This is a genomic window from Holdemanella sp. MSK.7.32 (genome assembly GCF_024460475.1).
Lineage (GTDB): Bacteria > Bacillota_I > Bacilli_A > Erysipelotrichales > Erysipelotrichaceae > Holdemanella.
The window spans coordinates 1-56,550 of sequence record NZ_JANFYN010000011.1; the positions used below are offsets into that span (position 1 = coordinate 1).

Annotated in this window: 58 protein-coding genes, 5 pseudogenes and 1 riboswitch; of the genes and pseudogenes, 22 read left to right on the forward strand and 41 right to left on the reverse strand. The window is 35.4% G+C overall.

Annotated features, from left to right (window positions below):
• Nucleotides 1-168 precede the first annotated feature (168 nt).
• From NE544_RS04045 to guaA, 9 genes are read left to right on the forward strand one after another with little or no spacing between them, the layout of a single operon-like run.
• Complete coding sequence (locus NE544_RS04045) at nt 169-1,512, forward strand: replication-associated recombination protein A (RefSeq protein WP_118116336.1); 1,344 nt, start codon at nt 169-171, stop codon at nt 1,510-1,512.
• Nucleotides 1,513-1,563: 51 nt separating this feature from the next.
• Nucleotides 1,564-2,016 (forward strand): tRNA (adenosine(37)-N6)-threonylcarbamoyltransferase complex ATPase subunit type 1 TsaE, encoded by a 453-nt coding sequence (tsaE, locus tag NE544_RS04050; RefSeq protein WP_040466346.1) that lies wholly within the window; start codon nt 1,564-1,566, stop codon nt 2,014-2,016.
• On the forward strand, nt 2,009-2,602 hold the full coding sequence (gene tsaB, locus NE544_RS04055; RefSeq protein ID WP_256268423.1) for a tRNA (adenosine(37)-N6)-threonylcarbamoyltransferase complex dimerization subunit type 1 TsaB: 594 nt from the start codon (nt 2,009-2,011) through the stop codon (nt 2,600-2,602). Before tsaE ends, tsaB begins: the two co-directional genes overlap by 8 nt.
• Nucleotides 2,599-3,033 carry a ribosomal protein S18-alanine N-acetyltransferase gene (gene rimI, locus NE544_RS04060; RefSeq protein ID WP_118116330.1) on the forward strand — a complete coding sequence of 145 codons (435 nt, stop codon included), beginning with the start codon at nt 2,599-2,601 and terminating at the stop codon, nt 3,031-3,033. Before tsaB ends, rimI begins: the two co-directional genes overlap by 4 nt.
• A gap of 9 nt (nt 3,034-3,042) precedes the next feature.
• Nucleotides 3,043-4,044, forward strand: coding sequence for a tRNA (adenosine(37)-N6)-threonylcarbamoyltransferase complex transferase subunit TsaD (gene tsaD, locus NE544_RS04065; RefSeq protein ID WP_117925283.1), 1,002 nt, complete (start codon nt 3,043-3,045; stop codon nt 4,042-4,044).
• Between the two features lie 9 nt (nt 4,045-4,053).
• Complete coding sequence (locus tag NE544_RS04070) at nt 4,054-5,010, forward strand: GNAT family N-acetyltransferase (protein ID WP_256268424.1); 957 nt, start codon at nt 4,054-4,056, stop codon at nt 5,008-5,010.
• A 52-nt stretch (nt 5,011-5,062) separates the two neighbouring features.
• Nucleotides 5,063-6,184: an Mbeg1-like protein gene (locus tag NE544_RS04075; RefSeq protein ID WP_118116328.1), complete on the forward strand. Its 1,122-nt coding sequence runs from the start codon at nt 5,063-5,065 to the stop codon at nt 6,182-6,184.
• 1 nt (nt 6,185) lies between these two features.
• Complete coding sequence (locus tag NE544_RS04080; RefSeq protein ID WP_256268425.1) at nt 6,186-7,685, forward strand: HAD-IA family hydrolase; 1,500 nt, start codon at nt 6,186-6,188, stop codon at nt 7,683-7,685.
• Nucleotides 7,686-7,732: 47 nt separating this feature from the next.
• Nucleotides 7,733-9,280 carry a glutamine-hydrolyzing GMP synthase gene (guaA, locus tag NE544_RS04085; protein ID WP_256268426.1) on the forward strand — a complete coding sequence of 516 codons (1,548 nt, stop codon included), beginning with the start codon at nt 7,733-7,735 and terminating at the stop codon, nt 9,278-9,280.
• 209 nt (nt 9,281-9,489) lie between these two features.
• Here the strand turns inward: guaA and NE544_RS04090 are convergent, their stop codons facing one another.
• Both NE544_RS04090 and NE544_RS04095 read right to left on the reverse strand, forming a co-directional pair.
• Nucleotides 9,490-10,692 carry a M56 family metallopeptidase gene (locus tag NE544_RS04090; protein WP_370866039.1) on the reverse strand — a complete coding sequence of 401 codons (1,203 nt, stop codon included), beginning with the start codon at nt 10,690-10,692 and terminating at the stop codon, nt 9,490-9,492.
• A 5-nt stretch (nt 10,693-10,697) separates the two neighbouring features.
• Nucleotides 10,698-11,057, reverse strand: a complete 360-nt coding sequence (locus tag NE544_RS04095; protein WP_256268427.1) for a BlaI/MecI/CopY family transcriptional regulator — start codon at nt 11,055-11,057, stop codon at nt 10,698-10,700.
• A 158-nt stretch (nt 11,058-11,215) separates the two neighbouring features.
• Between NE544_RS04095 and NE544_RS04100 the strand changes: the two genes are divergently transcribed.
• Nucleotides 11,216-11,536, forward strand: a complete 321-nt coding sequence (locus tag NE544_RS04100; protein ID WP_256268429.1) for a hypothetical protein — start codon at nt 11,216-11,218, stop codon at nt 11,534-11,536.
• A gap of 377 nt (nt 11,537-11,913) precedes the next feature.
• Here NE544_RS04100 and NE544_RS04105 read toward each other — a convergent pair whose 3' ends face one another.
• The 4 genes and pseudogenes from NE544_RS04105 to NE544_RS04115 form a co-directional block, all read right to left on the reverse strand.
• On the reverse strand, nt 11,914-12,354 hold the full coding sequence (locus NE544_RS04105) for an ATP-binding protein (RefSeq protein ID WP_256268430.1): 441 nt from the start codon (nt 12,352-12,354) through the stop codon (nt 11,914-11,916).
• A 239-nt stretch (nt 12,355-12,593) separates the two neighbouring features.
• The gene (locus NE544_RS04110; RefSeq protein WP_256268431.1) at nt 12,594-12,887 is read right to left on the reverse strand and encodes a hypothetical protein; all 294 of its coding nucleotides are present in this window, start codon (nt 12,885-12,887) and stop codon (nt 12,594-12,596) included.
• A 117-nt stretch (nt 12,888-13,004) separates the two neighbouring features.
• A pseudogene (locus NE544_RS12290) lies at nt 13,005-13,193 on the reverse strand (toprim domain-containing protein); the annotation flags it as partial.
• A gap of 70 nt (nt 13,194-13,263) precedes the next feature.
• Nucleotides 13,264-14,493 (reverse strand): helix-turn-helix domain-containing protein, encoded by a 1,230-nt coding sequence (locus NE544_RS04115; RefSeq protein ID WP_256268432.1) that lies wholly within the window; start codon nt 14,491-14,493, stop codon nt 13,264-13,266.
• A 388-nt stretch (nt 14,494-14,881) separates the two neighbouring features.
• Here NE544_RS04115 and NE544_RS04120 point away from each other — a divergent pair, with 388 nt between their 5' ends.
• The gene (locus NE544_RS04120; RefSeq protein ID WP_256268433.1) at nt 14,882-15,517 is read left to right on the forward strand and encodes an MFS transporter; all 636 of its coding nucleotides are present in this window, start codon (nt 14,882-14,884) and stop codon (nt 15,515-15,517) included.
• A gap of 162 nt (nt 15,518-15,679) precedes the next feature.
• Here the strand turns inward: NE544_RS04120 and NE544_RS04125 are convergent, their stop codons facing one another.
• The 27 genes and pseudogenes from NE544_RS04125 to NE544_RS04255 form a co-directional block, all read right to left on the reverse strand.
• Nucleotides 15,680-16,870 (reverse strand): site-specific integrase, encoded by a 1,191-nt coding sequence (locus NE544_RS04125; protein ID WP_006857094.1) that lies wholly within the window; start codon nt 16,868-16,870, stop codon nt 15,680-15,682.
• A gap of 78 nt (nt 16,871-16,948) precedes the next feature.
• Nucleotides 16,949-17,152, reverse strand: a complete 204-nt coding sequence (locus NE544_RS04130; RefSeq protein WP_004613735.1) for an excisionase — start codon at nt 17,150-17,152, stop codon at nt 16,949-16,951.
• 371 nt (nt 17,153-17,523) lie between these two features.
• Nucleotides 17,524-17,772, reverse strand: coding sequence for a helix-turn-helix domain-containing protein (locus NE544_RS04135; RefSeq protein WP_004613734.1), 249 nt, complete (start codon nt 17,770-17,772; stop codon nt 17,524-17,526).
• Nucleotide 17,773: 1 nt separating this feature from the next.
• Nucleotides 17,774-18,193 (reverse strand): RNA polymerase sigma factor, encoded by a 420-nt coding sequence (locus NE544_RS04140; RefSeq protein WP_044998991.1) that lies wholly within the window; start codon nt 18,191-18,193, stop codon nt 17,774-17,776.
• Between the two features lie 293 nt (nt 18,194-18,486).
• Nucleotides 18,487-18,741, reverse strand: a pseudogene (locus NE544_RS04145) (ATP-binding protein); the annotation flags it as partial.
• A gap of 82 nt (nt 18,742-18,823) precedes the next feature.
• Nucleotides 18,824-19,054: a hypothetical protein gene (locus NE544_RS04150; protein WP_021423130.1), complete on the reverse strand. Its 231-nt coding sequence runs from the start codon at nt 19,052-19,054 to the stop codon at nt 18,824-18,826.
• 23 nt (nt 19,055-19,077) lie between these two features.
• Nucleotides 19,078-19,269, reverse strand: coding sequence for a DUF4177 domain-containing protein (locus tag NE544_RS04155; protein WP_008370354.1), 192 nt, complete (start codon nt 19,267-19,269; stop codon nt 19,078-19,080).
• Nucleotides 19,270-19,399: 130 nt separating this feature from the next.
• Nucleotides 19,400-20,053 carry an ABC-2 transporter permease gene (locus tag NE544_RS04160; RefSeq protein ID WP_006857098.1) on the reverse strand — a complete coding sequence of 218 codons (654 nt, stop codon included), beginning with the start codon at nt 20,051-20,053 and terminating at the stop codon, nt 19,400-19,402.
• On the reverse strand, nt 20,053-20,901 hold the full coding sequence (locus NE544_RS04165) for an ABC transporter ATP-binding protein (RefSeq protein ID WP_118003844.1): 849 nt from the start codon (nt 20,899-20,901) through the stop codon (nt 20,053-20,055). The genes NE544_RS04160 and NE544_RS04165 overlap by 1 nt, the downstream gene beginning before the upstream one ends.
• Nucleotides 20,902-20,903: 2 nt before the next feature.
• Entirely contained in the window at nt 20,904-21,275 is a 372-nt protein-coding gene (locus tag NE544_RS04170) for a GntR family transcriptional regulator (protein WP_006857100.1), read from the reverse strand.
• A 121-nt stretch (nt 21,276-21,396) separates the two neighbouring features.
• The gene (locus NE544_RS04175) at nt 21,397-22,308 is read right to left on the reverse strand and encodes a conjugal transfer protein (protein ID WP_118760192.1); all 912 of its coding nucleotides are present in this window, start codon (nt 22,306-22,308) and stop codon (nt 21,397-21,399) included.
• A 15-nt stretch (nt 22,309-22,323) separates the two neighbouring features.
• A complete protein-coding gene (locus NE544_RS04180; RefSeq protein WP_161234488.1) occupies nt 22,324-23,331 on the reverse strand; it encodes a bifunctional lysozyme/C40 family peptidase in 1,008 nt (335 codons plus the stop codon).
• On the reverse strand, nt 23,328-25,532 hold the full coding sequence (locus NE544_RS04185) for a CD3337/EF1877 family mobilome membrane protein (protein ID WP_256268434.1): 2,205 nt from the start codon (nt 25,530-25,532) through the stop codon (nt 23,328-23,330). Before NE544_RS04185 ends, NE544_RS04180 begins: the two co-directional genes overlap by 4 nt.
• Complete coding sequence (locus NE544_RS04190) at nt 25,532-27,982, reverse strand: ATP-binding protein (RefSeq protein ID WP_256268435.1); 2,451 nt, start codon at nt 27,980-27,982, stop codon at nt 25,532-25,534. Before NE544_RS04190 ends, NE544_RS04185 begins: the two co-directional genes overlap by 1 nt.
• Nucleotides 27,960-28,358, reverse strand: a complete 399-nt coding sequence (locus NE544_RS04195; protein ID WP_009243016.1) for a conjugal transfer protein — start codon at nt 28,356-28,358, stop codon at nt 27,960-27,962. The genes NE544_RS04190 and NE544_RS04195 overlap by 23 nt, the downstream gene beginning before the upstream one ends.
• Nucleotides 28,359-28,474: 116 nt before the next feature.
• Entirely contained in the window at nt 28,475-28,978 is a 504-nt protein-coding gene (locus tag NE544_RS04200) for an antirestriction protein ArdA (RefSeq protein ID WP_002323345.1), read from the reverse strand.
• A 17-nt stretch (nt 28,979-28,995) separates the two neighbouring features.
• Nucleotides 28,996-29,499 carry an antirestriction protein ArdA gene (locus tag NE544_RS04205; RefSeq protein ID WP_256268436.1) on the reverse strand — a complete coding sequence of 168 codons (504 nt, stop codon included), beginning with the start codon at nt 29,497-29,499 and terminating at the stop codon, nt 28,996-28,998.
• Nucleotides 29,418-29,714, reverse strand: coding sequence for a conjugal transfer protein (locus NE544_RS04210; protein ID WP_082419285.1), 297 nt, complete (start codon nt 29,712-29,714; stop codon nt 29,418-29,420). The genes NE544_RS04205 and NE544_RS04210 overlap by 82 nt, the downstream gene beginning before the upstream one ends.
• An 87-nt stretch (nt 29,715-29,801) precedes the next feature.
• The gene (locus tag NE544_RS04215; protein WP_004843356.1) at nt 29,802-30,110 is read right to left on the reverse strand and encodes a hypothetical protein; all 309 of its coding nucleotides are present in this window, start codon (nt 30,108-30,110) and stop codon (nt 29,802-29,804) included.
• A 73-nt stretch (nt 30,111-30,183) separates the two neighbouring features.
• Entirely contained in the window at nt 30,184-30,405 is a 222-nt protein-coding gene (locus NE544_RS04220) for a hypothetical protein (protein WP_004843355.1), read from the reverse strand.
• Nucleotide 30,406: 1 nt separating this feature from the next.
• A complete protein-coding gene (locus NE544_RS04225) occupies nt 30,407-30,541 on the reverse strand; it encodes a DUF3789 domain-containing protein (RefSeq protein ID WP_004843354.1) in 135 nt (44 codons plus the stop codon).
• A 12-nt stretch (nt 30,542-30,553) separates the two neighbouring features.
• Nucleotides 30,554-31,750 carry a MobT family relaxase gene (gene mobT / locus NE544_RS04230; protein WP_074073906.1) on the reverse strand — a complete coding sequence of 399 codons (1,197 nt, stop codon included), beginning with the start codon at nt 31,748-31,750 and terminating at the stop codon, nt 30,554-30,556.
• A 183-nt stretch (nt 31,751-31,933) separates the two neighbouring features.
• Nucleotides 31,934-33,328, reverse strand: a complete 1,395-nt coding sequence (locus NE544_RS04235) for an FtsK/SpoIIIE domain-containing protein (protein ID WP_055259759.1) — start codon at nt 33,326-33,328, stop codon at nt 31,934-31,936.
• A 125-nt stretch (nt 33,329-33,453) separates the two neighbouring features.
• Nucleotides 33,454-34,077 (reverse strand): VanZ family protein, encoded by a 624-nt coding sequence (locus NE544_RS04240; protein ID WP_008393085.1) that lies wholly within the window; start codon nt 34,075-34,077, stop codon nt 33,454-33,456.
• Between the two features lie 188 nt (nt 34,078-34,265).
• Nucleotides 34,266-34,649 carry a YdcP family protein gene (locus NE544_RS04245; RefSeq protein WP_003432338.1) on the reverse strand — a complete coding sequence of 128 codons (384 nt, stop codon included), beginning with the start codon at nt 34,647-34,649 and terminating at the stop codon, nt 34,266-34,268.
• A 15-nt stretch (nt 34,650-34,664) separates the two neighbouring features.
• Nucleotides 34,665-34,991 (reverse strand): YdcP family protein, encoded by a 327-nt coding sequence (locus NE544_RS04250; protein ID WP_008393084.1) that lies wholly within the window; start codon nt 34,989-34,991, stop codon nt 34,665-34,667.
• Between the two features lie 238 nt (nt 34,992-35,229).
• A complete protein-coding gene (locus tag NE544_RS04255) occupies nt 35,230-38,283 on the reverse strand; it encodes an SrtB-anchored collagen-binding adhesin (RefSeq protein ID WP_106642436.1) in 3,054 nt (1,017 codons plus the stop codon).
• Nucleotides 38,284-38,563: 280 nt separating this feature from the next.
• On the opposite strand from NE544_RS04255, the gene NE544_RS04260 reads away from it, so the two are divergent.
• Nucleotides 38,564-39,118: an MFS transporter gene (locus NE544_RS04260; RefSeq protein WP_256268437.1), complete on the forward strand. Its 555-nt coding sequence runs from the start codon at nt 38,564-38,566 to the stop codon at nt 39,116-39,118.
• Nucleotides 39,119-39,610: 492 nt separating this feature from the next.
• Here NE544_RS04260 and NE544_RS04265 read toward each other — a convergent pair whose 3' ends face one another.
• Together NE544_RS04265 and NE544_RS04270 are read right to left on the reverse strand one after the other, a co-directional pair.
• Nucleotides 39,611-40,195, reverse strand: coding sequence for a hypothetical protein (locus tag NE544_RS04265; RefSeq protein ID WP_256268438.1), 585 nt, complete (start codon nt 40,193-40,195; stop codon nt 39,611-39,613).
• Nucleotides 40,196-40,220: 25 nt separating this feature from the next.
• Complete coding sequence (locus NE544_RS04270; RefSeq protein WP_256268439.1) at nt 40,221-40,751, reverse strand: helix-turn-helix domain-containing protein; 531 nt, start codon at nt 40,749-40,751, stop codon at nt 40,221-40,223.
• A 337-nt stretch (nt 40,752-41,088) separates the two neighbouring features.
• On the opposite strand from NE544_RS04270, the pseudogene NE544_RS04275 reads away from it, so the two are divergent.
• From NE544_RS04275 to NE544_RS04290, 3 genes and pseudogenes are all read left to right on the forward strand, one after another.
• Nucleotides 41,089-41,217, forward strand: a pseudogene (locus NE544_RS04275) (LysR family transcriptional regulator); the annotation flags it as partial.
• 59 nt (nt 41,218-41,276) lie between these two features.
• Nucleotides 41,277-41,597 (forward strand): annotated as a pseudogene (locus NE544_RS12295) (Arm DNA-binding domain-containing protein); the annotation flags it as partial.
• Nucleotides 41,598-41,776: 179 nt separating this feature from the next.
• Nucleotides 41,777-42,031, forward strand: a complete 255-nt coding sequence (locus tag NE544_RS04290) for a hypothetical protein (RefSeq protein WP_256268441.1) — start codon at nt 41,777-41,779, stop codon at nt 42,029-42,031.
• Between the two features lie 52 nt (nt 42,032-42,083).
• Here NE544_RS04290 and NE544_RS04295 read toward each other — a convergent pair whose 3' ends face one another.
• The gene (locus NE544_RS04295; protein ID WP_256268442.1) at nt 42,084-43,400 is read right to left on the reverse strand and encodes a helix-turn-helix transcriptional regulator; all 1,317 of its coding nucleotides are present in this window, start codon (nt 43,398-43,400) and stop codon (nt 42,084-42,086) included.
• Between the two features lie 205 nt (nt 43,401-43,605).
• Here NE544_RS04295 and NE544_RS04300 point away from each other — a divergent pair, with 205 nt between their 5' ends.
• Entirely contained in the window at nt 43,606-45,108 is a 1,503-nt protein-coding gene (locus NE544_RS04300; protein WP_256268443.1) for an ABC transporter ATP-binding protein, read from the forward strand.
• Between the two features lie 2 nt (nt 45,109-45,110).
• On the forward strand, nt 45,111-46,469 hold the full coding sequence (locus tag NE544_RS04305) for an ABC transporter ATP-binding protein (protein ID WP_256268444.1): 1,359 nt from the start codon (nt 45,111-45,113) through the stop codon (nt 46,467-46,469).
• Nucleotides 46,470-46,569: 100 nt separating this feature from the next.
• On the opposite strand, the gene NE544_RS04310 is transcribed toward NE544_RS04305, so the two are convergent.
• The 3 genes from NE544_RS04310 to thiD form a co-directional block, all read right to left on the reverse strand.
• Nucleotides 46,570-47,505, reverse strand: a complete 936-nt coding sequence (locus tag NE544_RS04310; RefSeq protein ID WP_256268445.1) for a PDDEXK nuclease domain-containing protein — start codon at nt 47,503-47,505, stop codon at nt 46,570-46,572.
• 535 nt (nt 47,506-48,040) lie between these two features.
• A complete protein-coding gene (cytX, locus tag NE544_RS04315; protein WP_256268447.1) occupies nt 48,041-49,204 on the reverse strand; it encodes a putative hydroxymethylpyrimidine transporter CytX in 1,164 nt (387 codons plus the stop codon).
• On the reverse strand, nt 49,201-50,010 hold the full coding sequence (gene thiD, locus NE544_RS04320) for a bifunctional hydroxymethylpyrimidine kinase/phosphomethylpyrimidine kinase (RefSeq protein ID WP_256268448.1): 810 nt from the start codon (nt 50,008-50,010) through the stop codon (nt 49,201-49,203). Before thiD ends, cytX begins: the two co-directional genes overlap by 4 nt.
• A 116-nt stretch (nt 50,011-50,126) precedes the next feature.
• Nucleotides 50,127-50,226: riboswitch (TPP riboswitch) on the reverse strand.
• Between the two features lie 453 nt (nt 50,227-50,679).
• Here thiD and NE544_RS04325 point away from each other — a divergent pair.
• A complete protein-coding gene (locus tag NE544_RS04325) occupies nt 50,680-51,219 on the forward strand; it encodes an ATP-binding cassette domain-containing protein (protein ID WP_256268455.1) in 540 nt (179 codons plus the stop codon).
• Between the two features lie 387 nt (nt 51,220-51,606).
• Here the strand turns inward: NE544_RS04325 and NE544_RS04330 are convergent, their stop codons facing one another.
• Complete coding sequence (locus NE544_RS04330) at nt 51,607-51,831, reverse strand: helix-turn-helix domain-containing protein (RefSeq protein WP_256268449.1); 225 nt, start codon at nt 51,829-51,831, stop codon at nt 51,607-51,609.
• 481 nt (nt 51,832-52,312) lie between these two features.
• On the opposite strand from NE544_RS04330, the gene NE544_RS04335 reads away from it, so the two are divergent.
• From NE544_RS04335 to NE544_RS04345, 3 genes are all read left to right on the forward strand, one after another.
• The gene (locus NE544_RS04335; RefSeq protein WP_256268450.1) at nt 52,313-53,410 is read left to right on the forward strand and encodes a helix-turn-helix transcriptional regulator; all 1,098 of its coding nucleotides are present in this window, start codon (nt 52,313-52,315) and stop codon (nt 53,408-53,410) included.
• 132 nt (nt 53,411-53,542) lie between these two features.
• A complete protein-coding gene (locus NE544_RS04340; RefSeq protein ID WP_256268451.1) occupies nt 53,543-54,280 on the forward strand; it encodes an ABC transporter transmembrane domain-containing protein in 738 nt (245 codons plus the stop codon).
• A 17-nt stretch (nt 54,281-54,297) separates the two neighbouring features.
• On the forward strand, nt 54,298-55,161 hold the full coding sequence (locus tag NE544_RS04345; RefSeq protein WP_256268452.1) for an ABC transporter ATP-binding protein: 864 nt from the start codon (nt 54,298-54,300) through the stop codon (nt 55,159-55,161).
• 481 nt (nt 55,162-55,642) lie between these two features.
• Here NE544_RS04345 and NE544_RS04350 read toward each other — a convergent pair whose 3' ends face one another.
• Complete coding sequence (locus NE544_RS04350) at nt 55,643-55,930, reverse strand: type II toxin-antitoxin system RelB/DinJ family antitoxin (RefSeq protein WP_256268453.1); 288 nt, start codon at nt 55,928-55,930, stop codon at nt 55,643-55,645.
• Between the two features lie 76 nt (nt 55,931-56,006).
• Here NE544_RS04350 and NE544_RS04355 point away from each other — a divergent pair.
• Nucleotides 56,007-56,360, forward strand: a pseudogene (locus NE544_RS04355) (ABC transporter ATP-binding protein); the annotation flags it as partial.
• Nucleotides 56,361-56,550: the final 190 nt, after the last annotated feature.

Genomic DNA, 56,550 nt, shown 5'->3' on the forward strand with positions numbered 1-56,550 from the left:
AAAATATACAAAAAAAGACAATTTCATTTTGGAAATTGCCTATATACAATAAAAAGCCTATGTCCTTACGAAAAGGTATAGGCTTTTGTCAACAATCTGGGTGTTTGATTAAGGTCAAACACTTTTTCTTTTGAGTGGTGTATAATAAAATACATATGGAGGAAACATATGGAACAAGATTCTCTATTTTCAATACAAGAAGATACAAGGCCTTTAGCCGATCGTATGCGTCCGGAAACATTGGATGAATATGTAGGACAAAAACAGCTTGTTGCCAAGGGAAATCTTTTGTGGCAAATGATTGAACATGATCAAGTGACATCGATGATTTTCTGGGGTCCACCAGGCGTTGGAAAAACGACATTGGCACGTATTATTGCCCATCAGACAAAGAGTTATTTTGTGGATTTCTCAGCTGTTACTAGTGGCATTAAAGAAATCAAGGAAGTTATGAAGCAGGCCGATACGCGTAGGGCCTTGGGACAAAAAACAATACTATTCGTAGATGAAATCCATCGTTTTAATAAGGCGCAACAAGATGCGTTTTTACCCTATGTGGAAAAGGGAAGTATCATTCTGATTGGCGCTACAACAGAAAATCCTAGTTTTGAGATCAATTCCGCCCTTTTATCTAGGTGTAGAGTGTTTGTGTTAAACAGTCTAAACACGGATGACTTAAAAGATTTGATTATTCGTGCTATTTCCAGCTCAAAAGGATTAGGCAATTTAAAAATACATATTACGGATGAAGATATAGAGGCGATTGCCGCATTTTCTGGTGGAGATGCTCGTTTCTGTTTAAATACATTAGAGATGGTTGTTTATAATAGTCCAAGTGAATTGGATGGTATTCATGTTTCACAGGATATTTTGAAGCAATGCCTTCAAAAAAGGTCGTTATTGTATGATAAAAAAGGGGAGGAACACTATAATATTATTTCGGCTCTACATAAAAGTGTACGAAACTCCGATGTACAGGCCGCTGTATATTGGTTAGCACGTATGTTAGAGGCTGGAGAAGACCCTTTATATATCGCAAGAAGATTCGTTCGTATGGCTAGTGAAGATATTGGTATGGCAGATTCTAGAGCCTTAGAAATCTGTGTGGCAGCCTATCAGGCATGTCACTATTTAGGTGTTCCAGAATGCAATGTACACTTAACGCATGCAGCTGTATATTTGGCTTTGGCTCCAAAATCAAACGCTTTAGAAGTGGCTTATAATAATGCGAAGAGTGATGCATTAAAAACATTAGATCAGCCAGTTCCTTTACATATTCGTAATGCGCCGACAAAGTTAATGAAAGATTTAGGCTACAGTAAAGGATATGAGTATTCACATGATTATGAATATCACATGACGGATATGCAATGTCTTCCAGATGCTCTAGTTGGTAAAGAATATTATGTACCTAGTGATCAGGGTTCTGAAGTGAAGGTGCGAAATCGTCTTGCACAGATTAAACAAATCAAGGCAATGGTGCATAGAAATCGTATGATGAAGAAAAAATAGTTGAAAAAAGATATAAGATGGAATAGTGTATTTCAGTAGAAAGAGGTCATTATGAAAATAGAAATTCATAGTTTACAAGAAACACAGGAATTTGCCACTAAAATGGCAGATCTTTGCAGAAATAAACAATTAGTCATTACATTAGATGGAGATTTGGGTGCAGGTAAAACAACTTGGACAAAAAGCTTCGGGAAAGCTTTGGGTGTAAAGAATGTGATCAATTCACCAACTTTTACAATCTTAAAGGATTATAAACAAGAAGGTGGAGTCCCTTTCCATCATATTGATGCGTATCGTTTAGAAGGAAAATGTCAGGACTTAGGTTTTGAAGATTGTTTTGATGAAGGAATTACTGTAGTAGAATGGTCTGAATTTATTGAAGATCAATTGCCACAAGATCATATCAAAATTTCTTTTGAAGAAGGTATCGATGAAAATCGTACAGTGACATTAGAATATACGGGTCCTGTATCAAAAAGTATTGTGGAGGCATATCATGATTAGTTTATGTATGGATAGTGCTTATAAAGCATTAGTGTTAGGTTTATATAAAGATGGAACATTGATTGATGGTGTATCTATTGAAGCATTCAAGAAACAAAGTGAAACGATTTTTGTGGAATTAAATCAATTGTTTGAAAAGACAGGTTTAGACTATAAAGACGTAGATGAAGTGATCATTACAGATGGTCCTGGATCTTATACAGGCATTCGTATTGCGATGACAATTGCGAAAGTATTTTGTACACAAATGCATAAAACATTAAAGTGTATTAGTACAATGCAGTTGTTTGCGGGCATGGATGAAAGTGCCAATGTTATTTTGGATGCGCGTAGTAAAAGAGCCTATGTAGCTCACTTAGAAAAGGGTGTTGTGGTTGGTGAAACACAAATTTTAGAAGTCAATCAATTGGAAGATTTCTTAAACGAACATCCTGGAACATTATATGGAGATGGTTATTTGGTGAATCAAGAAGCTGTGACTAGTGATTTCTTGAAGAATTTTATGGAGGTGCCAAGTCGTACAATTGAAAATGTACATGCTTTAGTTCCTCAATATTTAAAAGAAAGTGATGCTTATAAAGCATGATCTTTAAAGAAATGAAAGACACGGATCTTGTTCGTGTTTTAGAACTTGAACAAGCTTGTTTTAAACAGCCTTGGCTAGAAAAAGATTGTTTATATGAATTGAATGAGAATCCCTTTTCTCATGGTTGGATCTTAGAAGATGGAGATACAATTATTGGCTACGCCTTTTTATGGGAAACCTTTGAAATGGCACAGCTTGCTCGTATTGGAGTCGATCCTGACTTAAGAAAAAGAGGATATGGTAAAGAATTGATGATGCATTTATTTGATCGAGCTCGAGAAGCGGCTTGTGAATATATGACATTAGAGGTTCGTGCTAGTAATGAGGCAGCCTTGAATTTATATCGAAAAATGGGCTTTATTCAAGTCAATGTATCTAAGAGTTATTATCCGGATGGAGAAGATGCTATTGTGATGACATTGGCATTGTAGGAGGATTGTATGATTATTATCGGAATTGAAAGTAGTTGTGATGAAACAGCCGTTGCGGTTGTCAAAGATAAAAAGGAAGTACTATCGAGTGTGGTCGCAAGCCAAATTGATGTGCATACAGAATTTGGTGGGGTCGTACCCGAAGTTGCGAGTCGTATCCATGTAGAAAATATTTCGTATTGTATTGAAAAAGCATTGAAGGATGCCAATATCACTATGGAAGATGTGGATGCGGTTGCTGTTACGCAAGGTCCAGGCTTAATTGGATGTTTACACGTTGGGGTGCAGGCTGCAAAGACTTTGGCTTTTGCCTACCACAAACCATTAGTTCCTGTACATCATTTGGCAGGGCATATTTATGCCAATGAATTAGTGGTGGATATGAAATATCCTGTATTGGCTCTTGTTGTTTCTGGTGGAAATACAGAACTTGTTTATATGAAGGATGAAACAAGTTTTGAAATCTTAGGAGAAACACAGGATGATGCGATTGGAGAAGCCTTTGACAAAGTGGCTCGTGTGTTGGGTCTTGGATATCCTGGTGGTCCTAAAATTGATAAATTGGCAAAAGAAGGTAAGCCAGTATATGAACTGGCAAAACCGAAGACACAAGGTCGTTATGATTTTAGTTTTTCTGGATTGAAAAGTAGTGTTCTACAATTTACAAAGCGTATGGAAAGACAGGGCAAGACATTTGATATGGCAGATTTGGCTTGTTCATTCCAGGAATGTGCATTGGATGAAATTTTTTCTCGTGTAAGAGCCGTATTAGATGATCATAAAGATATTCGTCATTTCGTTGTAGGTGGTGGAGTAAGTGCCAACTCAAGACTTCGTGAAAAGGTAGAAGAATTAAGAAATGAATATCCGGAAGTTGAATTTACTGTACCTCCAATGTATTGTTGTACAGACAATGCGAGCATGATCGGTGTTGCAGGAACCATTGCCTATCTTTCTGGAAGAAGAGGGGATGCGAGTTTAACAGCGGATTCAAGTTTAGAAATCCAATAGGAGGTTTTTATGCAAGAGTTACGTTTACTTCAAGAAAAAGATTTAGAAAGTATATATCCAATCTATGTACATTATGTAAAGACAAGTACAGCTATATTTGATCTTGTGCCAGATTCTTTTGATGTATTTAAAGAACAGATGATGGAAATTTCAAAGACAAATCCATTTTATGTCGCACTTAATGATGATGTTTTAATTGGCTATGGCTATGTACACCCTGCTTTTTCTAAAGAGGCGTATAAGTATTGTGTAGAACTTACTATTTATTTTAAAGAAGGAAAACACTATGGTTTACCTTCTAAAATGTTAGATCAGCTTGAAACAGATTGTAGAAAGCTAAACATGCGTTGGATCATTTCATGCATTACAGATTCGAATGAAGAAAGTATTGCCTTTCACAAAAAACATGGTTTTACATGGTATGGGGCATTACCTTCTTGTGGTATGAAATTTGATGTTTGGCATGGAGTAGTTTGGTTGTGTAAAAATTTGAGTGAAGATCAAATGGATTATACTTGTGCAAATAACGCAACTATCTTGGGTAATGTTTCAATTGGTAAAGATTCAAGTGTTTGGTATAACGCAGTGATTCGTAGTGAAGAAGAAACGATTGAAATTGGGCAAGAAAGCAATATTCAAGATCAGTGTGTTTTGCATACGGATCGTGGCTGCCCATTAAAAATTGGTGATCGTGTCACGATTGGTCATGGGGCTATTGTTCATGGTTGTACGATTGAGGATGAGGTGCTTATTGGTATGGGTGCTATTGTTTTAAATGGAGCTTGTATTGGAAGCCATAGTATAATTGGTGCTGGTTGTGTTGTACCTGAAAATATGGTGATTCCACAAAAGAGTGTTGTGGTTGGAGTACCAGCTAAGATTATTAAGAAGACTTCAGAATCTCAGGTTTCTGACATTCTTTCAAATGCAGATCATTATGTAAAATTATCAAAAAAATTGGATTAGTCATTTGGCTAATCCTTTTGTATATTGTAAAATCGATGTAGTGAGGTTGATTATGGAAAACTTATTAAATTATGTACGTTTAAGAAGAGATATCGACTTTTCTATTTGTCCCTTTAATGAGGTGGATATGTTAGTATGTGCCGATCTATCTTATGTGGATTGGGATGGCATTGTGGAAAAGGACGAGGTTTCTTTAGAGAAAGCATGTCGTAAATATCTTTCTTTATATAGTGAAGAGGAATTAAAGAGTAAGTATACATTTTCAATGAATCTTCCCCATTTAATTGATGTGTTACAAGATACGATTCGTTATGGAAATATTAAGTTGAAGAACTATAAAAAAGTCTATAGCGATGAAGATGTGATTCAATTTAGTGTGGTAACACTTGTGTTGCCAGATGGATCTTTCGTACTTTCTTTTAGTGGTACAGATGGTAGTATCACGGGTTGGAAAGAAAATTTAATGATGACCTATAGCAAGGATCTTCCTTGTCAAATCCTGGCGAAGGATTATGTCAAAGAAACTATTGCGGATATTCCTGAAACGAGTTATTTGTTTGGATTAAAAAAGAAAAAGGTCTATCCAAAGATGTATTTGACGGGGCATTCAAAGGGTGGAAATCTAGCGATGTATGCCTATTTAAAAAATCCAAAACTACAGGGATATATTGAAGGTGTGAAAAGTTTTGATGGGCCTGGCTTTGCGGATGGTTTTTGGCAAGGTGATGAGGATGTATCTAAGATCACAAACTATATTCCTAAGGATAGTATAGTGGGTCGTGTTTTAGATCATAGAGAACAAACGAAAATCCTGGATGCTCAAGGTTCTGGTCTAGTTCAGCATGATACGCTTATGTGGAGTGTGGATATAAAAGACTTTAATTATTGTGATGCACTCACAAAAGAGAGTGATGATTTATTGGAATATGTAAATAAGTTATTGATGGATCGTCCACTGGAAGAAAAAGAGCGCTATTGTCATTTGATTGGAGAATTATTTGATCGTATGGAAATTTATACGATTGCGGATTTAACTGAATTTTCATTTAAACAGGCATTGTCTGGAATTAAGGAGATTCGTCAATTGAATGCAGAAGAAATTAAGTTTATGTTTGAAGTTGTGAAATTTATTGCGGTGCAATCCGCTCCAATATTAGTGAAAGGAAGAAAGTAAAATGAGAAAAATAGGTTGGATTGGTGCTGGCATTATGGGCCAGCCAATGGTTATTCATTTATTGAATAAAGGTTATGAAGTGCATGTGTACGCAAGACATCCAGAAAGGGTAGAACAAGCTAAAAATGCAGGCGCTATTTTAGAAGAATCGATTGTGTCTTTGACATCCAATGTAGATGTCATTTGTACAATGGTCGGTTTTCCTAGTGATGTTAAAGAAGTATATGATGTGATTTTTAGTTGTATTGATGCGGGTAAAACTTGTATTGATTTTACGACTTCAAGTCCAAAACTTGCCAAAGAATTGTATACAAAAGGAAAAGAATTGGGTGTTCATGTATTGGATGCGCCAGTGACTGGTGGAGATACGGGAGCTAAAAATGGTACTCTAACTGTATTGGTTGGTGCAGATAAAGAGGATTTTGAAACGAATAAAGAAATCTTTGAAGCGTTTGGAACACAAATTGAGTATTGTGGCAAGGCGAGTTGTGGACAACATGTCAAGATGGCTAACCAAATCATGATTGCGAATACGTTACAAGGTATTTGTGAGGCCATGTCGTATTTGAATTGTAAAGATGTGGATGAATCTTTCGTGTATCGCTTCTTGCGTAATGGTGCTGCTGGATCTAAACAATTGGAATTTCAAGGTAAGAAGATGTTAGAGAATGATTATGCGCCTGGTTTTTATGTGAAGCATTTTGTGAAGGATTTAAAAATTGCAGTACAAGAGGCAAATTTTCCTTTGTATGGTGTAAATCGTGTCATCAAAGAATATGTGGATTTAATGGATCGTGGTATGAGTGATTTGGGTACGCAATGTTTGATTGAATATTTTAGAAAGTCACAAATTAAAGCGGTTATCTTTGATATGGATGGTTTGATGTTTAATACGGAGAAGATGTTTAAGGATGAGTTTAAAGAGAAGGCCAAAGAATTAGGCGTTTCTTGTCCAGACTATTTTCCAGAACCTTTAATTGGTTGTGATTCAAGAAAGGTTGCAGAGTTTGAAGCAATGTATCCAGGAGTGACAAGAGTTATGGAAGAAATCCAAGAAGAGCGTGTGGATTATTTCTTTACATATTTTAAAGAGCCTGGTAGTGCCAATATGGTTGGTTTACAGAATCTAATTGAGTATATTGAAGAGAATAAGATTCCTTATGCGGTGGCTTCAAGTTCGCATCCGCAGGCTATTAAAAAGTTCTTGTCGCATGCGGGTTTTGTGTTAAGTCCAAATGTGATTGTATCTTCTAAAGAGGGATATAAATCAAAACCGGCTCCAGATGTTTTCTTGGCAGCAGCTGAAAGATTAGATGTAAAACCAGAAAACTGTTTAGTATTAGAGGATAGTAAGCATGGAATTATGGCAGCAGCCAATGCGAAGATGCATTCCATTTTTATTCAAGATCAGATTGCGCCAGATGACGAAATGAAGGAGTATATCCAAGAATCTTGTACGGATTTAAATGGGGTAATTGATTATTTAAAGCGTTGTAAATAATTGGTTGCTACTTTATAATATTGTTGAGAAATTAATAGGAGGACGTAATGAAAAAAGAATTAGTCATTGTTCTTGATTTTGGAGGACAATATAATCAGTTGGTTGCACGTCGTGTTCGTGAGTGCAATGTATATTGTGAAATTTATTCATATAAAACAGATTTAGAAAAAATCAAAGCTATGGATCCAAAGGGAATTATCTTAACTGGAGGACCAAATAGTTGTTATGAAGCAGATTCACCAACATATTCAAAGGAATTATTTGAATTGGGTATCCCAGTTCTTGGTCTTTGCTATGGCGCACAATTGATGATGCATGTATTGGGTGGAAAAGTAGAAAAAGCGGATCACCGTGAATATGGTAAGACAGAGGTTCTTGTGGATAAAACTTCTTCTAAAATCTTCGAGGGCGTATCTGAAAAAACAATTTGCTGGATGTCACACTTTGACTATATTTCACAGGTAGCACCTGGTTTTGAAATTACGTCTCATACAGATAACTGTCCTTGTGCATCAAGTGAAAATGCAGAAAAAGGATTATATGCTATTCAGTTCCATCCAGAAGTATTGCATACACAAGAAGGTTCAAAAATGTTATATAACTTCGTTCGTGGTGTTTGTGGATGCTGTGGTGATTGGAGAATGGATAACTTTGTTGAAGAACAAATTAAAGCTATTCGTGAAAAGGTTGGAGATGGAAAAGTTTTATGTGCTTTAAGTGGTGGTGTAGACTCTTCTGTTGCAGCTGTATTATTATCAAAAGCAATTGGTAACCAATTGACATGTGTATTTGTTGATCATGGTTTACTTCGTAAAAATGAAGGGGATGAAGTAGAAGCTGTATTTGGTCCTGAAGGTCCATATGAGTTAAACTTCATTCGTGTAAATGCACAACAAAGATATTATGAAAAGCTAAAGGGTGTTGAAGAACCAGAAGCAAAACGTAAGATCATTGGTGAAGAATTCATTCGTGTATTTGAAGAAGAGGCTAAGAAAATTGGAAAAGTTGATTTCTTAGTTCAGGGAACGATTTATCCAGATGTTGTTGAGAGTGGTTTAGGTGGAGAATCTGCCGTAATTAAATCTCACCACAACGTTGGTGGACTTCCTGATCATGTAGATTTCAAAGAAATCATTGAACCATTACGTGACTTGTTCAAGGATGAAGTTCGTAAAGCCGGTTTAGAATTAGGCATTCCTGAATACTTGGTATTCAGACAACCATTCCCAGGACCTGGTTTAGGAATTCGTATCATTGGTGAAGTAACTGAAGAAAAAGTAAAAATCGTACAAGATGCAGATGCCATTTATCGTGAAGAAATCGCAAATGCTGGATTAGATCGTTCAATCGGTCAATACTTTGCAGCATTGACAAATATGCGTTCCGTAGGTGTTATGGGTGATGAAAGAACATATGATTATGCCATCGCTTTACGTGCCGTTAATACAATTGACTTTATGACTGCAGAATCAGCTCAGATTCCATATGAAGTATTAAATAAAGTTATGTCTCGTATTATTAATGAGGTTCGTGGGGTTAACCGTGTAATGTATGACCTTACTAGTAAGCCTCCTGGAACAATCGAGTTCGAATAGTTCAACAAACATCAAAAGTCCTTTATATAAGGACTTTTTTATATGCCAATTTTGGCTGTGAGTACAAAATGAGTACACAATTTATTGGATGAATTATCGGAAACCGATAATTCATATGACTGTATAAGCAAAAAACACCAAAATTAGAGCAAAATAATAAAGCAGATTCACATGTACTATTAGGACAGTTGATCTGCTTTTATTTATTGTTAATTTTGTTTATCGTATGTAATCCAATCTGAATCCCAGGTGTTTTTATAAGCATTGAATTTTCTCTTGCTTAAATGTCCATCTACATCTTTGTATTTCCATCGAGTTATGTCTTTTGCATTGTCTAAAGCATGATCAGGTATATATAGAGAATTCTTTTCTTTTAAGTCAATTTCTTTTTTTAAAAGTGAATAATTTTTTATTGGAGATATAAAACTTTCTCCATTCATATTTACGACTAATTGTTTTTCTCCTCCGTTTACCAATATGTATGCATTAGATTTTGATATTTCATATGTGCCTTTTGTTAGATTTGATTCTGTGTAGTAAGGTGTCAAAATCAAAAAATTAAGAAAAATCATTATAATTAGCATAGGAAATACGAAAATAGTCGGACTAGTCTTTTTATTAAGAATAGCGTTTATGCGGTAATTTAGATTTGATTTTCTATTGAATGATAAGTTTGAACTTAAAACAGTTGTAGAAGATTTGATTGCTTGTTTTTGCGTTTTAATCAGAAAATTCAGGTAATCTAGTTTTTGGTGTTCTTCAAGATTTTCAATAGTTTTGTTGTCAGCGTGAAGTTCAAGATAAAGATCCAACTGCTTGTCAAAAATGTATATTGGAATAAACCACCAAAATAGGATTTTAAATACATTTACAATGAACTTGATGAAATTATCTTTATGTAAAATATGTGTTATTTCATGTTTAAGTGCATAATCAATTTCTTCGTTGTTCAGATTTTCAGGTATTAAAATGATTCCTTGTAATCCTATAACAATCGGTGTATTGATGTAGGATGTTTGATAAATTTCATAATCAGGATTTACTATACGATTACCATTTTTTCTTATCTCGCGAATGATGTAATTGCATTCTCTGATTTGTTTCATTAGTTTTGTAAATTGGTAGATGCTTCCAATTATAGCAACAGAAAGTAGAAAATGGTACATGTAAATCTGATTGAATAGTTTATATTGAAGAATATCGATTAGTGGATTCATAATCTTATCTAAAGGGATAAGAATTGATAACTTGGTTTCAAATGGAAAACATAGTTTTATGAATATGATCAACAAAAATAATCTGAAGAATACTTGATTCATGTTCCATTGTTTATGAATACAAAAATCAAAAATAAATATCATACAACTTGTCAAAATTAATGTGGATAGTAATGTTGACAAAATAAATGTCATATAATTCACCTAATTTCTTTTTTTCGTTTGTCGATTAGCTTTTGAAGTTCATTTAAAGAATCTAAATCATCTTCTTCATCAACTAATCCGCATAGTAGTTTAAAACGATTCGAATCGCTAATAAAAGCAGATATATATTGAGCTTGAGAAACTAAAGGCTTATATGTTCGGGTTAGAGATTTTTTGTTGAAAACAATATCATCTACTTCTATAAATTTACATTTTAATAAGTTACGCAAAACTTGCTGAACGGTATTGATATTTAAGTCGGGTGACGTATCTTTGATTTCACTAGCTGATAATGCGGAATCGGCATTCCATAAAATATCCATTATAGTTCTTTCTTTTTTTGTTAGTTGTTCCATAAGTTATTCCTTCTTTCATTTATATTTTAACATATGAAAAAAATAAATAAAACACTTGTAAAAAAATAATGCCGTGTTATATTTTTAATAGGAAAACGTTTTCTAATGCAGTACAACTTATTACTATGTAGTTAATATTTAAAGATGGAGGTGAAACAATGAAAAAGATTCGATTATTAATTCCTTTGTTTATTGGTCTAGTTGCTGTTTCGGCTTATCCTGCTTTCGCAAGATCGAGTGAGGAACCGGTCAATGTTGAAGAAGTGAATGAAACAAATGAGAATGTAGGTTATTTTCCTGGATGTGATGATGATGAAAAAGTAATTCCATTAGGGGATGGCTTTCTAGGCGGAGAAGCTTACTTACAAAATGGGGATGAAGAGATCTACTTGAATAGTGAAACGGATTCGAGTGCAATCACTGTCAAAGAAGCAAAGGAAATCTTAGAAAGCCGACAGGTAGAGTCTGACAATCAATAATTTATGTTAGCAATATAAAATACCATACAAATTTAGATGTATGGTATTTTTCTGTCATATGCAAAAAACACCTCCAATTCGCAATATTTGTAGAATTTAAAATTTTACAAATACATCTTACAACTGGAAGTGTATAAATGGCTCTGATTAATGGATTGGGTGGCTCTAAATGATGGAACGGGTGGATTTCTGTAGTGGACAGAGTGGCTCTGAGTGCGTGGAATACTCACCATCACCAATTTCCGTTGTTTTATCTGGATTTTTAATGTAGTTAAGAATACGATTCAAATCATCTTTTACATTTCATGTTTTTGTGATTGCCAATGTATCACCTTCTTTCGTTTTATTTGGCCGCATTTCAATAAACAAGGCAAAGCTTATTCAACTTTGTCTTGTTTGTCTATATGTCGATCTTTTAAATAGTATCCACCAGTTTTATTTGAGCCACGATGTTTAACATATTTTCTTAAATTTCTACGGATTTCATTTCTAACTTTATCTACAGTGGTTTCAATTCCGTTATTTTCTATTTCCAAAATCAATTCTGGAATGCGTAACCCCGGTTTTACATTTAATATTTGCAAAATTGCAAGTCCTAAATCATTTATTTGGTCATTTATAGATTCATTTTCAATATAATTTAAATTTGGTAGTGTAACAATGAAGAAATTCTCTGTAGCCTTAAATTCTGGTTTTACATCATAATTATTGTAACTATAAATTGTTCTTGGGATTCCAGTTCCAAAGTTTTCAATCATGCCTTGTTTATCAAATACGTGTACTGGTCTTGGATTTCTGTAGGTTTGTATTCCATTCATAATATCCTCCATGGAAGCGTGGTAGTGCATTAGATAGCCCAGGGTCTTAGGAATGTTCCCTAAATATTTGTCTTTTGGATATCCAAAGAGGTTGCTTGCTACAACTGTAGACAATTATTTGGGCACATCCTTCTTTTTAGATGACATAAAATCTGATAATTCAGATTCCATCTTTTCTAATAATTCCTTCTTTTGATTTAAGAGTTTTAAGGTAGAAGTAAGTGTTAAATTTTCTTCATTTAGTTGTGCAAGCTTTCCATCATTTTTAGTTTTTCGAGCTTCATAATATTTGATTTTTTTAATTCGTCTAGTGACATTCCTTTATATTCTTCTTCTGAACGAATAATTGGACTAGCATGGACACAGTGATTAGCTAAGTTTATATAAGCTAATTCATCATTAAAATGTGATAAATCAGATTGAATATCATTGTTTTGGTTGTGGAACATTAAGAAAATAATATAGTAGGGAGCATGATAATCATATTCACCAAAATCTCCAGATTCATCAACAAATACACTTGATTCATTCATCTTGGGCCTCATTATAAAATAAATGGCGGGTGTCTTACCCGCCTTGGTGTGGACCCGAGTCTAACGACCAGCCCAGACGTTCTCGCTTAATTCTCGAACTTTGTACCTAAATTGTACCTAGAATAGCTTTGTGATGCAAATTTTTATGTTTACTAATTCTTCATTCACATCTTTAAATTCTTTTGGATGATTGTCGATACATTGATATTTATTAGATAAGACTTTTATGATTTTAGATGTTGCACCAATACCAATTTCATCATTATCTAAATGAAAGATGATGGTTTTAATGTTTTTGTTTCTTTCTAGAAATGACTTTAACGCCCGTCTTTAGAAGATTGCACTATTTTTGTTTACAGGTCAAAAATTATCGATATTATACAGAACCTTTATTTTTATATATGTAATAGAGTTCCTTATATCTTCTTTGAATTAAATATACTTCCTCTAGATCAGCTAGATAAAATTTCTGAAATCCATATGAAAATATACTTTGGCTATTTTGAAAAATAAACTCAATATCTTCTTGGTATTTTTTATTACATAAATAATTAGGGTCTTTTAACTTAATAGTCAATGAATCTGATATCTTCTTTAAAAGATTTGAGATTTTACTATCTTGCTTTGAGGCGAATTCATTTATCCAATTAATATAATAATTTGCTTTTTCATATTCTTTTAATTCGGTATATAAATATCCGAGTTTATGAACTACAAAAAAAGAGCTAATCGAAAAAGCGTACTTATCTGCTTCTAATGCTTCTAAATAATATTTTGCTTTTTCTATGTTTTTCTTTTCTAGCATAGTTGCTCCTAAGTTATAATTGATGACAAAATTAATATCATATTTCATAAATGGAGCAAGATTTTCCAGTTTTTTAAAATACTTTACAGACTCATTAGAATTGCTTAATTCCAATGAGCATAGTCCCAAGAGAAGTAAACAGCCATACATTAGATTAATGTTACAGTTTTCACAGGCCAATTCATAACATTTCTTTGTGCCCATATAAGCTTCGTTTATGTTCCCATTATGAAATAAATCATCACAATAAAAATAGCTCAACCATCCATGTTTGTCACCATCAATAATTTTTTTGAAATCTCTGAGTCTATTATTGGTATTCTTGTATCTTATAATCTTTAATAAATTATAAAAATATAACTCGTTAAAATCCCCAAACTCAATCACTTCGCTTATCAAATCTAAGATTTCCTCATCAATATCTTTATTATTTATATGATATAAATCAAAGTTAGAAAAGAGTTTCGCAATATAGAAAAAGAGAATATATTCCGAATGAAGATAATTATATTGCTCATCCTCTATTTTTGCCATTAAATCTGATCTATCCAAATTTAACATAAGTCTTTGTATAAATAACTCTGTTACAGGTTTAAGACGATTCGTATTTGCTTCTAAAATATCAATATTGATATTGCTCAATCTTTCTAATATCTGATTTATAATTTTAGGATTAATATTACTTTTGTTGTTTTCTATTTTACTCAATGTTGAAGGGGTACATATTCCATCGCATAATTCTGATATTGATTTTTTCTGTAGATAGCGATTGATTTTTATATATTTACCGTAATTTACCATATACATTCATCTCCAAAAAAAACATTTATAATATATATTCGATTTTATCATAGATCCGCTCTTCAAAAAATTGAATTTCAATATTTTGCTATCAATGAAAAACTATTGTTTTTTTTAAATGTTCAAAAGAGTCGTTTGTCATGAGTAAAAAAGTCATTTTTAATACTTATAAAATTGAAAGGTATTATTAATTTTATGCTACAAGTGTTCTTTTCACCAATTTAAAACACATTAAACAAGAAATATTTCTTGCAAAATAAATCTAAAACGTGTATAAATGATATTGCTTGTGGAAATGTTTTAAATATATCAACAATGAAAAATATGGATAGAATGATTGTTTTTTTTAATAGAATTATTCACAAAAATTTATTGGAGGAAAATGCATATGGAGTATAAAAGAAATATATATTTATTCTTAATCTTTGATTTTTTAACGAATTTATCACCGTTAAGTTTTATTTATGCGCTTTTTCTAAAGCAACAAAATATGTCTTTAACACAAATTGGATTTATTATTTCAGTGTATCAGATTTCAAAACTTATTTTTGAAGTTCCAAGTGGTGTTTTTTCTGATAAATATGGTAGAAAAACATGTGCTTATATTGGGCAGGTTTCACTAATTGCTTTTTTGATCTCTACTCTTATTACACGTTCATATAACTCCTTTTTATTGATTTCTATCATTCGAGGAATCTCTTTTGCGTTTTTATCCGGAACTGCTGACTGTATTTTTAGTGAGTCTATTTTAAAATGTTGTCCAGATAAAATGGATTACTATATGGGCATCGATAAAATATTGTTCTATTGTAGTATCGGATTGTCTAGTATAATTGGTGGCTTTTTGGCTAGATATAGCTATGCTACTGTATTCTACTTTGATATCGTTATACAAATTATATGCTTTATTTTTATATTTATATTTAAAGAAACACGGATGTTCAATAACAATCAGATAAAAGAACCTAAGGAGTGTTTTCGATTTTTTCGTGGGTTTGATTTTTTAATATTAAAAACTTACTAAATTTCTGATTATCTTTTCATAAGTTGGTAAATGCCGATATATCCCGTATTTTAGGGCTTTATCGGTATTTTCTTTTCGGAAGATACCTTGCATAAGCTGGCATTTACCAGCATGAAAATGCAACCAAAAGTAGTAAATGAGTAGTAAATATACGCTCCGATATTAACAAGCCAGTCTTTCCAGTTCTGCTTTTGCAGATTGAAATGTACCGTGTGCGTAATAGCCAAGTGTCATGGTTATGTTGGCGTGTCCCATGAGATATTGCAGGGTGTTTGGGTTCATTCCTCTGTTTGCCATATTTGTACAATAAGTATGTCGGAATGAATGTGGTGTGATGTTCGGTAACTTGTCCGTGTGATATTTGTTATACTTCTTAATCAGCCCTCGCACCATACCCTCATAGTTTCCTGCAACCTTAGGCAAGCCCTCACGGTTTAAGAATAGGAAATTGCTGTAACCACCTACAATCAGCGGTTGTGCCTTTCCTCTGTTCTTTAGTATTCTTTGGATTGCTTGATAAGCCCGTTCTGTCAATGGAAGTTCCCGTTTTCCGTTTTTGGTTTTTGGCGTTTCAATATAGTAGCCGATTTCGCTGTCTTTCAATAACTGGTGGTCTATATTGAGTATTTTGTTCTGCATATCAATATGCGTCGTCAGTCCGCAAAATTCAGAAATACGAAGTCCCGTTTCCAACAGAAGCACAACCTCATCATAATACTTGCTGTAAATCTTATCCTTTTCCATAAAGGCAAGCAGGCGTTCTTCCTGCTCTGGTGTAAGGATAACTTTCTGCTCCGTATCATCTTCCAGAACATCACTTAGCTTAAATTCAAATGGGTTCTTTCTGATACAGTCGTCTTGTATCGCCATGTAAAATGACGCTTTCAAGGAACGCTTATAGTTATCAATTGTTTTATAGGCATATCCTTTTTCACTCATTCTGATAGCCCATTCTTTAGCGTCCGACTGCTTAACAGTATCAATCGCCCTCATACCCAATGGGTCATTTTTCAGAGCGTTCATAAGATACTGTCGTCCCTTTTCGGTAGCCCTCTTGATGTTCTTTCTTTGGCTGTTCTTTTTCTCGTAAAGCTGGCAGACTGTCATTTTACCGCCGACTGTGTCGATACTGTCGTTAAGGTCTTTTTTTATCTGTGCTTCTTTTTCCCTCAATGAAATATCATCACGCTTTCCAGCAGGTGTCTTGTCTGTCGGTACAAGTTTCCAAGAATAGATAAATTGTGGCTTTCCGTATATATCGGTATATTTATAAACGTATCTTCCGTCTTTTCGCTGGCTCTCTCCATTACGCAAATTGCGATTTTTACTGTCTTTTCGTTTTACATTAGACATAGTGTAAAGCTCCTTTCCGTCATGGAATGAGCCGTGATACGCTATACTTTATTATACCATATCTACGGCTCAATGACATTAGATTTCGTCCAATGTATCTATGATTTTTTCAAATTGTTTTCGCTTAATCTGAATACGATTACCGTTCACGATAACCCAGCCAGCGTCAATATTTTCTTCGGCTAATTTACGCAATTTTTTTTCGCCAATGCGGAAGTATTTAGACGCTTCTTCAATCGTCAGCGTATATTTTTCCCAGATAGGCACATCAGTATTGTTCATAATCTATGCACCCCCTTTACTGTGTGTTGTTTTTTTACAAGCAGACAGACGGCTTTGGAAAGCTCCATTAGTATCTCAACTATTCCCATTCTTGTGGGCAGAACCGCACCATGCGGACGTATCATTATTCTGTGAGGATAGGTCATGGCAAAACGACTTTTCCAACAGTCGCTCTCGGATCACTGCGTGGGTCGCTCGCTTTCTTTTGGAAAGGTCGTGGCGTACAGTCCCCGTGGCTCGCTATCTCACAAACGTATCTGTCTGCTTTATTCAGTTGTCAAAGAGCTGTGGCGAAAGCGTGTTGCTTTCATGTAAAAGCAGGGCAGAGCAGGAAAGAGGGGGACATTAAACCATGCTCTGCTAAAAACTGCTTATTCTTCTTCGATTTCTAAGGCAATATCAAACCCTAAAATCATTTTGATAAGTGCTTCTCGGATAAGTCCCTTTAACTCCATATCTACAACAATATAGACATTGCCGTATTCATCATAGAGTGGACGCAAACAGCACTTTGATATGTACGGGTCATAAAATGCCAGTATTTTTTCAATCGCTTTTTCGTCCCCGTCCATTGCTTGCGAAAGCAAATAGTAGGACGGCTTCTTAAATGTTTGCTTCATTTTACTGCTTCTCCTTTAGTATTTTTTTCATAGTTTCCAAAGCATGATGTCGGTTTCTAAATACACCGCTTTGCGTAATCTTTTGTAAGTTGGCAATTTCACTTTCTGTCATTTCCAAGAAGTAATACATTAACAGAGTATTTCTCTTTCTTTCTGGAAGTTTTTTCAAGGCTTCTGCCAGCTCATCATCAAGGACACGAATATCAATGCCACATACTGAAAAGATTGTATAATCTGTTTCGTAGTCATCCCACACAGCAAAATTTTCAACGAAAATTTCTGGAAGTTCACAGAATGGAATTTCTTTATCTTTTCGTCGTTTCAATCCTTGTTGGTAGTCCTTTACAATATGACGGACAACTTTCTTCAAACAACTTTCAAAGCGACATTGAACTGTTTTCTGGAAGTCAGACGGTTTCATCAATCTCACCCCCTTTCCACTATGATTTGAAAAGTGTTTATCCCTCTTTCCGCACCATATAGGGAATGAAAGGTGTGATTTAATGACCTCTTTTGAAAAATTTTTAAATTTTTTTCGGGTATGAAAAAAGCCCGCACAAAACATATAGTCTGTACGAGCCTTTAAAGCTAAAACATATTCAATTTTTAATAGTGTGCTATTAGGTGGAATTTGATTGCAAAGAATTGTACTTAAAGCTTTCCATAATGCAAGCCCCCTTAAAGCACCGTATCAATGTTGGCATGGTTTTCAAATTACTCTGAAAAATTATGAACTGTTCCTTTTGGAAATGTAATGGTCAGTCTTGTATATTCTTTTTCCGTAGAAGCAATATCCAATTTCAAGCCCAACCTATCGCATAATTTTTTCGATAGATACAGTCCCATACCCGTTGCATTTGCCTTGTTTCTATTTGAACCCGTAAAACCTTTTTCAAATACACGGGATAAATCAGACGCTTTTATTCCACAACCATTATCTTCAATCACAAGCAATATATTTGTACACTTACAGTTTTGAAAGTAAACAGAGAGTAAAAGAGCCGTGATAATGCAGATCACAATTTTGTGAAGCATTTCCACGACCCTTTTATTATAATTTTACCTTTGTCTTTTTTGTAATGATATAAATATATTCTTCTGGTGTAGGGCGTTTATTCCCAAAATACTTTTTGAAATTTGCCTGCACCTCTGGGTCGGTGCTATTCATAGCTTCATCAATCGTTGCTTCAATATTTTCCCGTACATCAGCTAATGACATACCGCCAGCCTTTGCACCAGCCTTTAATGCTTTTTTAATATCTCGTTTTTTTAACCCTATCATTCGAACCAACTCCCTAAAATGAGTTAATCTTCTTTTTCAAAAATTAAATCAATCTTTCGCATACAACCTTTTGCGTCAATTTCTGTAGGTATAAAACCAACATAGCGATACCCATTTTCTGCATAGCTATTTATAACTTCCTTATGTTTATCGGTGCAAAGGAACACAACACCTTTCGCAGTATAATCAATTTCTAAATATTCATATTTTTTCATTTTTCCTCATTTCCTTTCTCTTTCATATTTTCTCTACGCTTTTTGATTGCCTTATTTCTTAAAGGAATACCAACGCCCAATATCAATCCTACTACCAAAATAGTCAAGTCCATAAGCACACCTCTCTTTTCTAAAACTCTTTTTTCTTTAGTATTGTTAAGCTAATAAGATAGGAGATACCTAAAATAACAACTGAAAGCAATAAAAATAATATTATATATACTAGTGGTTCAAATTTAGGTAATTTATTTATTAAGACATATAAATCTATTCCTAAATATTCAGTAGTTTTTATAAGAAGCAGTCCTATAACAAATATAAATCCCATTACACCTATGATAGCAATTCTTCCTTTTTCTCCACCAAATTTCAAGATAAAAGGAAGCATGATTGATAAAATCAATAAAATAGTAGGAAATAAAGAACCTGCTGTTAAAAAAATTTCATTAAAACTGCCTGTTTTTGTAATACCAATAACAACTAAACTAATAACAGTTCCCAACAACAAAAACATTATTCCTGAAATCAATCCAAAAATATATTTTTCCAGTACATAATCTTTTCGTGTTATCGGTAAAGAAAATAAAAAAGCATTTCCATTATCAAATTCATCATAGCTAATTGAACTCAATGAGAATAATGCCCCCACAAAACCTAAGAAACCAATCGGAAACGAAGTCCCCGGAGATACTATTATCATTATTATAGATATAGCAGTAATAGTCATAAAGAAGTTTTTCTGTCCTTTCAGCAATTTAAAATCTTTAATCAATAAACCTTTCATTATTCAACACCTCTAATCATCATTGTTATTACTTCGTCTATATTTCCTTTTTCAATCGCCATTTGAGGATAATTTTCAGCATAATATTGTTTTTGATTAGTTAAACAACTATATCCATAGCTTTCTTTTTTTGTACGTAAAATATATTGTCTATCTAATTTGGAATATTCTTCTTCATCAACTTTAAGTAGTGCATAATCGCTTAGTAAAACATCAGTATCTTCGTGCATAATTACTTTTCCTTGATGTATCATATAAAGGTCATCACATAAAGTTTCTAAATCACTGGAAATGTGAGAACTAATTAAAATAGAGCGTTCTTCGTCTTTTTCTATAAAATCTCTTAGCATTTCTAACAATTCATCTCTAGCTATTACATCTAATCCCGCCGTTGGTTCATCAAGAATTAACAACTTTGCATTGTGTGAAACAGCAACTAAGACTTTTACTTTCGCTTTCATACCAGTTGAAAAATCTTTTATTCTTTTATTTCGTGGAAGCTGAAACTTTTTAACTTGTTCTATAAAAAATGATTTATCAAAATTTTGATATAAATTATCAATAATAGGAATAATATCATTGATTGTTAAATATCCACTAAAGCCAGAGTCCGAAAGAACTACTCCCAAATCTTGCTTGTCTTTTGCAGTAAAATCTTGTAATGACTTTCCAAGAATATTGATAGTTCCACTATCAAAGGAAATTAGCCCTAAAATAGCTTTAAATGTTGTGCTTTTTCCTGCACCATTTTGACCAATCAAACCAGTTACATGACCTTTCTTTACTTCAAGAGAACAATCAAGCGAAAAGTTTTCATAACTTTTTTTCAAATGCTCAATTTTTAACATATCTAACCCTCCAAAATTAACTCAAATAGTTTTTTTATATCTTCATCACTGATACCGTAACATCTGCCTTTTTGAATAACTCGTTCTAAATCACTTTCTAATTCCTTTTTCTGTTCCTCTAATAAAAGCTCTGTATTTGTAGCAGTAACATATGTTCCTTTTCCATGAATTGTTACCGTAAACCCCTCGTTTTCCAAGCTATCATATGCTTTTTTCACAGTTAGAGCACTTATTTTTAATTCTTTTGCAAGAGAACGAACAGACGGAAGATTATCATTTTCTTTTAATTTTCCATTCCGAATTAAAGCTTTAACTTGTTCTACTATTTGCTCGTAAATAGGTATCATTGAAGAATGGTTTATAATAATTTTCATCTCACAGCTCCTTTCTGTATAAACAGTATATAACAGAGTAACGCTGTTGTCAAGTGTTATATGGTGTTTGTACAGAAAGTGAAGCGTGCAAATCTCATTTAGGAAATGCACGCTATATAATTTATCCTACAATCTTCCAGTTACTATCCTTATGTAGCACAAGTTCATACTGCGATATCTGCGTCGCCTTTGTCTGATTATCAAGGAATTTCACGCCTACCTTGACTTTCACATTGTCCCCGTCCTTTGTAAAGATAGGGTTTACCAGTTCAGAATAAAGATAGTCCCTGCCGATAGGTTCAAGCACATTTCCCGATACATAATAGGCAAGCTCTTTTTCCGTAGCTGTCGGGTAGAGCTTAAAGAATGTTTCCAGAAATGCGGTAGCGTCATTCACGGTATCAGCGTCTACACTTGCGTCTGCTTCTGGTGTCTTAGGCTCATAGTCTGATTTTTCGATTGCTGGTGCAAGGGTAGGGTTCTGAACGATTACCATATCCCCGTCAGCGTCTATATGGACTTTTACGGTATAGGTTGCTTTCACATTGCTTGTCTTTTCTCCCTCTTTTATCTGCTGATCTACTTCGTAGGTAGCAGAAAAAGTGTCCGTTCCCGATTGTTCGATACTCCATACAATCACATCTGTAACTGTGGAGCTGGTCGGTATATCCGTTCTAATGGTATCAACATTCAAGTCCTGCAATTCCTTTGTCAGATAACCGTTGATTGCCTGCGTCCTTGATTCAATCGCTTCTTTACTGTTATTCCATGTGTAATAGGACTTCGCAAAATTCTTCACGAAATTTTCTATCCCGTTGGTGTCCTGCAAGCGAAGTTCAATGATTTCTTTTTCGTGGGTCGTGTGCTGGTCGATAGCAGTAAAATTCTTATACACCCCAAAGCTCACGCTTGCAATAAGTACCACCCACAACGCAATCACGGCTTTCTTATGTGTGCCTACCTTAACAGTACGCACCTTTTTTTCTTTTGGTTCTTTGATAGTTTCTGTCTGTTTCTTATTCTTCTTAAACATATTTTCAAGTCCTTTCTATTGTTTTACTCGTCCTGCACCGATTAAGTGCTGTTGCCAGTAACTACTACTTAGGTCTGCATATCCTATCGGGTTGCCTGCATGGTACATCTGTGTCGGCGAAACGAGAATACCAACGTGGGTTACATACGAACCAGCATTATAGGTGGAATGGAAAAATACCAAGTCCCCAGCCTTTGCCTGCGAGAGTGGAAGATGTTGGGTTGCGTCATACTGTGCTTGTGCCGTTCTCGGTAAGGAGATACCAGCTTTTCCATAACACCATTGCGTCAATCCCGAACAGTCAAAAGAAGTGTTGGGATTGCTACCGCCATATACATACTTCCAGCCTTGATATTTCAACGCTTCATTCATTACCTTTTGTGCCAGCTCTCCCGATACCTGCGAAACAGTTAAATACTGATTGACTAATTCAACATAGAACATATTTCCATAGCCATACCGCCAGCCCCCGTTCTTCGCAACAGCTATCGGGTTGGTATAGGTTACTTTCTTTCCACCCGATTTCTCACGGGCAAAATTTTCCGCAAGATTAAAAGTGTGTTTCTTTCCTTTTCCTGCCACATATCCCACATAACCACCGCCATAGTTATAAGACTGTATCGCTACATTCAAATCGTCGATACCTTGATTTTGGCAGGAAGAAAGCAGGGACGCAAAATATTTACACCCCTGCTTGATTGAGCTTTCCGTATCTAAAGAATTGGGCGGTAAGCCAAGACTTTCTGAACTCTGCATAACATCTTCTGCTGTACCACCACTTTCTACTTGAATGATAGCCAATAGCACATTGACATACTCGGAGATACCGTTTTCTCTGGCGTACTTTTCCACCATAGGCTGATGTTTCAAAACTTCTGCGGATAAATTCATACCCGTAATGCCAGAAGAAAAGTTGCTGTTCTCGTCGTCGCTGTCCGCACTAATGAGGACACCAAAGAAAAGGACTATGGAAAAGAGGATAGGAAACAGACTGCCAATAAGAGCGATATGTTTCAGTTTCATTTTTTCTTCTGTCCTTTCTTCGTTACAAGGTTACGGTTCTTTTCGGTATGTTCCGTTGTACGCTTTGATTGTTCAAAGGTCTGTTTCTTTGTAGTACGCTCTGCTTTGTAATTCTGGCGTGTTTCCTGCGATACTACTTTTTCTACATTCTGCCTATGTACTGGCTGTGCAGGCTGGGTCGCTTTCTTATCAGAAGCACCAGAAGATAACGGACGCTCTTTCACAACATTTGTCTTGACTGGTTCACTTGCTTTTGAAGTGGTCGCTGTGGCAGGACGTTTCACTTCCTGCATTTTTTCCGCACTCGGCTTTGGAATGGTTGAAGCTGTGACTGGTCGCTCATGGGGACGGGTAGCTCCCGTTGTCGCTGATCCGTCCGTCTTTCTTTGTCTTGCTTCTTGTGCCTTTTGAAGCTCCATACGTTTGTCAGCGATATTCTGTCTATGCTGTTCCTGCTTTTCCAAGCGTCCCGTCTGTCTGGACTGCTGTTCCTGCACCATGCCACGCTTGAAGTCTGATACGCTGGACTTTGCCTTTTCCTTTGCGGAATACACCGCATAAGCGGTCTGTGTCGGCATATCCTTGATATTTTCTTTGACAGCATTTGCCTTGTCTTTCACTTTATTTTTCGTATCTAAGACAGCACCCACCTTTGAGCCTGCACGCTGTCCCATGCTGGAAGTGGTATTGCCCCGATTTTCTTTAGAAGCCGTATTTTTTCTTTCGGCTCTCTTGCCAGCAACGGCACTTCCAGCTACCGCACCAGCCACACCACCCGAAATACCGCCAGCACTTACCGCCCTTGCAATACGGTGTTCCATACGCCTAGCCCTATGTCGCATAAACAGATACGGTCTGCGGAAAATTCTTCGTCCCATGCTTTGACTGTCGCCAGCATTAAGTGAGAACATACTCATTAAGTCGCCCAGTTTCATATAGATACCAGCAAAACACACTATCTGCAAGAACGCCACCATAAAGAACGGGTAGTCTGTGGAGATGTTATAAAACATACTGGAAATGCTAAATGCCACCGTTACAATGAGCGTTATTCCTGCCCGTGTCATTATGGTATTAAATACCCTTACGATTGCCTGCTTTGCCATGCTTTCATAGCTGGGTATCATGGATAGTAAAAAGCTGATAGGTAAAAACATTGCAAAGATAATAAAAAGTATCTGGCTAAATAACATCATGCCCGTAAGCAAAAATACAAATATCGTTATCCCCAAGTTAAAGAACAGCAGGAAGAACACCATGCCTAAACGGTTCACGACCTGCGGTATTGTCAGATTATTGTTGTCGTTATCCTCGATTTCTGTTTTCACGACTTCCTCTCTGGTCTTTCCGTCCTCGTCCTCTGGACTTGCTGATACAAGAGCTTCTACACGGTCTGTCCCGATTTCTTCTGCGTTGCTGTTCCCGAATTGCAGAAGTAGCCACGGCTGTTCCACTTGAATGGAAAATAGGCTGTCCCGTATCAAGTCCACGCTGTCCTTGCCCTCGCTGTCAGAGTTTGGGAGCATGATTTTTGTTCCCAAGTCAAGTGAAGCGGTACTGATGTCTGATGAAAACTCATTTATCTTTTTAATGTAATCGGGAGCGTAAGCAATAAACGAAGCGGACAGTACGAACACCACCACAAAGTTGATAACGGCGTGAAGTGCCTTGCTGGTTTCCCGTTTGATAAGTCCCGTATAGGCAACATAAAGTCCCACCACTAAGATAATGAGAAGCAGGAAACCAACATAGAAGCCAGAGCTGGAAAAACCGTTCTGTGTTACACCTGCAAGGGTCTGTATGCTCTTTCCGATACTGTCTGCCATATCGTTGATGAAGTCCAGTTTGTAGGCTTCCTGCACCACATAACCCGTTGCATTACTTAAATATAAACTGATAGTCCAGACAAAATTAGTGATACAGTAAAGCCCGTACTGCACACTTTTTCCAATCCCGTCCAGCCAGTTCCACGGAAGCCACGACCAGCTATTATCCACATAAAAATCAAGCTGGTAGTTGGAAAGCGGATATTTTGAGTAAAGATTTTCTGCGTTTATGGTATCGTCCACAAGCCCCGTCGCATGAGCCACCGTCCCCAGAAGTGAAAGCAGGATAAGGGAGAGTGCCACGACAAATAGAGCCATTTTGAGAAAGCGGAAAATCTTCTTTTTTGTGAACGCACCTTTTATCCTTTCTTTCATCACTCCACCTCATTTCTCTGTACGGGCGGTCTGGTATCAAAGGCGTGTAGCAGTTCTTCAAAGACGGGGTGTATCTGTACCACACCGACACGCCCGTATAAGTCCTGCAATAAGCATTGTCCGTTCTCCAAATCACGAAGCCGTTTCTGGTTATTTTCGTCGTCCTTGTCGATACCGAAAAATTCTAAGGTCTGCTTTATCTCGTTAATGTCAGTAGAACGAAATGCAAATTTCAAGCCGATATTGTTTTTCAGACTTTCCTTTGAAACATCATAGGCAGACTGGGTAACAAAATAAACACCTGCCTGCATAGCTCGTCCAGCACGAACCAGCTTATTTGATAAGGTTTCGCCTTGTGCCACATTTAAGAACGCCCACGCTTCGTCCAAATCGACAATCTTAAAAATACTTCTGTCCGAATGGATAAAATCAAGGGCAAAGGTACTAATCACAATTAGCATAGACACCGACAATAATTCAATGGTCGTGTATTCCTCAAAGGTCGTGTCCTTATCTGGTAATACTAAGTCCGCTACTTGAATGATATTGAGCTGGTTATCCAGACTGATAGCATTTTCTACCGTACCGTCTGAAAACAGCAGGTGTGCAAAATCGTAGTCCGTAAAACTGTCGATATGGTCTGCGATATTTCTTGATATGGGTGTATCTTCACGGCGTAGCTCGTCTATCACATGGAGCAAACCCCGACTGTCGCTCTGGGTAACGGAGCGTACCGCTTTACGAAGTACGGGGAATTTTTCGCCGTCCCTAGAAGAAATACCCGTAAGGAATGTCAAGATGTCGATTGCCAGACTTTCAGCGTCTTTTACATTCTTCATAATCACGAATGGGTCAAGAAGTCCTGCATTGTCCTTGTCGCTGGTAAGATTTACGATATTGATTTCATGGGCGATTTCTGGGAGCGTTTCTTTCCAGTTGCCACGCTCTGATTTTGGGTCTAAGATAACCGCTTGTCCCCCAAAGAGAACCGAATAATACACCAGAAGATTGTTGCAGAAAGACTTACCACCGCCAAGCGAACCGACAAAAGCAGAAGCAAGGGCATTTGTAACTGTGCCTTTTACGCCCTGCGAAGCTAAAGACGGTTGCAGGTACACATTTCTTCCCGTATCAACGGAATAGCCCATATAGATACCCGTAGTTTCTCCTAACTGCTGGGTCGCTCCAAAGCCAAGCCCAGCCAAGAAGTCTGATTTTACATACTGCACATAGTCATTGATATATCGCTTGCTGGCAGGAAGAAATTCAGAATGAAGCCCCAGCATATCCCCCGCAGGACGCACCAGCTTTACATTGAGGTCGTCGTAAAAGTCTTTGACTTCATCACAACGGCGTTTTAATTCGTCCAAATCATCAGCCGATACACGCACTACATAAGAGAGCTTATACATACTTTCTTTTGTCTGGTCTAAGTCTGTTTCCAGCTCGTCCACGCTGTCTAATGCGTCCACCACATTTGAGCTGGTTTCACTTCCTGCTTGATAGGCGTGATTGTCAAGGTCTTTCAATTCCTTTTTCTTATTTCTTACTGTTGTAAGAGCCTTTCTGTTCTCCACGATTTCTACATTCATGGAAGTATCCACGGGGAATGTGAATTGCTGTTGCTGGAAATAGAAAATTTCAGACGACGGAAAATCAAGCTCGCCGACAATCGCATTGACGGTAAAATAGGACACATAACTTTCCTTGTCCTCATGTTCCAATCGTAAATACCTTTGGCTTTCCTCAATCACACATCTTGTCGGACGAATAAGGTCGTAGTATTTTATCTGCGTTTCTCTCCTCAATTTCTTCTTTGGTAACTGATACTCATAATCTTCATAAGCGACACCGTCCCTACCGTAAAGATGTTCTATGAGATACCCGAAGTCGTTTGTTTCCAAGCGTCGCACCTTGAAACGACGGGATATTTTGTTTTCCAGTAACTTTTCCATTTTCATGTAGCGGTTGATTTCATCATTCGGCATGGAAACAAAGTCGTTCATCAGCGTGTGGTTCACTTCATGGAGAAATTCCGTGAACGTCAGCCACGCCGATTTTTTGATGTTCTTCAGATTGAGCTGTTCTTCCGTAACCATGAGCTTAAAGCCAAGAAAAAAGCGGTAGTCCACTTGATTATCCCCAATCATAGATACTAACGCTTCGGTCTGTTCGTCTATCTTCTGATAGGCAACTTCCTTTAATTTTCCAGTTACCAGCTTTTTTGACTGCTCCTGCATACTTCGGATTGAGCTTTCTGTGGCAATCTGCAACGCATGAATTTTACCCTCACGGGACTGTGCAATGAGCTGTCGAAAGCTGTCATGCACGATAAATTTCTGCTCTGCGGATAAGAAAGAATAGTTGTACGGTATCAGCTCATAATAGGCAAACACCTCATTGTCCTTGTTCCAGACAAGGTTATTGTCAATATATTTTATCGGGAACATAGTTCACACTCCTTACTGCCGTGATTGTTTCATTGAGTATCTGCTTATGCAGTTTTACGGCTTTTCCTGCATAAGTGATTTTTGGTCGCAGGGCATAGGTTATCTGTGATTTCAAAAAGCTGTACGGCTTCTTTCCGTCAAAGGTTTTCTGCGACATAAACCATGTGAGAGCAACGGGAATACCAAAGTATTTGAGAAATGCTCCCTCAATCATGGAAAGTGGGGGAATATCCCCAAACAGAATAATGAGAAATTCCGTAATCACAAACCATGTAATCTGTGTAAAGGTAACGGGAAAGGGTAAGTTAAAGTCATTGATTGCATACAAGACTTTTTCCACGTTCCAGATACCCGTATAAGATTTAATCTTTTTCAAGTTCTTTCAGCTCCTTTCGTAAGTTTCTAAATAGAAAAGGACAGCCATTTTCAGACTGTCCCTTAAAGAGAAATACGCTGTCAGTAACAACCATGCTTGTCGCTGATCTTCCAGCGTTAATATGGTATCTCGCACATACCTCGGCTTGTTTCAATAAAGCAACCGCCCATATCCAAATCTCGCCCGTAGGCTTCATAGTCAATATAGTTCTGTAAGCTGGGTGGAATATCTCCTAGTGCCTGCAATTCGTCTATGTAGTAGTAGGCAACGTCTGTCATGGTTTCACAGTCGGGATAATAATAAATATCGTCCTTATGTTCCACGACTTCTTCCAGCGTCCCGTAGTGACTGATAAATTCGTCCAGACATTCTACGATATAGTCGGGAAGTTCCTCTATCATTTCATACATCTCATTGAGTTCTTCAATGGAAACATACTCGCCAATCGCAATGGGAAAGTTATCGGTATCATGGATTGCGTATTCCTCATACTGTTCATTCAAGCCGATTTTTTCTTTCACATCTTCCTCGTCAATGGGGAACGTGAACCAAGCACCGACTAAATAGCCCTCATTGTATTTGCCAAGATTAGCAATATAAACCGCCATATCATCAATCATAAGCACCACCTCATTTCCTACTCTGGCAGTTCAAAGATACCGTGTTCCGTTACTAAAAATTTCCCGTGTTCCTGCAAGTGAGAAGCGTAGGCTTCAAAGTCAAAGTAATATTCTTGACAGTCCTCGGATAAATGCTTGAATGTCGGGTCGTTCATCAGCTTTTGACTTGCAACATCTATCATGCTTTTGCAGTCGGGATAAACGGTAATCACGTTCCTGCAAATATAAAGTGCTTCTAAATTCTCAAACACCGTAAGTAGTGATACATATTCTTCCTGCATATCGCTTGAAAGCTGGCGGTACATAAAATCTAATTCGTTGAGCTGATACACGCTGGTATGTTCGTGAACTTCATCAGCATAAGGCAACACCTTTTCGATAATGCGGTAATCTTGACTTTCTGCACCGACACCTAACTTTTCTTCAAACTCTGCAACATCTATCGGCAGGTCGAACCAGTATGATGTTGTTTCTTTGCCAGTTGTTCCTCTCGTTTCCACCAGCACCCTTGTTTCCTGCATTGTTCCTCACGTCCTTTCTGTTGTTTCATCACATCTTTTAAGCTCTGGTACGACATACCAAACACATACTTTGAAAAATCTTCTAACTGTTTTTCTTCATAATCGGCAGGGTTCAATCGTTTCATTTCCTGCCACACCTTACGCTTGTAAGAGGGCAGGTCGGAAATGTATTCACAGCCGACTTTTGCCTGCATATTCTTAAAAATATCGTTCATGTAATCACTCCAATCTGAAATTTTAGGTAAGAAAAAAGCAGTCAATCCTAAGACCAACTGCTTTGCATATAAATATAAATTTGTAAACTAAAATTTTCGGAAGTTTTTTTGTATTTTGTGTAGCCATAGTCCAGCAATACCAGCTATAATTGCCAAGAAAAAAACTGCGGTAGGAATAGAATGATTTTTTACTATAATCGCAATTACCCCAGATACTAAAATACCAATCCCTACGAATAAAACAGGTTTTCCTAATTCTTTTGCATATCCTTTTTTGTTATCAGTAGTATCAAATACTTTACCATGAACAAAAGAGTAATTTCCCTTTAATAAAGAAATACTCACGAATATAAGGATAGCAGAAACAAACCACATCATTATACTAAATCCTAACATAAAATATCACTTCCTAAAGTTGTATTTTTATATCCATATTATATCACCCCATTAACAACATCACAATAAAAATTTATGCACCGATAATCTTGTTGAATAGCTCTAACAGTACATCTTTCACACCGCCGGCGTTAAATACCAAACCGACAGCAATCAAGGCAACTACCAAGAAGCCGATAAGTTTGGAAAACTCACGCTTGAACCCTAAGTAGATACCGATAACCACAATCGCCATAAGCACCAAGCTCTGTGCGTTTGATAAAAACCATTGATACAAATTGTTTCCGAAATTCATGTTATTTGTCCTCTCTTTCTTCTAATTGTTTCATTTCACAGTCAGCTTCTTTGCCGACAGTCAAAATACACATCAAGACTATGCCGATACCCATTCCCAGAGATACCAGCAGGAAGTCTTTTAATAATATCCACATTTTTTATCACTCCTAACTTTCCACCAAATCTTTTGCAGGGGTCGTCTGCTGTTTGATTATCATTTCATGTTTTTCTGTGAGCTTTGCCTGCTGTTCGATTGTTTCCATGTAGTCTGTACCGTTTCCCTTATCAATTCTTTTCAGCATTTTCAAGGTCGGTGCTACCTGCCTTTGTACCCAACGCAATGTACGGTCTAAGGTGTAAGGCTCTGGCTTTGTCGTCAGCTTCAAGCTCTGTCTGTTATCGCCGATAAACCAAGCCCAGCGGTCATTGAGTTTCCAGTCATTTTTCCGCTTGTCTGGTTCTTCATCAACAAACCGCACATACTGGTTGATGATAGAAAAGGCGGTCTGCTCTGCGTCATAATAGGTCAGCAAATCCCGTACTGCATAATAGGCACGTTCATTGCGAAGCCGTATCTCGAAACGGTTGATAATATCGGCTTCTTCAAGCGGTGTCCCCAGCTTGACGTACTGCTCATAGTCCTTTTCATAGATACAGAAATACACATCTGATTTCAGCGAACCAAGATAAAGGGTGCGTCCCATATATTCTCTGTCGTCCTCTCTGTGCTTGATAAGCTCGCCCGACTGGTAAAACTTATAACTTCTGGACTTTCCGATATATTCCCGTTTCCTGCATTTTTCCGCAAGCTCTGGAATATCCAAAATGCCCGTATGGTCGTTGATAGCAAGGTCGATACGCTTCATCACGCCACCGTCTACCAATGCGTCCATGAGAAAGTCATACCAGCTTCTTTGCTGTGCCAGCAGGTAACTTTCAAACTGCCTGCAACCACGCCCCTTTAACTCTAAAAGGACACCTTTTTCTTCGTCAGCCGACGTATAGATAAAGATGTCCCCTAAAGAATAATGCTCCGTATAACTGTAACGCCCGTAATCTTCATGGAGCATATAATTGATATTCAATTTTAATATGTCTTTGATGATGTGCTGTATATCCAGCGTGGGAAAACGAATTTTCACATAATCAAACAGCATGGTAAGCGGTGCTTCTGGATTGAACCTTGCCAGTTCCTTATGCAGAGTATTAAGAAGTTCTTTTGACGGCTTCATTTTTCCGCTTTCTATCTTGTTGAGATATTCCCTTGTGATACCAGAAGCCACCGCCAGCCTGCCTTGTGAGATACCGTAAGCAATCCGCTTCTCCCGTAATTCTTTTATCCATTGTTCTTCATTCAGAACCATACCCCCAATCTGTCAAGTGTGAAGTTTTTTAAGGCGACTTCACAACTGAATTTTGCTAGGAAATCATGCCAGAAGCCTTATGTTTCCTATGTTTTTTGTCTATTGTCTATTTGCAAACGTACCCCTCTGTTAGATACCGAGGGGTTTTACCTGCTGGCGTGGCTTACGCCACACCAGCAACGGCTAGTCCGTGCCGTCGCCTTTCGCTTCGCACGTCGCCGTCCCGTCCTGCCTTGCTTGTGCAAGAGAGCCGATAGTCTGCAAAAAATCATGTCCTTTCGGGACTAAAGGCGTGTAAAATTCACTGATAACGCTTGTTCCCACATCACAATAGCCACGCCCCTTGATACGCTTCTGGAAAAACTGCTTTTTCACATCTGAACCAAACAGCATACCGTAACCTAATTCGCTGATACGTCCAAGTCCCACACGGAAATTGAAGTTATCTCTGATACCGTCTGAAAAATACTTTGCGTCTGGACGCTGGCAGGCGACGATAAGGAAATAACCTGCTTGTCGCCCTAACATAACGATTTTCTTTAACTGGCTAAGTAAGCTCACGCTTTCTTTTGTCCCCAGCATTTCAAAAAATGCCACATATTCATCAAAGATAAGAAAGCAGGGTGGCAGTCCCAGATAGGCGTAGTTTTCGCCCGTCTTGTAGTTCGGGTGTCGCTTCATCTCCTCACTTCGCTGTACCATGCCCTCATAAAAGGCATTGACGCAATCTATCATTTCTTCTTTGGTATGATATACATTTTCCATAACCGTTCCCAAGTCGGCAAGGTCGCTATTCTTTGGGTCTAAGATATAAAGGACAGCGTTGGTATGCAGTAAGGCTTCAATGAGCGTCAGCAGAAAATAGGTTTTACCGCCACCCGTACCACCAGCAATCAGAGCGTGAGGGAGTGCGTCATATTCCCAGACAAGATTTTTCATCAGTCTAAGACAGCCGTTTTCTGCCCGTACTTCATCAATGGTAATGCGGTTCGCTATCATATCATAAAGCAGGGTATATTCGATATAGCCGTCATGCAGGGTCTTGTCGGTCAGCTCACAATACAAGCCACTTTCCAATTTATCCTCTAACCGTAAAAGCTGGTCTTGATATTTCCCCAGCGTAATTTCACAGCGGATATGAAGCAGTCCCTTTTCCATTTGATAATAAATCTTTGGAAACCAGACGATTTTTTCCCTTGATCTGCTTTGCAGGTTAGTAAAAAAAACGCTGTCTTGTACGGTATCGGCTTCATACCACTTATTTTCCAGTATCATTCGTGCCAACTTTTGACGGTGCAGGAGCTTCTTGAAACCGTCGTAACAGAAGCGGTAATACAGAAAAGCGACCAATGCACAAACACCAGTCGCTATCAGTATGGCTATGAAGTTGTAAGGGGAAAGCGTCAAGCCATTCTCTAACAAGCTGAAATGCTCCCAATCGGTACGCATGAGCTGTTTCATATTCAGTAGCAGAAGAACCGCCACGAATACAAACAGAAGCGTCCCTATGGAAAAGTGGTAGACAAGGTGCTTGTCGCTGGCTCTGATACGGTGTCCTTTGTTCCAAATCTTACGCATAAATCAATCACTCCTTTCTGGGTATGAAAAAAGCAGTCAATCTTTAAGACTAACTGCTCTATTTGTAGTAATATTAAGTTGCAAAATTGCAATTTTATTGATTGAAGCATAATCAATACTCACTTTTACCCGATATTGAGTAAACTATGAATTACCCATGGTTGAACTGTAATCATAACTATAAATATATAAATTGCATATAACATTATTTCGACCATGTCATTAACATTTTCGGACTGAAGCCTTTTCCTAAAATTGATAGGTAAAATTTTTGACACCAGATAATATATCAAATATCCTAAACATGCTCCTGCTGTATTTATAATAAGGTCATTTATATCTGTTGCCCCCCAGCCAAACATCTGAACAATTTCAATAGATAAGGAAAACAGAAAGCCAGTTAAGATAACATTCTTTATATGCTGATACTTTTTATACAGTAATGGTAAGAAAAAGCCCAAAGGAACAAATAAAACAAGGTTTAGTATGGTATCTATTGGTCCACTTATCATACCACAAAATGGAATTATAGAAATTTGGGGACGAAATGATATTGTGCTTGTATAACCAATACCTGTTACAGTTAAAATTCCAAATAAATAATAACAAAAAACAAACACAGCGATAATATGAAAAATACTTTGTTTTCGTCCCGATTTTTTTCTAATAAAAAAATACAATATAAGAACTGGAATTATAAACACATACCCACTTATTGAACGAATAAGAATATCGGAAATTGGCAACATATTTTTCACTCCTTTTACATGAACTCATTACATATATTTGTCAGTCCGTTTCTTCTATAAAGATAACAGCAAAAATTAAAAATTATCCAACGAAAAATCGAAAATTTTTCTTAAAATTTTATTTATTCTACATACTCATATTATAGCAATTCCATGTATTCGCTACAATGAAAATCTATCCAGCAATCCTATTTTTTCGGCTGTCCCTGCGGTGTATGGTTCTGTGGACTTCCTGCGTTCTGGTTTCCTTTATTCTTCAACACAATATCCTCTGCTTTTACATACCAGTCCACATCTGCACCCGTATAAGTTTTTCGTGATACCGTATCGGCTACTGGATTGACAAGCTCCACAACTGCATTGTACGGAAATTCTCTTAACGGTACTTCTGGCGGTACAGACACGGGGATAATTCCACCATGCAGACTGCACTTCAAATCATAGATACGCTTTTTAAGCTGGGTACTCGGTGTCCCGTCCTCATTCTGTAAGAACACATCACGCACCGCTGTAAATTTTAATTCTCCAAATGTTTTCTCTTTGTCAATAACAAACCCGTTTGATAATCTCATAAATTCTTCACTCCTTTACTTTTCTTCAACTGCTACAATATCATCAGCAACTAATACATAATCGGTATGTCCCATATCCCCGATTGCGTAACCTCTGCCGTATAACTTCGGATTGACAATTTTTACTTTCTGTTCATACTGGAACTTCTTTTCGCCAGCCTGCACGGGAATTTCTACCACAACATTTTCGCCTTTCTGTACGTCAGAATAAAGGTTATAGCTTCGTCTGGCTAAGACCCTGCGGTTATTTTTATCTCTTTCAAAGACTGGCTCACTTTCGCCTGCAAATTCAAGAGTTCCAAAAGACTGTGCCATATCTGGCACGACATATTTCATTTCCATATTGTTTTACCTCGTTTCTTTCTATATTTGATAAATTGATTGATTGTAATTTCTTATTCTGGCAGTTCGGGAAATACCAGCAATCCCACAGATAGTAAAGAGTAAAATCAATGCTTACGCACCCTTGACTATCCGTGTTCTTGCTGGTTGTTGGCAGACAAGCCAGAATAAGCGGAAGCCTGCCGTTTGACCGTTTCGGCGGAGAGCGTGATTTTCCTTTCTTCATACCGTTACCGCCTTATGATTTCTTCATTTTACGGCGTTTGTAGAAGAAGATACCTGCCAGTCCAGCACCAGAAGTCAAAAGAAGTGCAAGCAGTCCGTAAAGGTTTGTGTTATCGCCCGTTTTGGGACTGTCGCTCGGTCTGCTCGGCTTTTCTGGTGTCTGCGGTGTTTCGGGTTTCTCTGGTTCTTCTGGGACTTCGGTTTTTTCCTTAAAGGTAATCGTCTGTCCCTTATCCTCAATATCCTTATGCTCGGTAACTTTCTTCGGCTCGTCTGGATTGCTCAAATCATATAATTCTTCAAAAGTTACAAGCTGTTTGCCGTCAAGGGAAGTAGCGTCAAAGGTAAAGGCAACTTCCACTTTCATAGTTTCGCTGTCAGCGATAAACGTATAATCACTTTCCACACGTTTTCCATTGATAAGAAGCTCTGCGTTTTCTTCTTTCAACATCTGCCAGCCCACAAGTTTGTACTGTGTACCGATTTCTAAGCCCTCTAAGGTTACGGTATCAATGATTGTAACGTCTTTTCCAGCTTCAATCTCTTTGTTGCCGTCCTTATCCGTAGCGGTAGTATGTATCTTGATGATACGTTCTGTGATAAGTACGGTCTGCCCGTCGTCCTCAATGTCTTTGTGTTCTGCAACTTTCACGGGTTCGTCTGGATTACTTAAATCATACAATTCTTCAAAGGTAACAAGGTTCTTGCCACCTAAAGCAGACGCATTGAATGTATAGGAAATTTTCACTTTCATTTCTTCATCATCAGCGACAAAGGTATAATCGTTTTCTACACGTTTCCCGTCAATAAGAAGTTCTGCGTTTTCTTCCTTTAACATCTGCCAGCCTTTGAGCTGATATTTTGTGCCTTTTGTAAGTCCGTCTAATTTGACCGTATCAACGATTGTTACCTCTTTTCCTGCAAGGATAGTCTTTTCGCCGTCTTTGCTGGTTGCTGTGGTATGGATAGAGATTTCTTTTTCGTATTCATCAGTTAAAGTCCCTAAATCAATCACAAGGTTATTTCTTGATACTACGATTTCAAAAGGTGGGATAAGTTCAAAGCCTTTGTTGCTATCGCAACGCATTTCTTCAATGATGTAGGTATCATAAGGTAACGCACCCTTGTTGTCGTCTGGTTCAGAAGTTCCAAACCACACACCGTCCTCGCTAGTCTTGCCTGCGTTGGTATTGTGCTTATGAGAAGCCCAGTCAGCAGAAGTGGAGAATTGCCCGTTATCATCAGTTACCACTACATGATTTTCGCCCGTCGTCTTGCTTGTGATCCTAAAAGGAACATCAGCAAGACGCTTGTGTGTGCCTGCACCGATTTTTACACCCTCAATATCTCCACGCTTAATCTGATTATAGATAGAATGGGCTTTTTCGGTTAAGTCCACGATTTTTCCATTTTCTGTGATTGTAAAATCAATCGGCTTTGCACCGTCAGTTAAGTAACCGTTGGGAGCTTCACTCTCAACGATACGGAATTTTCCATAAGGTAAGAGGTCAGAAGAAGTAGAAGCGACACCCTCAATATCGGTACGAATTGTCTTTACCACTTCATTTTTCTTGTATAACTTGCCCTCAACCAATACTGCATTATCATTTAAGGAAATGATGTCAAAGGCAGTATCTTTCAAAGTGGCACTTCCTTGTGGCTTTGTATCGCCCGTTTCTAAATCTCGTTTCTGAATTTTGACACCGCCACGGATAACCTTGTCTGATACGGAAAACTGGTTACTTCCAGATAATACGGCAAGGTCGCCGTCCTCGGTAATCTGTGTTACATATAAGCCTTTTATCTGTTCGGACTTATCGCCAGCCTGCATATATGCACCCTCTAACAAGTAGCCGTTTGGAGCTTTTGTTTCTTCTACGGTTAGTGTTCCAAGTGGAAGAACCGCCTTGCCGTCCTGCATATAGAAGCTGTCGCCAGATACTTTGTATGTGTCCGCTAATTTTGTGATGTAGTGGGTTGTTCCGTCGCTGTCTGTTTCAGCGGTTGTCTTTGTAACCCATGTACGAGTAGCTTCGGCAGGGAGATTGTCTTTATTGTAGAAGCCAGCATAATACTTCCATGTAAATTCCGCACCTGCTAAAGAAGCGTTCCCTTGCGGATTGTCTTTCTGTGTTTCCATATCAATCTTGAAAAGCTCAATCAAAGTGTCCGTTACTTTTGGCGTATCTGATACTTTCAAAATTGCTGTCTTTCCAACTTCAACCTTTAAGGAATATACAGTTTTATCCACTTTATATCCTGCTGGTGCGTATAATTCCTTGATATAGACTGTGCCTGCTTTTACCTCTGCAATATCTGTGTTTCCGTTTTCATCAGTCGTAAGGGTGGCAAGCTGTTTTGTGCAGTCTTTATCAGAAAAGACACCGTATGTTGCACCAGCGATTGAGTAATTCCCGTTACCGTCTGTGATGCTGGCATTACTGGAAACCTTTTGCAGTTTCGTATTTCCGACATTCAGTTTCGCCCAGAATTGTCCCAATTCCTGCCCCTCGCCAGAGTAGATATAACCGCCACATTCATAGCGTCCTTTATTTTCTTTGACAAAGGCTTTCGCACCAGAGAAAACTTCGTCCTGCGTAGCCTTTGGAATTTCATCATAAGAAGCTCGCACGTTATCACATTGCCAGCCAAGATGTACGCTCAATCTCTGCCAGACTACAAGCTGTCTTAAAAGATAAGCGTGATTTTTGCTTATTCCGCTGTGGCTGTCTGTGTACTGTTTTACATATTCGATAGATAAGGCAACGTCGCTTATCTGGTCGGCACTCATACGGGTGCTTACGTCAGCTCTGGTCTTGTAACCATTCTTAAAGTCTGTGTTGATGTCAATACAGTAAGCGTCCTCGCCCTCAACGGTCAAATGTCCCTCATTAAAGGTAGAACCAATTGAACCGTCATTCATTACTTTTTCAACGATACCGACACGCTCTTTTGACTCCGTCCAGTATTGCTTACTTTCTGCATGAACGGGTGTAGTCGGCAAAGCAGTAACGACAGTTGCAAGAGCTAAGAAGCCCGTACACAATCGTTTTAACATCTTTTTCATAAATCTAATGCTCCTTTCATTTTGGGTAATAAAATAGCCGTCCAATAAGAACGGCTGGAAATAGAAAAGGAACGTCATGTTAGGCATTCCATAGTCTATAAAATATTTAATTTTTTCTTGTTTCAATACTGATGTGTTGTACCATAATATCTTTGCATATCTAGGAAAACTTGCGTATCAAGGCTCATTCGTTAGTAGTAAATAAGTAGTAAATTGATGTGTTTGTTTCCTTGAAAATGCTGATAGATACTGTGTTTTAGCGGATAATCAGATTTTTATTGTGTTTTTAAATTACAAAGTTATATATTTGATTCTGTTACCTGCAATTTTAGCAATATGCTTCCTTCCTTATGAGGATTATTATTCTGTATTACTAAAGTCACATAACATTACTGAAAACGTAATTGGTTTTATGTTCAGTTGTGTAATGTTCTCACAATCGGTATTTGGAATTTGTGCTCAAAAAATTAATTCTAAACTAGGATATGACTTTAGTGTTAGAAAACTGCCTTTTATTATAGTTACTTTATTTATAATAATGTCTATTTTTCAAGGACATATATTATTATCTTGGCTACTTTATGTTTGTTGTGCAAGTTTAATGAGCATTAATAATATTTCATACAATTCATGTCTTCAAAAAAGTATAGAAGATACAAATCGTGGTACGATTCTTTCTTTACGTAGTTTATTGATTGCTGTAACAGGCATGCTTATTTCTCCATTGGTTGGACATTTTTCTGATATATATGGATTCTCTACAACATTTTTATGCTGCGGAATGATTTGTTTAAGTTTATTATTTATAACTTCTATTTTGGCCAAAAAAATATGATTTTTCTTTAAACAACGGATCTTTGATAAATTTTTGACCATTGCATATTTTATCGTGTTAGGCTGATTCACTCCCATTCTTTAATGGTGATAGTACTAGATATTAAAATGCTTATACTCAATATGTACTCACAGTGACTCCAAAATGAGTACATAATATACATAAATGATTTGGAATATAAAATAATACAAGAAATAATTGTATAAATAACCATATAATATATATGTTGCATGGATTTAAAAGTACACAAAATTAAGTTCGAATAAATTGAAATGCCAAAGAAAGCCAGTATTTATGCGGGTTTTCGGCATTTTCAAAAGTCTTTTGATAACAATTTGATAACAGTTGCATGAAAGCCATTATTCTTGTAATCCAGTGGTTTTAGAGTTGGAGAATGATTGAATGGTGGCTGTGCAACAAATAATCCATATTATTTAGAAAGCCCTTAGCTGTGGGTAATAACTCATAGCTAAGGGCTTTTTGCCGTTTTTATTATACAAATTTATTTGAAAGAAAATTTATTGCTTTGTTTATATTTTTCAAGGCAGATAATTCATCTTTAATGTCTGGCTCAACTGAAAGAACTTTATGAATATAGTTCAAATCTACGTTATATGATTCGGTAAATTCTTTACCACAAGTAGAATAGTGTATTTCAACAGCCAACTCAGTTTTGTCAAAATCTGTAAAATCAAAAATAGTACAGATGTGTTGCTGCGGGGCAAGAAATATGTTGCTTAGTTTTGTGATGTTAAATTCGCTTATATTGGAATGCCCTGTTTTTGACCAATCTAAATCAGGAGATATTTTTAGCGACATAAGTTTTGCTGGAGAGTTACCAAAATTTTTGATAATTAAATCATGCGTTGTTCCAATTGCACTTTTTTGAACATAGAAAATAAGATTTCCACGATTTTGTTCAAAATATTGTTTTTGTTGTTCGTTTAATTGTTTTTTCATTTCAGATAAATTTTTGTAAGTCAAAATAACAGCAATGATAGATGCAATTAGTGCTAATAAACTTACAATAGTTCCAATACACTGGAAAAGTGTTGAGTGCCATTCTGCTGGTGTCATGTTTATCTCCTTTTGCGTTTGAGTGTTATTTGTCGATAAGTTGATTTTTGAACGCTTTTATCAGTGTATCGTTCAATTCCTGAGACGGAACCTTCGCCCAGATCTGTGTGGTATCGAACTCTGGATAGTGATAACGCCAGATATCGTAGTCATCTTTGCTGATTTCACCGGAAGATAGCTTGTCAGCCTGCTCTTTCCATGTATACAGCAGTTTCAGCAGTTCGTGAGCTTCTTTTCCTTTGGAAGTATCGACTTTCAGACAGATTTCCTCATCTGCTTCGCTGACAGTCAGACCGTACAGATCTTCAAGGGTAAATAAAGTGTGCATCAGACCAACATAGCTGTCAATATCAGGCACATCAAGGGCATGAGGGGAAACATCCAGTGCCTGTGCCAATGCTGCGGTAAGTTCTGCTTTGGGTTTTCGTGTTCCAGTTTCATATTGTGCTAAGCGTACATCGGCACTTCGCTCCGGAAAGCCGACAATCGTACCCAGATATTTTTGTGTAATTCCACGTAAAAGGCGGAAAAAATGGATTCTCTCTCCAATCGCCATAACAGTATTCACTCCTTACACATGATATACATGGAGTATAGCTGATATGTTTAATGAAAGTCAATATAATACAAAACAAAAAAGCTTAATATTTTCCGGAAAGCCACTTGACACAAACAAATATGCTTAGCATAACGAATTTAAAATTAAACAAATAAGTTTAATAAATAACTAAATGACCGTCCGAACAGCACAAACCGCCAAGACCTTGCCAGAAAGCAAGCGAGCACCTGATCTGCTGCAGCAGATTGGGACAGCACAGCACCGAACAGGGGATGCCTGCTGGAACTTCCTTCGGATAGAACGGCAATAAAAAATCAGGGAAAGGGATGATAAGATGAACAACAAATTTATTTGTGCCGAAGAAGTGGCACAGGAACTGAGCGTATCGAAACCGTATGCTTATAAGCTAATCAAACGGCTCAACGATGAGCTGAAAGAAAAGGGATTTATTACGATTTCCGGGTGAGTGAATCGCCAGTATTTCAATGAAAGACTCTACGGAATGGGAAGGGAGGAACAGTGATGCCGGTATTAAAGAACGAAAGCAATGGAACATGGTATGTGATGTCCAGATATGTCAACTGGAAGGGCGAGCGTAAGCAGAAATGAAAGCGTGGATTTGCTACCAAGAGGGAAGCACAGGAATGGGAGCGGATGTTTCAGTTGCAGAACTCATCGGATATGGATATGAGTTTTGAAGCATTTACGGAGCTGTATATCCGGGACATGAAAAGCCGACTGAAAGAAAACACATGGATGACCAAAGAACATATCATTCGCACGAAGATTTTACCTTATTTCGGAAAGCTGAAAATCAGCAAGATCTCCACAAAAGAGGTTATAATCGTGTTAGGCTGATTCATTCCCATTCTTTAATGGTGATAGTGCTAGATATTAAAATGCTTGTACTCAATATGTACTCACAGTGACTCCAAAATGAGTACAAAATATACGTAAAAGATTTGGAATATAAAATAATACAGGAAGTAATTGTGTAAATGACCATATAATGTATATGTTGTATGGATGACTTACTAGATAAACAGATGAATGGATTACTGGCTCAAAGAAAGTATTTGTATTCCAGGTCCTACAAAGAAAAGGATCTAATTGCCAAGGCAAAACTATTCAAAGAAGCAAAAGCACTAACGCCGGATATTAAAGTATTAAGAAGTCAGATCAAGAGTCTAGACTATATAAGAAAACGTTCATCAAAGTATAGAGAGTATAATAAACAGTTAGAACAGAAAAGGAATTTAGATAAACAAAGAGCTTGAGCAAATAAGGTTTTACTCAAGCTTTAATTAATGATAAATAAGTGCGATTTTCTTAACTTTGTGAAGTGGTAAAGAGTGTAGAGCTTTTTAATGTTAGATCTTTATCGTTGAATGATTTGATGTCAATAAGGATTTTGATCATCATATCTTTATTGTTGGTTTCTGTATAGTAATCCAAAATAAAGTTTTGAATAAGTGGAATATCTTCGTATACATTGTTCTGCAAGAGTGACTGATAATACAAAATGATATTTTTTTCAAAATCAACATTTTGTTTTTGAGTACGAGCACTTATAGCTTGCAAAAAAGGCTTGTAAAAATCGTCTACAAATTCTAGATGAGATTCTATATAATCTAAACATTTTAGATACTCATTCTGTTTGTAATATGAATAGGGTATGAAATAACATAAATCACAAGATGGATCTTTGTTTTCGATTGTCAAGTTTGTGTATTTTATACATTCATCATAATTCTTACTTAATAAAGCATTCCAAGCTAGATTATGATAAATTTGGTCTGTTCTGTAACTTAAGTAATCGTTGTTTGCCGAAGATAATATCTTTAATAATTTTTCTTTAGATTCATTGTAAAGACCTAAATCAGTAAGTGTTATACATTCGAACATATCAACGGTAATAATTCGACTATAGTTATTGTGTTGCTTTAGTAACGCTTTACTGGATATGCATTTTTCATATGCAAGGGTTGGCTGGTTTAGTTCTGCATAAACACTGATTAATTGGAAAATATTCATAGAATAAACGATGGATGAGGAATTACACATCATATTTGATTTTAAAAAATAATCAAGTGCTATATGGTTGGAGGCCACATCTCTTTTATAAAAAATTCCTAATAAAGAATAGTAAATTGAGATTTCATCAGATTGTAAGCAGTTTAAATTTTGATTTAATAAAGCTTCAATTTCAATTATTTTACTATTATTTTTTTCGATTCTTAAATAGTAAAATAATTGAACGATTTTAAAGGTAAAATAAGCATATGAATTTATTATGTTATTCTCAGATTCTTGAATTATTTTATAAATATCTAAGATTGATTGTTGCCTTTCAAAGAAAAAGTTTTCAAATATTTCATATAGATATTTTCTTGAAAGAGTATATAAATCATAATTTGTATTAAAGTTTGTGTTCAAAATAGAATCTATTTGTTTACACAGGCCATCGGGGAAATGTCTTTTACCATTTTCTAAATCACTTAAAAATCCTTTGTTCATTCTTAATTCTTTTGCCAAACAAGAAAGAGAAATATTTTGCTTAGTACGCTGAATTCTATAATATGCACCTGTTAATCTTTCAATAGGAACAGAAAGATTGAGTGTATTTTGTTTTATTTGAAATGGCATAAATAAAAGACCTCCTTTTGGAGGTTATTATCACATGTAATGTGATTTGGTTCAAGAATTTAGAAACATTTTGCTTTTGTATTTTTCGTGTATATGTAGGAATGAAAAGTAAATTTGAAGAAAGTTACAGTTAGTAAACATGGGCGCATTTACAGAGTTTTGGTTTGGTTTTATAATGAATCCTAAGATTTAAAAAGAGGTATGTATGATAGAGAAGAGAGATTATTTTCAGTTATTATTGCATTTTTTATTGATTGTTGTATTATCCTTAATTCAAATAATATACCCAATTTTTGTTTCTGAGATACTGACAGTTCAATCAACGGTGAATAGTATTTTTGTGATTGTATGTAGTTTGATTGTTGGAAAAATGATTGTTAATATATGTGATTTGATTTTAAGTGGATCTATGTATTGGAATTTTTTCAAAAGGTTAAGAATGAAATTGATACATAATCTGGTTTATATGGACTATGAGGATGTTTTGAAGAGGAGTGTTGGTGAATTAACACAAACAGTAGAAAATGATAGTTCTCAAGTTATTGAATTTTATTTAGTGTTTCTAATGACTTTATTGAAAGATATTTTATTTCTTTTAGGGGTGGTATGTATCGCATTTATAAAGTCATGGATAATAGGTGTTTCGCTTATTGCTATGTTAATTTTTCTTTTTATTGTTTTTCGTTGGATTAATAAAGTTTCTGAAGTTAAGTGGGCGCAAACGAAGCAGGCTTATCAAAATTTATTTGATATGTTTTCAACGTGTTATTTAATGATGACAGAGCTGAAAAAAATTAATAGGGAATCTTATTTGGAAAAGAAGCTAAATACATTCATTCAATTTGCTTTTAAGTCAGATTTGATTTCTGGATTCATATCTTATCAATTGTGGATTTCTACGATTTTTAGTTTTGGTATGATTAAATTTATAGTTTTATTGATTGGATGTACACAAAATATAAATTTAAGTTTTATTTATTTATTTGTTTATTATATTGATTTATTAGATGATCCGATTTATGAATTGCGTACGCAAATGGAGAATATTCCATCTGCAAAGAAGGCGCAAGAAAGAGTATTCGCATTGTTGAAAATTAAGAGTAAGTTACATTTTGGAACAAAATTATTGAATGGTAATATTTGTTGTATCGATTTGGATCATGTTCATTTTGGATACAATGAGAATCTTGTTTTGAAGGATTGTTCACTGCATTTTGAAAATGGAAATATATATGGATTAATTGGTCCTAGTGGTAGTGGTAAATCAACATTAATTAACTTAATTGCACATTTATACGAGCCACAGTCAGGAACGATATACATAAACAACGTAGGATTGAATGAATATAAAGAAAAAGAAACGTTAAAGGAAATAGAGTATATTGGACAGAATGAAAAGAATATGAATCCATATGAAATCGTGGATCCATATCATAGATATAGTCGAGAAAAGATAGAAAAAGACTTGGGCTATACATTGAATGATGAATTATCGAAAGGGCAATTGCAGTATTTATACTTATATAAAGCTTTAAGAAGTGAAAAGTCAGTAATTATATTGGATGAAATTTTTAGTTATGTGGATATGGATAAGATAAAAAATGCATTTTCTAAATTTAAAGAAATGAAAAAGATCATAATTGTAGTGACGCATGAAAAAGAAGTCATGCAATTTTGTGATTCAACTATATCCATGGAGGATTTGTAAATATGATTGATGTTATTAAATCGAGTAAACTTTACTTTTTTCTTGATGTTGTGATTTGGTTTGTTGCACACAATCTTCCTATTTTGATTGGATTGTTGATTCAAACATACTTTGATGGCGATAATACAATCTTTATCGCTTGTTGCGTATGTGGTTTGGTGTTGATTCGAATAGTCTGTATTTTGATTGGTGCCAAAGTTGATATAACGGCTCAACATAAATGGGCAAACTTTATGTATAAAAAAGCTTATGCTGCTTTAGAACAATCTGAGATTGAAGCAAAACAGGGTGAATTTATGAATGCTTTGAATGAAGATGTGAACGAAATTGTTGGAACTATTTCATATATGATTGATACAGCATGCAACTTAATATATGGAATTATTGTGATTGTTATTTTGGGACGTATTGATATAAATTTAACTGCATTTGTTACTTTGTTTCCAATTCTTGCGATTGGTTTAAATTCATTGATAAAAAAAAGTGTGGAGAAATATTCGATCCAATCAAAAGAATATAGTAATAGATTTTCTGAAGAATTGTTAAACTTATTAAAACATTCCAGAGAGATTCGAGTGAGCCGAAAAGAAGATGATTATTCGAATAACCTAGATGAAATTGTAAATCAACAAAAATATATTGGATTTAAATTTTCTGTATTTAAAGGCTTATTCTCTACCTTTTCAAGTGCTGTAACAGACTGTAATTTGATAGTAACCATTTTTTGGTATATGCATTTCAAAACATTATCACCAGGGGCATATGTCTTGTTCATTACCTATTCATTTGATTTATCTTCTTTAGCTATTTATATGAGTACATTGATAGTTTCATTACAAAGTACGAAAGTATATATTCAAGATTTCTATAAGAAAATTGAAAATAAGAAAAGAAAGAGAATTTCTATAGATGATTCTATATTGTCAAAAATAGAATATAATACAATCAATGTTCTGGTTGGGAAAAATGGATCAGGAAAAAGTATGAGCTTAGAATATATAAATACACAGTTGCCGGATTCTGTCATGTTACCAGAGAATTATCATTTAATGGATGTATCTAAAAAGGAAAATATTTGTTTAAATCAAGCTGTAGATTATGATAATTTATTTCTAGAAGACATTTTAAATGAACATGTTGGAAATGACAATTTATCTGGAGGTCAACAATTTAGGATGGTATTAATGAGAACGCTATTAACCGATGCAAAAATCATCTTAATAGATAATAATTTTATGAGTGTGGATTCTAAACTTAGAGAAAAAATATTTGAATATCTGAAGAAATCTGGAAAGACAATTGTTTTTACAGATCATTTGTATCGAAACGAATATAAAGAGTTTAGTGTGATAGAAGTATAAATAAAAATAGGAGACAATGTCATTAAGTTAAACAATATCTAAAGTTTATATGTATATAGGTTGTTTTGTTACTAAAAGGATATTAATCATATAGAGAACTTTAATCATCTTTTTTTGATAATGTTGGATGTTGCATATAGAATATTTCTTTTTGACGATCTATTTCTGCTTTTAATTGTTCTTTTGAAGGAAGGTAAGTTAGGTATTTAGACATAAAAAGTCTATCATTATCATGAAGAATAGAATATCTAGCAATATCTTCATCTGTTTCAGAACAAAGAAGTATTCCAAGCGTTGGATTATCTCCTTCTTTGCATTTTAAATCGTCATACATTCGAACATACATATCAATTTGACCAACATCTTGATGTGTGATTTTCCCCATTTTTAAATCAATGAGAACATAGCATTTTAATTCGATATTGTAGAAAACGAGATCAATATAGTAGTCTTCAGTTCCAGTTACAATGTGTTGTTGTCTAGCAACAAATGCAAATCCCTTTCCCATTTCCATTAAGAAATCTCTGATATGTGTCAAAATAGCTGACTCCAAATCATTTTCAAGGTAAGAATCTTCATTTTTGAATCCCAAAAACTCTGCAACAATTGGACTTTTTAATAATTCAAACTGATTTTTTTGATTTTCTGAATTCTTCAGAAGCATTTCGTTAACAACATCATTTTTCTTTGGAGATTGCATTAATCGATAGAAATATTGTGTGCTGACGTTTTTGTCTAATGTTCGAGAACTCCATCCCTCATTTGAGGCTTCATTCATATACCATAATCTTGCGTTTTCATCAGAAACACGTAATAAACTTCTAAAATGCGTCCAAGTTAAATTGTGAACGCATGCGTTCACAATTCGTACATCAGGAAAAGCAATATAAAATTTGCGGAAATATTGGAAGTTTCTCTTTAAAAAACTTTTTCCGTATTCTTTTGTAAGTTCATCAGCTAAAGCATCAATCAGAGCTTGCCCATATTGTGCTCTTTCATTTCCGTTTTGTTCTTGCTCAACAATACGTTTACCCACATGCCAATATGTTAGTATCATTGCTTTGTTGGTAGCATTGTATGCTACTTTTTTGGCCAGAAGAAATGATATCTTTAATGTCAGTGATTATAGCTGCATATGACGGAAAAATGGTGTGCGTGTAGCGCACCATCAGTGTATCTGTAGCGGTCAATCGGTGTATGATCATAAAATCTAAGCTTTTAGAAATATTATATAAATTTTAACTCGGCATTTAACTCGGCATGCCGAGTTAAATCATTCACTATTTTTTTACTAATTTATAATTAGCATATCTACCGGTTCTATCGTTTTGAATAATATTCTCTTTTTTTAATTTCATTTCTTTTTTCCTCCAGCACACAAAAAAAGATTCATCCCAAAACATGAGACGAATCTGATATCCGCGGTACCACTCAATTTGCATAGAAAACTATGCCACTCTACTAGACTCCAACAAGTCCAAAACCTGTACCGTCAATATAAAAAGGATCGAATAAAGTCCATTTTCAAGAATTCCATTCCATCCATTTTCATTTTTTCATAAATCTATATTTTAATTGTTCTTTTTGATAATCTTGTGAATTACAACACTTAACAGAATTGTAATGATCATACATGGAATTGTATTTCCAACAGGTGTATCAATCTGCATAAAACAGCGATACACAACAAATCCGACAAGCCATAATACAAGATTCAGTACATCAAATTCTACATTTCTTTTATCATTCTTTAGAATAAAGAAATCAGCAATCTGGATTGCAATCATAGGAGCAAATACAGAACCAATCAAATACAGGAAATCAGTAATATTATCCATTGGATATACAATTGCCGCAATTGTACCAACAACAGTTACAACCATTGCTACGTGTTTTCCATTCCACTTTGGCACGATAGATTCATTAGAAATACCTGCAGAATAAGCATCCAGGAATGTTGTTGTAACTGTAGAGAATACAATGATCAATAATCCCGCAATACCCAAACCTGCTTTCAACATGATCTGTGCAATATCATATTCTCCTGTAAATAAAGCCGCACCTAAACCAATCAAATACATCCAGCAGCTAACGATTCCATACACAATACTACTAACTAAACTAGCCTTCACAGGATCTTCCGCTTCACGTGTATAGTCACTGATCAAAGGCAGCCAGCTCAAAGGCATCGCAATTGCAAGTTCAACACCTGCACCAAACGTCATTGCTTCTGTACATACAACTGCACTGTTTCCATCAAAGAAGATAAATTTGCTAAGCATTAAAGTCAAAATAAATAAAGCAACCATCGCAACTGTATTGATTTTTCCAAGGTTTGTAATACCAACACCAATCCATACAAGAATCAAGATACCAATAATCAAACACCAGATCCATGCACCTGTATGCATAATACCATCTGCCGCAAGTGCACCATCATAAATCATGATTGCTGTCCATCCAACAAGCTGCAGTACATTTAATGCCGCAAACAAAAGGCAACCTTTCTGTCCAAAGCTCATCTTTGTAGAATCCATCGCACTTAAGCGCATTTTCCCACCAATAACACCAGCCAGGAACAATAAGATACAGCCAATGACATGTCCAGCCACAATGGCTAAAATACCATTTTTCAATCCTAAAGGTGCAAGATATGTACCTGTCAGTATTTCTGCAATAGAAACACCTGCACCAAACCAGATCAATGCATTTTCAAACAAAGAAGTTTTTTTCATTGAACATTCTCCCTTGCATATTCATTATCAATTGCGAATGAATGATCCATTGGTCCAGATCCCTTACCAAGATCAAGCATCGCATTCAATGCTCCAGAAATATAATCCTTTGCACGTTTTACGGATGTATCCAAATCATATCCCTTTGCAAGATTGGATGCGATAGCACTGGATAATGTACATCCTGTTCCATGTGTATTAGAGTTGTTAATACGTTTTCCATGAAACCATGTATATGCGTCATCTCTATACAACAGATCATTTGCATCATTGATTTGATGACCGCCCTTTACCAGAATTGCACATCCAAATTTCTTAGAAATTTTTTCAGCAGCGATAATCATTTCTTCTTCATTTGCAATCTTCATATCCGCTAGAACTTCTGCTTCTGGAATATTTGGTGTAATGACTGTTGCTAAAGGCAACAATTCTTTTTTCAATGTTTCAATTGCATCATCACTAATAAGTTTTGCGCCGCTTGTTGCGACCATCACCGGATCCACAACAATATTAGCTGCCTTATATTCCTGCAGTTTTGAAGCAATCATACGAATCAGATCAGAACTAGAAACCATTCCAATCTTCACAGCATCTGGATAAATATCTGTAAAGACTGCATCCAGCTGCTCCCCAAGAAATTCTGGTGTTACTTCCATAATTCCTGTAACACCTAATGTATTCTGTGCCGTTAGTGCTGTAATTGCACTCGTCGCAAATACGTGATTTGCGCACATTGTTTTGATATCCGCCTGGATACCAGCGCCTCCGCTGGAATCACTTCCAGCGATTGTTAATGCTGTTTTCATTTTCTATCTCCTTCCTGCATTACTTTTTTAATGCGACATAAGGTGGTGCCCCCAATTTGCCGCCATATTCTGATCAAAAAACAAAAAGCTGCAGAAAAACCTAATTTGCAGCTAACATACAATAAAGATATCATCCCTACGTTGGCATTATCCAAATCAGGTTTCAGGGTCAAGGTCGAACCTACTCTCAGCCACTCAGCTCCCCATTTTTCAACATGTTTATTATAGTTCCTTTGTAACATGTAAATCAATAATCATTCAATAATCTTTGTTGGTGATGCATTTGAGACATAAATCATACTGTCATAAAGCGTTGTGGGTGGCTGAAACATGCGATAGCTAGGAGGCAGGAAGCGATTCATGATAGAGTAGCTTTCTCCTAGCGTTCCCATATAGGTATATGCATCTGCATGCCTTTTAATTTCTGTACCTTCTTCAAGAAAAGAAAAATCAATCCAGCACATTTTAAAGCTGGCTAATTTCGCTGTTTTTGCAAGTGGATCATGAGAATAAAATGTCTGTATGGTACGTTTATGATTTCCTTCAGGTAAATTGAAATTTATTTGAATAATATTACAATCTAAAATTTCTTTTTTTAGATAAGTTTTAAAAGATTCTAAGAGCTTAGATTTACCGTTATGTAAAGCTTTACATAATGGAAAATCTACAATTTTAAAATTGATTTTAGGATATTATCCAGTTCAAAAAGGAAATGTGAGTGTTTTGGATTCTAAGAATGTTTCTATGATTCATCAGGAAAGTCATATATTTGATGACACGATCCGAAATAACTTGAATATGGAGCTTGTACAAACAGATGAAACACTGTTAAAATGTATGGAATTTGTAGATTTACAAGAATTTAAATTAGACCAGAATATTTGTGAGGATGGAAGTAATCTTTCTGGTGGGCAAGTTCAACGAATAGGGATTGCGCGTACAATCGCACATTTAAAAGAGGTACTTTTATGTGATGAAATAACAGCAAGTCTAGATGCACAGACGGCCATCGAAATTGAAAATCGAATATTGGATTTAAAAGAAGAAACTGTATTATATGTAACACATAAATATCTTGATGAAACACTAAAGAAGTTTGATTGTATTCTTGTATTTAAACAAGGACGGATTGTTGAACAGGGATCGTTTGAAGAACTTATGAAAAATAAAGGGGACTTCTTTAGCTTAAAAAACAAAGGATGTATTTAGTGGATTATCCATATAAAAAGAGATATCGGTTTAAATAGATCCGATATCTCTTTTTGAATAAAGGCTAGTGATTGATTATGATATAGCTGTAAAACATTGAATGGCTACTAAAATTATTTTTCAGTTGGATAATTAATTGTCCACTCAATATATTCATCGTTACTGATCTTACCGTTTTTTAGATCGACTTTTTTTTGTATTCATGCTTCTAAAAAATCATCAAAAAGATTTGTGTTCAAATCAATTAAATAAATGGTTTTCATTATCGATTGTTTCTTTTTTTATAATGAAATCAGTTGTTCTGTCCTAGTCGAGTAATGTAAAAACAAAATCAAGTGCTTCGGTATGATCGTCCATATTTAAATACATAGAATTGATATGTAGCGCCTAACTTATTTTTTCTAACATGTCTTTACGTGGAACTCTAGTTCCGTTCTCATATTGTGAAATGCGAATTCTTTCATTTTCATCTGCTGAAAGCCCGGATTTTTCGGCTAGTTCGGTTTGTGTTAAACCTCGAAATTGACGGACAAATCTTATTCTCTTTCTGTCAAGATATTGACCTTCTTCTTCGTTCGTTAAATAGTCTAATGTTAGGGTTTCTGGTAACAATATGAACACTTTCTTTACAATTATATAGATATTTTATCATTTTAAACATACAAAATACTACTCCGTTCTACCCCGTTTTACTTCGTTCTACCCCTCGCGAGCTTCATTTTACTCCGTTCTACTTCTCGCACTTTTCCTAAAAGTTATAAACAATCAAATATTTATGTTGGATATTTGTACTTTTAATTTAGAAGATTACATCTTTTTCACTATTACAATAATTTTTTTGTTGTTATCTCTTGTATCACAAGTAACCAATGTCATTATTTTATCTTCTGAATCGACAGTTACACTAGTTTTATATAATTCACGATTAATGAACTACCACACCTGATACGTGGTTCTGTGATGTACTCTTCTGAACTACTTATAGACTGTTTTGTCGTGAGAATGATACTGATAAATAGGAAAACGAAATAAATTTCAGTTTTCTTTCATGGTATAATTAGAGTCAAATAATGAGTTAGTAGGTGAGCAGTGTATGAATGATTACAGAGGATTATTGATTAAGAAACGACGAAAAGAGTTAGACATATCATTAGAAGCTTTATCACATGGGATTTGTTCTCCTTCATATCTTTCTAAAATTGAAAATAATATCTTGGTCGCAAATGATGATATATACAATTTGTTGTTTAAAAAATTAGGGATTTCTACGATGGATACAATTAAAGAAGAAAAAATTAAACAGATGTTGGATCTTTTCTTTAAATACTATATGTCATCGGATTCAAAAATATTTAAGGTAATGGATGAATTGTTGGAATATAAAGATGAGGTTGTGTCATCCTATTTGTTTGTTCAATATCAATTGTTTTTACTGTATGCTTCCGAAATGAATTCTCAAATCAATATATCACTTGCTGAAGTGGAAGCGTATTATTCATACATGGATGATTCGCAAAGAGAATACTTTAATTTGTTTAGATTATCTTCTGGAAATATGGAACTATCTGATAATGAGGAATGGATATTTATACGAAGGTTGAAGGCCAAAGCCAATCTATATGCGTATCAAAAAAATACTTTTGCGGCATACGATCTGTACAAAACATGTTTAAATTATGCGATTGAATTAGGAAATAAAAAATTGATTGCGGAAATTCTTTGTTCATTAGGGTGGCTTTGTCTTGATATAGATTTAAATCAAGCTGAAAAATATTATACAAGTGCGGCTCAGTATGACTCACAATATAAAATGTTGGCTTTTTTTAATCTAGGAGCAACTATGATACAGCATAAGGATTGTATGGAAAAGGGGAATCAATATTTAAAGAAAGGATTAAAATCATGTACGGATGACTTTTTTACAGTTAAATATAAAGAAGTTTTATTTGTATATGCGATTCTAAAAGAAAATGTTGGAGATGCGAAAAAATTAATCAAAGAATTAGATGATTCTAAGTATATTGATGTTTTCTCTATGATGCTAAATAAGGATTATCAATTGAATGTAGGCTATCAGAATCGATTAAAAGAATTAAAGGATGATTCTTCTTTGTTTAAATTTTTATTCATAAAAAATTGTGAATACTTGCATAAATATAAAGAGATTTGTGTCGCAAATAATTTTATTTAATATTAGTTTTGTGCAAGATTACCTAATAAATTGAACTTAATATAGACAAGAAACTCATTTATTTCTCAATGACAGTTTCTTGTCTTTTTTTTGGTCTTGAAAAATAATAACCCTAAGGAAAAGGGGTTATTTATGTTTAAACTTGTTCAGAATCATAAAGTATTATATTTTATTTCGCTTATTCTCATTGTTTCATATTCAGTAGTGGATCTATTGAAATCAATATTAATGAGCTATATATTTGATGATCATCTTCTGGATTCAATTTCAAGCCTTATAGTGATCGTATTGATATTTTTAGGTGTCTATTTAATTGTTTCCACTTTACAACAATATGTGATAGAGGTGTTGAAGAATAAAATACGTTATAGTCTTAATCAAAATTTGTATCAATCGTATGCTTCCAGAAATATAGAATCATTTCAAAAAAAGGATAGCAGTGAGATATTGAATGAATTTAATAATGAAGTGAATGTGGTGATTGATAATTATGTTTCTTCAAAATTAAATGTGTTCTCATTAACTATTTCATTGATACTGGGAAGTTTATATATCGCAAATCTAAGTGTAGAAATATTAATGTTTCTGCTCTTTTGTGCTTTTATAACAATTTTTATAAATAGTATTTTTAAGAATCATTTAAAGAAGAATCAAATGAATTATTTGGATTCAATGAAGCAATGGCTTTGTTCTATTAAAAATCTGTGTCGTTGTTTTAGTGATATAAAGATTTTAAATTTAGAAAAAGTATTTTGTGACGATCTGGACATTGAGAATAAGAATTTAGAACAAAGTACTCTAAAAAATAATGGATTTATAAAAATACTTACTTCTATAAATTCTTTTATTTCTCAAGCCATGTTTTTTTGACATTGCTCTTTGGAATTGTGTTAATACATTATAATCGATTAACAGTGGGACAATTATTAGGAATTGCACAAGCTAGTAATATGGTGATCATGCCAATCGTTAATTATGCAAATCTTCGAAATATGATTCAATCTTCTAAGCCAGTTCTACAAAAACTGTTGGATCATTCAATATGCTCTGAAGAAAATGAACCTATTGTTTTTGATGAACAAATTCATGACATTAAGATTAAGCATTTAAGTTATTCTTATGGTGCTCGTAAAATATTAGATTTAAATGATTTGACGATTGATCAAGGAAAAAAGTATTTAGTCATTGGTAAAAGTGGAGATGGTAAGAGTACGTTTTTAGACATTTTAACAAAGCAGAAAAAAGTAGATGGCATTTATGTGAATGATAAGAATTTGAAGGACGTTCAATTTAGCACCTATGCCGATAAGTTTTCTTATGTGAATCAAAACAATGACTTATTACCGTTTTCCTTTGAACAAAATATTACTTTAGGAAGGAAAATGAGTAAATATTCCTTGAAAGAATTAGTAACTATATTTAATTTAGAATCAATATTTGATAAGGAAAGAGACAATCTTGATTTTGAACATTTGAATTTAAGCGGTGGAGAGAAGCAACGTATTTGTTTGGCAAGAGCGATATATAGAAATAAAAAATGGCTTTTCTTGGATGAAGCTTTTTCTGCAATCGATAAAGCAAATTCAGATCGAATACATCAATTCATTTTATCCAATCCAGATCTTACAGTACTATCTATTGAACATAAAGTAACAAAAGAAACAGTTTCTTTATACGATAAAGTCTTACTGTTTGAAAACAAAAAGATTGTATCTATGGATGTAGAAGAATATATAAATAGTATCTTTTAAGAAGAATAAGTGTCATTTTAAACCATATTTAAATCCATTCCTAGGTATCTACCTGCTACCTGAATATTCCATGTTGACTCTGCCATCATGGAATATTCATTAATTCAGAAACATAAAAATCATTACCAAAATTATAAAAAATTAAAGTTTTGGTAATGGGCTTATGGAATACATTAAAAAAGATTCATATTTAAACCAACTTATTAGATTTTCGAAGACTCAGGATATAAAAGTGATTACTGGTGTTAGAAGAAGTGGCAATAATGGAAAGTCGGTGTTGTTAGAAATGTTCAAAGAATATCTTTTAAAACATGAGGATAATATTAACATTGTTTCTATGAATCTTCAGGAATTAGAATACGATTATTTATTAGATTATCATTTTTTACATCAATATGCGATGGAACATTATGCGGAAGGGAAATATAACTTTTTAATGATTGATTGCTGTCTTCTTGTAAATAATTTGCATATTATAAACCTAATATTTTTTAGCTTCTTCTTCAGAATAAGATTCAGTACAATTCATACCAATTTCTAATTCTTTCATGAGTTTAGTTAAAGCTTTGGCTTTCATGTTTTCAGCATTATCTTCAGTTACAGAAAATGGAAAGCCTCCAGTATTTAATGCTTGTTGAAAAAATACATTAACCGCATCCGTTAACGTTAAGCCGTTTTTCGCAAAAACTTCTTCTAATTCATTTTTAACTTCTGAATTCATACGAATTCTAAATACATCATCTTTTTGAGCATTGATTATGTTACGCATAATTAACACTTCCTGGTATATTGATATTTTAATAAAATATCAATAAATGTAGTAACAGTGTATCTACATTCAATTCCTAAATATAAAAGAGCTAGAATGTATACAAGCTGCAAAACGAGCTAATGCTGACGAAGGGTATCAAACAATTATATCTGGAAGGACAACGACAATTACTGGCAATAGTTAGAGCTGCTGTTGCAAATCCTCCTGTCATTGTTTTAGATGAAGCTACTTCAAGTATTGACACTCATACAGAAGAATTGGCTCAAAACAATACGGACAAATTGATGACAGGGCGAACAACATTTGTCATGCTTATCGCTTATCAACTATTAGAAATGCTGATTGTATTATGGTATTTGAAAACAAAAAGATAATATTTAGGGATGTGGAAGAATGCTTAAAAAATAATTGCTTATTACGTCTTTGAAGTAATGAAAACTAGAAAAGTTAGTGATTGTTGAACTTTTTTCTCCCAAATGCAGTGTGTAATTGGGTGAAAGAATATGGTGCGCCAGTTCGGTGCAGTTGATTTAGTTAGGTGAAACTCCTAACCTGGTAACTTTTGGAGCAAAGAGGCCAGTATCTAGTCCTTGGGCATTGTATCGCGAGGTACAGTG

Coding starts and splice junctions, on each gene's coding strand:
- NE544_RS04270 (WP_256268439.1), bottom strand. CDS start 40,751: ATGGCGATTGGAGAGAGAATCCATTTTTTCCGCCTTTTACGTGGAATT.
- NE544_RS04140 (WP_044998991.1), bottom strand. CDS start 18,193: ATGAAACCGTCTGACTTCCAGAAAACAGTTCAATGTCGCTTTGAAAGT.
- tsaE (WP_040466346.1), top strand. CDS start 1,564: ATGAAAATAGAAATTCATAGTTTACAAGAAACACAGGAATTTGCCACT.
- NE544_RS04255 (WP_106642436.1), bottom strand. CDS start 38,283: ATGAAAAAGATGTTAAAACGATTGTGTACGGGCTTCTTAGCTCTTGCA.
- NE544_RS04125 (WP_006857094.1), bottom strand. CDS start 16,870: ATGTCTAATGTAAAACGAAAAGACAGTAAAAATCGCAATTTGCGTAAT.
- NE544_RS04300 (WP_256268443.1), top strand. CDS start 43,606: ATGATAGAGAAGAGAGATTATTTTCAGTTATTATTGCATTTTTTATTG.
- NE544_RS04180 (WP_161234488.1), bottom strand. CDS start 23,331: ATGAAACTGAAACATATCGCTCTTATTGGCAGTCTGTTTCCTATCCTC.
- NE544_RS04215 (WP_004843356.1), bottom strand. CDS start 30,110: ATGTTAGGATTTAGTATAATGATGTGGTTTGTTTCTGCTATCCTTATA.
- NE544_RS04120 (WP_256268433.1), top strand. CDS start 14,882: ATGGAGTATAAAAGAAATATATATTTATTCTTAATCTTTGATTTTTTA.
- NE544_RS04130 (WP_004613735.1), bottom strand. CDS start 17,152: ATGAACAATACTGATGTGCCTATCTGGGAAAAATATACGCTGACGATT.
- tsaB (WP_256268423.1), top strand. CDS start 2,009: ATGATTAGTTTATGTATGGATAGTGCTTATAAAGCATTAGTGTTAGGT.
- cytX (WP_256268447.1), bottom strand. CDS start 49,204: ATGAAAAAAACTTCTTTGTTTGAAAATGCATTGATCTGGTTTGGTGCA.
- NE544_RS04185 (WP_256268434.1), bottom strand. CDS start 25,532: ATGAAAGAAAGGATAAAAGGTGCGTTCACAAAAAAGAAGATTTTCCGC.
- rimI (WP_118116330.1), top strand. CDS start 2,599: ATGATCTTTAAAGAAATGAAAGACACGGATCTTGTTCGTGTTTTAGAA.
- NE544_RS04335 (WP_256268450.1), top strand. CDS start 52,313: ATGAATGATTACAGAGGATTATTGATTAAGAAACGACGAAAAGAGTTA.
- NE544_RS04170 (WP_006857100.1), bottom strand. CDS start 21,275: ATGAAAATTATTATAAACCATTCTTCAATGATACCTATTTACGAGCAA.
- NE544_RS04075 (WP_118116328.1), top strand. CDS start 5,063: ATGGAAAACTTATTAAATTATGTACGTTTAAGAAGAGATATCGACTTT.
- thiD (WP_256268448.1), bottom strand. CDS start 50,010: ATGAAAACAGCATTAACAATCGCTGGAAGTGATTCCAGCGGAGGCGCT.
- NE544_RS04245 (WP_003432338.1), bottom strand. CDS start 34,649: ATGAGATTATCAAACGGGTTTGTTATTGACAAAGAGAAAACATTTGGA.
- NE544_RS04220 (WP_004843355.1), bottom strand. CDS start 30,405: ATGAATTTCGGAAACAATTTGTATCAATGGTTTTTATCAAACGCACAG.
- NE544_RS04155 (WP_008370354.1), bottom strand. CDS start 19,269: ATGAAAAAATATGAATATTTAGAAATTGATTATACTGCGAAAGGTGTT.
- NE544_RS04265 (WP_256268438.1), bottom strand. CDS start 40,195: ATGACACCAGCAGAATGGCACTCAACACTTTTCCAGTGTATTGGAACT.
- NE544_RS04150 (WP_021423130.1), bottom strand. CDS start 19,054: ATGATAGGGTTAAAAAAACGAGATATTAAAAAAGCATTAAAGGCTGGT.
- NE544_RS04200 (WP_002323345.1), bottom strand. CDS start 28,978: ATGATTGATGATATGGCGGTTTATATTGCTAATCTTGGCAAATACAAT.
- NE544_RS04340 (WP_256268451.1), top strand. CDS start 53,543: ATGTTTAAACTTGTTCAGAATCATAAAGTATTATATTTTATTTCGCTT.
- tsaD (WP_117925283.1), top strand. CDS start 3,043: ATGATTATTATCGGAATTGAAAGTAGTTGTGATGAAACAGCCGTTGCG.
- NE544_RS04250 (WP_008393084.1), bottom strand. CDS start 34,991: ATGGAAATGAAATATGTCGTGCCAGATATGGCACAGTCTTTTGGAACT.
- NE544_RS04165 (WP_118003844.1), bottom strand. CDS start 20,901: ATGTTAAAAATTGAGCATTTGAAAAAAAGTTATGAAAACTTTTCGCTT.
- NE544_RS04080 (WP_256268425.1), top strand. CDS start 6,186: ATGAGAAAAATAGGTTGGATTGGTGCTGGCATTATGGGCCAGCCAATG.
- NE544_RS04295 (WP_256268442.1), bottom strand. CDS start 43,400: ATGCCATTTCAAATAAAACAAAATACACTCAATCTTTCTGTTCCTATT.
- NE544_RS04190 (WP_256268435.1), bottom strand. CDS start 27,982: ATGTTCCCGATAAAATATATTGACAATAACCTTGTCTGGAACAAGGAC.
- mobT (WP_074073906.1), bottom strand. CDS start 31,750: ATGGTTCTGAATGAAGAACAATGGATAAAAGAATTACGGGAGAAGCGG.
- NE544_RS04290 (WP_256268441.1), top strand. CDS start 41,777: ATGGATGACTTACTAGATAAACAGATGAATGGATTACTGGCTCAAAGA.
- NE544_RS04210 (WP_082419285.1), bottom strand. CDS start 29,714: ATGAACGATATTTTTAAGAATATGCAGGCAAAAGTCGGCTGTGAATAC.
- NE544_RS04240 (WP_008393085.1), bottom strand. CDS start 34,077: ATGTTGCCAATTTCCGATATTCTTATTCGTTCAATAAGTGGGTATGTG.
- NE544_RS04100 (WP_256268429.1), top strand. CDS start 11,216: ATGAAAAAGATTCGATTATTAATTCCTTTGTTTATTGGTCTAGTTGCT.
- NE544_RS04115 (WP_256268432.1), bottom strand. CDS start 14,493: ATGGTAAATTACGGTAAATATATAAAAATCAATCGCTATCTACAGAAA.
- NE544_RS04135 (WP_004613734.1), bottom strand. CDS start 17,772: ATGAAGCAAACATTTAAGAAGCCGTCCTACTATTTGCTTTCGCAAGCA.
- NE544_RS04045 (WP_118116336.1), top strand. CDS start 169: ATGGAACAAGATTCTCTATTTTCAATACAAGAAGATACAAGGCCTTTA.
- NE544_RS04175 (WP_118760192.1), bottom strand. CDS start 22,308: ATGTTTAAGAAGAATAAGAAACAGACAGAAACTATCAAAGAACCAAAA.
- NE544_RS04350 (WP_256268453.1), bottom strand. CDS start 55,930: ATGCGTAACATAATCAATGCTCAAAAAGATGATGTATTTAGAATTCGT.
- NE544_RS04235 (WP_055259759.1), bottom strand. CDS start 33,328: ATGCGTAAGATTTGGAACAAAGGACACCGTATCAGAGCCAGCGACAAG.
- NE544_RS04090 (WP_370866039.1), bottom strand. CDS start 10,692: ATGACATTTATTTTGTCAACATTACTATCCACATTAATTTTGACAAGT.
- NE544_RS04070 (WP_256268424.1), top strand. CDS start 4,054: ATGCAAGAGTTACGTTTACTTCAAGAAAAAGATTTAGAAAGTATATAT.
- NE544_RS04105 (WP_256268430.1), bottom strand. CDS start 12,354: ATGAATGGAATACAAACCTACAGAAATCCAAGACCAGTACACGTATTT.
- NE544_RS04205 (WP_256268436.1), bottom strand. CDS start 29,499: ATGCAGGAAACAAGGGTGCTGGTGGAAACGAGAGGAACAACTGGCAAA.
- NE544_RS04160 (WP_006857098.1), bottom strand. CDS start 20,053: ATGAAAGGTTTATTGATTAAAGATTTTAAATTGCTGAAAGGACAGAAA.
- guaA (WP_256268426.1), top strand. CDS start 7,733: ATGAAAAAAGAATTAGTCATTGTTCTTGATTTTGGAGGACAATATAAT.
- NE544_RS04110 (WP_256268431.1), bottom strand. CDS start 12,887: ATGAATGAATCAAGTGTATTTGTTGATGAATCTGGAGATTTTGGTGAA.
- NE544_RS04225 (WP_004843354.1), bottom strand. CDS start 30,541: ATGTGGATATTATTAAAAGACTTCCTGCTGGTATCTCTGGGAATGGGT.
- NE544_RS04095 (WP_256268427.1), bottom strand. CDS start 11,057: ATGGAACAACTAACAAAAAAAGAAAGAACTATAATGGATATTTTATGG.
- NE544_RS04305 (WP_256268444.1), top strand. CDS start 45,111: ATGATTGATGTTATTAAATCGAGTAAACTTTACTTTTTTCTTGATGTT.